A 43716-nucleotide genomic window follows, 5' to 3' on the forward strand; every position below is an offset into this window, starting at 1 on the left:
CCACCGCACCGAGCACCGCCTGCTGCGACACAGCGAACGCGTCCGTCACCCGCGCCTGCCGCGCCGCCACCGCCCCCTTCACCCGCTCCAACACCGCCAGCTCATCAACCCGCGCCGCATCCCCCGCCCCGTCGACCGGCGCCGACAGCAACGCCGCGAGGAACGCGGCCGCAGCATCGGCAATCGTCGACATATGTTCGATTCTATCGCGCACACCAGGGCGGGGCAACCGGATCGCGGCAGCCAGGACGCAACCATTCGAATGAAAAACGGCACCGTGCACGTCTGCCGCCCCAGCCCGGCCGGCATCGCCCGTCGACTGCGTACCGCAGCCAGGTCCCTCCCGTCGTGATGCACTGATCGGCATGACCGACGCCGGCCGCCGCCCCCGGACCCGCAGGTGGTGGTACCTCCTGCTGGGTGCCGTGCTGACGGTGGCCGGTTGCACCGGGGGTTCGGCCGGCCCGGAGCCGACGATTCCGGACGGCATTGCCGCCGGACAGCCGGTCGAACTCTTCCTGGGGCTCGCCCGGGACCAGGACGGGCTGGCACGGTTCGCCGCGTCGGTGGGCGGGTCGGGCGTGTCGACCGCACTCCCGCTCGCCACGGTGGCCGAGCGATTCGGCGCGGAGGAATCCACCCGATCGGCCGTCCGGAAGGCCTTCCCGTCCGGCACGCTCGCCTTCTCCCCCACGGGCGGATTCGCGCGGCTGCAGCTCTCCATCGAGGAATCCGAGAGCCGGTTCGGCGTTTCCTGGGCGGTCCGGACGATCGGTGACGACCGGGTCCTGACCGCGACGACGGCGCCGCGAATCCCGGACGACCTCGTGGGCGCCGTCACCCAGATTCTCCCCCGTAACCGGGTTCTCAACCTCGACGGAACCTCCTCCCCCGCGTCGGCGGCCTCGCCCGCCCCGACCGCCACCGCGTCGGCGACGCCGACCGTCACCGCGGCGAGCGCCACCGCGACGGTCACCGACCGGACGGCCTGTGATCAGGCCGTCGCGGCCGGCTCCCGCATCGTGGCGGACAGCGGGCTGGCCGATGTGCAGGCGGCCGGGTTCCGGGGCGCCGGCGCCCGCGTCGCCCTGGTCTCGTTGACCTCCTTCGATCAGCGGGCGTTCGATCAATGGCTGACCTGCATCCAGCACCCGCCGATCGCCGTCCACCAGCTGCGGACGATGGGAACCGACGAGTCGGCCCCGGCGGGCAGCGAGGAGTCGCTCGACCTGGCGGCGCTGACCCTGGCGCTACCGGACCTGCAGTCCGTGACGGTGGTCGAGGCCGGTCCGGCCGACTGGGTCGGCGACACCCTGGCCACCGCCCTGACCGACCCGGCCGGGCCGCCGGACGTGATCAGCACCAGCATCGTGTACTGCGAGGGTCAACTGGGCCGGGACGCGATCGAGATGACCGAGTTCGTACTGGCCGCGGCCGTGGCGGCCGGAACCCGCGTCGTCTCGGCGACCGGCGACCACGGATCGTCCGCCTGTGCTCCGGGCAGCACCGCGGCGGCGGTCGGCTACCCGTCGTCCTCGCCCCAGGTCCTGGCGGTGGGCGGAGTCGACGGGTCAGGCTCCGTGTGGGTGGAACCGGGCGGCGGGGCCGCGAGCGGCGGCGGACCGAGTGCGGTCTTCCCCGGGCGCGTCGTTCCGGATCTCGCGTCGTTCGCCTCGTCGGCGGCCCTGCCGCCCATTCCCGTGTGCGACTCCACCTGCCGGTGGAGACAGTTCGCCGGCACCAGCTTTGCCGCACCGTTCGTCGCCGGGGCCCTGGTCGCGGTCGATGCGCACCGGCAGGCGCAGGGAGCGCCCGCCCTGACCTTCGCCCTGGGCAGCGCGCAGCACACGGTCGACGCACGTGCCGTCCGGGACGTGGTGGAGGGGAACAACGACCTGTACGCGGTCGGCTGCTGCACGGCGGCCGCCGGCTTCGACCCGGCGTCCGGCTGGGGCGAACCCCGATTCGACGTCCTGGCCGGAGCGACGTCCTAGAGCGCCCGGTCCCGACCGGCGATGTCGTCCCGCCTACGACCCCGAACTCGGGGTCGCCGATGAGGTTGGTGTCGCCGGGGTCGTCGAGCTCGACGGGGGTGGCGGCGACGCCGGCCAGAGCGGATCGATCCATGCCGTGCCGCAGGCCGTGGTCATACCGGGATAGGAGCCGGCCCCGGTCAGGCACGGCGTGGCGCCCACGAGCAGGAAGCTGGGGAACACGCTCGGCGCGCACCCGGAGGTGCCGCCCAGGCAGGTCGTGGTCGCCGCGCTGATGTCGTACCAGCCGGGGCCCGCGCTCTTCCAGAATCCATAGGCGAGCTGCGGAACGAAGTCCGCGCCGCCCGCGGGTGGGAGGGCGAAGCCGTTGCCCGTGAGATAGGTCTGGGGATCGGCCGACCCTCGATCGGCGACCAGCGCCTCGAAGTCGGCGGCCGTCGGGTCGCGCCAGACCGACGTCGGGTCGGAGCCGGTGTTCATCGCGTTGGAGGCAATCGGGCTGGCGGCGATGGCCTGCGCCAGCCACGACGACGGCGCCGGCTCGCCGTCCGGGCTGTCCCAGCTCAGCGAGCACACTCCCTGGCCGGCCGCGAACTCGTAGTCGGGCGGCGGCACCGGGCCGCCGCCACCGTTGGTGCCGATCGTCCAGGCTTGCAGCACCGCATCGTTGATCGCTTGCTGCACGGGCGAGGAGCCGGCGTCCGCTCCCCCGATGATGCTGTCCGAGCTCAGCTGCGAGGTCGGGCACAGCGGCTGCCGGGTCCACACCGTCCGCGACGGGTTGTGCACCACCACGTTGGCGTCGGTGACGGGTGCACCGGCGGCCTGGTACATCTGCCGGACCTCCGACCACAGGTCCTTCAGGGTCGCCTTCGCGCCGACCGTGTCGCCGGTCGAGTGCTGCGACTCGATCATCAGGGCGATGCCCATGACGATCAGGTTCACGAAGTAGTCGCGGTAGCCGTCGAGCTTCTGGGCGTAGACCACGCGATCGTCGAAGTCGGGCACACCCTGATCGACCACGAAGGTGGCGAACATGCCCGCCAGCGGAACCTCACCGATCATCGCGTTGCCCTCGAAGGCGTCGACGATGGCCATGATGTGCGCCCGCATCCCGATCGCCGGGTCCAGAACGGTCGCGGTCAAGTTGTTCAGGTTCGACTGCACGGTGTCCTTATCGGCGATGATCTGGCAGTAGGACTGCCACATCGACAGGATGGGCGCGATGTGGTCCTGGGTCAGCTGCGAGATCTGGTTCTGGTACGTGCTGTCCTTGATCAGGTTGATCGTCGACGCCAGGTCGGCCTCGATCGTGTTGAGCGTGTTCGTGATCGCCTGCAACTGGGACGACAGGTCGGCGAGCTCGGTCGACAGTTGCGTCGATATGCCGCCGCCGGTCGAGCCCGCCCCCAACAGCTCGTCCAGGGCCCAGCCGACGAGAGAACTGTTTCCGCTCGTGTAGGCGTCGACTCCCGCGGCGATGGTCAGACCGATGCTCAGGGGCGAGGAATCGGTGTCCCCCACCGCCGAAGATCCGACCGCCGACCCCGGCACCATGGCCGAGGAGTTCGGCGAGGCCGAGGAGCAGGACGCCGGGACATCGGCCGGGCTGCCCAGGGCCACCGCGGTGGTCGGGGCCGGGTCTGGGCTGGTCGAACAGGCCGTCAGGACGACACCGGCCAGACCGGCGGCGAGAAGGCTTCTCATTCGCATGTGCGTCACCTCTGTCTAGCCGGCATCGGAGCGGCTGGTGTTCCCCGCCGTCGTGATCGAGGAGGCGACACCACCGGACGGGATCACCGACGGTCCGGGGCTCGGGGCCGGCGCGGTCGAGCCGGTCGGGGCTGCGGTCGAGGTGGCCGACGTCGTCGAGGTCGTCGGTCCGGCCGCGGGTGGAGGGGGTGTCGGTTTCCAGATCGGCGTGAGCCAGTCCGTCCCGCACGCGGTGGGCAGGCCCTGGTAGTCACCGGTGCCCAGAAAGCACTGCGGGGTCGCGATCACCAGGAAGGAGAACGACCAGTCGCCGCTGGCCGGGCAGTTGGCAAAGAACAGGCAGGTGTCGGTGCCGTTGGTCACGTCGATGTAGCCGCTTTGGGACCCGTACCAGAAGTCGTGCGCCAGGTAGGTCGAGCCATAGAGGCCACTGGGCGACGGAATCGCGAATCCGATCGAGTTCAGGTACGCCTGCGGACTTGCCGATCCCCGGTCGGCGTACAGCTTGGAGATGTCGGACGCGACGGGGTCTCGCCAGAGCGTGACGGGATCGGTCGTCCCGGCGGCGATCTCGGTGGGCAGGCCGGAGGCCTTGATCGCTTCCGGAAGCCACGCGCTCGGATTCTCGTTGTACTCGTCCCAGGTGATGGAGCAGACGGCGTCCCCGGCCTTGAAGGTCCACCCCGGCATCGCGCCGGTCGTCCAGGCCAGGGCCGATTGGGCGGGATCCGAGCCTGCCGCCACCGTCTGCCAGTCCGCGCTGTCGAACGCGGACACGATGCACATCGGCGACGTGCTCCAGATGTTGCCCGTGGGGATGTTCAACTGGGCGGCGTCGTTGGAGACCGGGGACCCGGTCGCCTGGAGCACCTGGTAGACGTCGGACCAGACCGTGTCGATCGCCTGCTGCGCGGCGGCCGCGTCGCCTTGCTGGTGATAGGCCTCGACCTGCAGGGCCAATCCCATGACCATCAGCGCGGCGAAGTACTGGCCGTACGGGACGATGTAGTTCTGATAAAGCGGCCGGTCGTCCATCGCCGGCACGCCCTGATCGACGACGAACGTCGAGAACAGGCCGGGCAACGGCGCCTCTCCCGTGGTCGCCGACCCGATAAAGGTCTCCTTGATCGCTTCGATATGAGCAGAGACCCCGGTGGCCGGATTCGTGATGGAACCGGTCAGCGCGGTGATGTCGCCTTTGTTGGTGTTCTGGCTGCTGACGATCTCGTTGTAGTCCTGCCACATCGACTGCAGCGGGGCAATATGATTGGTCGCCAGGTCCTGGATCTCGATCTGATACGTGCCGTCCTTGATCTGATTGGTCACCTTCGACAACTGCGCCTCGATCTGCGTCAGCTGCGTGTCGATGACGCCGATCTGGTCGGACAGCCCGTCGAGCGCGGTCTTCAACTGCTGGTCGGGTTGTCCCGCGCCGTTGGGGCCGGCTGCCGTAAGGATCTCGCTCAACGCCCAGCCCACCAGACTCGTGCCGCCGCTGTCCCATGCCGCCACCCCGGTCGCCAGCACAGTTGCCACCTGAGCGAACTCGGGATCGACCGGGATGGGGGCGGCAGTCGAGGTCGGCGAGGCGGTGGCCGACCCGGGAACCAGCGCGTTGGCGTTGAGGGAACGGGTGACGGCGACATCGGCGTTCTGCCCGAGCGCCGCATCGGCCGGCGCGCTCGATGAGACAGCCGACACGCCGGCCGGCGAGGTGGAGCACGCCGCCAGAACGGCGACCCCGAGAAGCGCAGTGGCGACGGCGCGGAGCGTATGTCGGTAGGTCGGCACCCGGTGATCATAGGCAGCGGCGACGCCGGCCAACGGCCGAATGTATTGCTGGCACTAGGTCACCCCCGGGGCCCTGCGGCGGCGCCTTCCCGGTGGTCCCGATGATGGAGGAATCGAAGAACGGCGTGCACGCGTCGATTGGTGTCAATGGTCCGGGCGAGCCCGAGCTGGGCATAGATCTGGGCAATATGCCCGGCCACCGCGGCCTCGCTCACCGACAATTCCCGGGCGATCCGGGAGTTGCTGTGTCCCTGCGCCATGAGGGCGAGCACCTCGGATCGGCGGCGGGGCAGGAGCGCGACCGGGTCGATGACGCCGGTTTCCGGGCCGGCGGGCCCGGCGTCCGCCTCCCGGGAGAGCCGTTCGGTGACCCCGGAGTCGACCAGGGTCGCCCCGGCCGCCACCCGGTGCACCGCGTCCACCAGCGTCTGGGCGCCGGCGATCCGGCGTGTGAGCAGATAGGCCGTATGGGATGCGCCGCTGGCCAGCAGCGCCCGGGCCGCCTCGACGTCGGGTTCGCAGGAGAGGACGACGACGTTGAGGTCCGGGTCGCGGCGGCGTAGCTCGATCGCGGCACGCACCCCTGATGCGCGGGCACCGGCCGCGTGGGCGCCCTGCGGCAGGTTTGCGTCGGTGAGCACCAGCTCGGCCCGGGTGCGCTTGCCTGTGGCGATCAGCTCGTAGCAGTTGGCGGTCACGGCGACCTGATGCCCGCGGTTCGACAGGACCGTGGCCAGTCCTTCTCGAAACAGCGGCACGCCGTCGGCGAGCACGATACGCATGCGTTCAGTCCGTTCGATTTGATCCTGCGATCCCGGAGATCCGGTTGCCATCAGCATGGGTCGGCCGGGACGGCCGGTGGGTCCACCGATCGGCCGACCCGACGGCGGAATCGGGACCGGTCGATCGGGGGACGCCGCCGGGCCGTGGGAGTCGCGAACGTGCCGACCCCTTGACGGCGGCACTTGTTTTTTGCAAGTATGGAGGCGTTCACCCGCGAGGCGCGAGGAGCCCACAATGACCGCGATGTTCGTCAACCTGCCCGTCACCGATCTGGAGCGGGCGAAGGCCTTCTACACGGCGCTCGGCTTCCGGATCAACCCCGCCTTCACCGATCACAACGCCGCGTGCGTCGTCGTCGAGGAGGACCACAGCTACTTCATGATCCTCGTCCGCGACTTCTTCCAGACCTTCACCGACCTGCCGTTGGGCGACCCGGCGGTCAGCCCGTCGACGGCGACCGCGCTGTTCCTGGACAGTCGCGCGGAGGTGGACGCCACCGTCGCCAACGGCCTGGCCGCCGGTGGGTCCGAGGCGCGGCCCGCCTCGGACTACGGCTTCATGTACCAGCGGCAGCTCACCGATCCCGATGGCAATATCCTCGAGTTCGGCTGGATGGACCCGGTGGCTGCCGCGCAGGGACCCGGTGCCGTGGCCAATCAGCAGGCCTGAGCGCACTTCTCGTCCATGGCCGCGCGCGAGTACGGGCAGTACTGCGGGGTCACCCGAGGGCTGGAGCTGGTCGGCGAGCGCTGGGCGCTGCTGATCGTGCGCGACCTGCTCGTCGGGCCGCGCCGCTACGGTGAACTCGCCGCGGGCCTGCCCCGCATCCCGAGCAACATACTGGCGGCGCGGCTCAAGGAGCTGCAAGCGGCCGGAATCATCCGCCGAGCGCCGCGTTCCCGGGTCATCATCTACGAGTTGACCCCGTACGGGCGGGAACTCGAGCCGATCGTGCTCGCGCTCGGCGCATGGGGGTTCAAGGCGATGGGCGATCCCCGCGAGGATCAGATCATCACCCCGGATTCCATGACGATGGCGCTGCGGACGGCGTTCCGGCCGCAGGTGGCCGCGACGTTGCCGCCGACCGCCTACGGGGCCCACGTCGGGCCGGCGGAGCTGCTGATCCGGGTGGCCGGCGCGGACCTCGACGTGACCCGGGGCGATGGCCCCGTGGATCTGGCCTTCAGCGCCGGCCCGGACATCCGGCGGCTCATCTCGGGCGAGCTCGCGCCGGACCGCGCGATCGCGACCGGGGTGATCGAGGTCCGGCGCGGTCCCCGCGCGCTGCTCGACCGGTTCGCCAGCACCTTCCACCTGGCCGCCTGAGCGTCCACGGTCCCGAGGGCCGGCGCCGGACGCCGTCACCGCGAGTCACCGCGACGGCATCGCGCGCCGCCAGAATCGCTCGGTCTTCTGGTCGAAGGCGACCAGCGTGCACGTACCGACCGATGTGGTCGCGGACGTCAGGGCCGCCACCGAGATCCGGCAGGCCTCCAGCAAGGGGAAGTGGAACGCACCGGTCGACAGGGACGGGAAGGCGACGGTGCGCGCCCCCACCTCGTCGCAGCGGCGGAGGGCGGCCCGGTAGGCAGCGCCGAGCAACTCCCCCGCCGGCTCGTCCACGCCGTACCGAGGCCCGACGGCGTGCACGACGAACCGGACGGGATCCGGCAGGTCGAAGGCCGGCGTGATCACCGCGTCGCCCGGCGCGCAGGGCGCGAGCGGACGCAAGGCGGCCAGCAGTTTCGGTCCGGCCGCCCGGTGGATCGCGCCGTCCACCCCGCCGCCGCCGACCAGGGACCGGTTCGCGGCGGTGACCAGGACCTCGGCCGGCACCGTCGTGATGGTGCCGCGGACGATCTCGATCTCCATCCGCCCAGTTTCCCAGCCCGCGGAGCCTGCCGACCTGCTTCCGGTGGTGGGGACCGACCGGTCCGGTGGGCGCCGGTCCAGGGTCTGAGGCCGGCCGACGATGTCGCGGTCAGGCGTCGCGCACCGGCTGGCGCAGGATCGTCCGGCGCCGCGCCGGCGCGACCCGCCGGACGTCGCTGAGGTAGATCTCGTGGTGCCGACCGGTCAGGCGCAGGCCGTGCTGCGGGATGAACTCGTGGTGCATGCGGTCCAGGACGGCCGCCTCGTCGTCGAACGGGCCGACATGCAGGGTCTGCACGCACCGACCCTCGATCAGAACGTCCGAGCGCAGGTCGGCGAGCCGGGCGGGCCGACGGCGCGCGCCCACCCGATCGACGGCGGCGTCCACGTGGCCGGCGGTCAGCCAGTCCGGCACCAGGTTGAGCAGGGTCCACCTCCAGCGCGACTTGTCGCGGGCGACGGTGAACGTGTCCATGTCGTCGGCCCACCACAGACCCTCCAGCGGTGGGACCACGTAGTCGCGGCCGGCGCCGGCCCTGCTGGCGAACTTGAGGGAATACGCCACGGGATAGAGCGTTTCGATCGCCTCGGCGAAGGCGGGGGCGTTCGGGTCGCCCCGGCCGTCGATCATCAGGTAGCGGTGCGCGGGGACCTCCAGCAGCCGGAATTCCCCCGCCCGTGCGCGGTAGCCGTCCAGCGACCGCCGAAGATCGACCTTGCCGTCCATCACGATCCAGTGTCGCGCATCGTCAGGTAGGCATCGAGCGCGGCGGCGCCGGCGAGGAGGGCGCGACTCCGCCCGGCCAACCGCTGCTGCCAGCCGTCCAGGAAATTTGCCAGCGCGTCGGCGCCACCGGCCGCGCGCAGTGAGTCCAGGATGCGGGCGACCTGCGCCAACGGGTAGCCGCCCCGGCGCAGTTGCCGCGCGATCTCGGCGTCCCGCACGTCCGGCGGGCCGTACTGCCGCGCTCCGGTCGACCGGCTCCGGGTGGGTCGCAGGATGCCCTCGACCTCCCAGCCGCGCAGCGTCGCCGCGTGGACGCCGATCCGGCGGGCCAGTTCCCCGACGGTCAACGGCGGGCCGGCGGTCGTCGTCGCGGGTGCGACGGCGGTCAGGGCGGCCAGAGCGGATGCGACCTCGGCCCGGGCGTCCCGCTCCGCCCGCAGTTCCAGATGGGCGGTGTCGATCAACCGGAACGCAGCGTCGTCGTCGCCGCGATGCACGGCCCGCATGATCTCGATCGCGCTCTGGTGCCCGTGGCCCCGGCGCAGGCCCAGGAAGGCCCGGACGGCTTGGGCGTGGAGGGTGGTGTACCGCCGGTACCCGGACGGGCTGCGGTCGGCGGCGGGCAGCGCGCCGGCGTCCTCGTAGTTGCGGATCGCCTGCGCGGACAGCCCGTGCTCGCGGGCGAGGTCGACCGGCCGCACGTCCACCTCCGATTGATGGTTCAAGGGCTGCCGACTCGACACCGCCGAGGCGAAGTCTCACTCGATTCTTCAACGATACGGTCAAGTCAGACCGAGGTGGAGGACGAATGGACGAGATGCTGGCCGGACGGCCGTTGGACGGTCCGGCCCAGATGGACGACGCGATGGACGATCTGCTGGCCGCCCGGGAGCGGCCGGCGCTGCTGGCCCTGGGCGAACCGACCCATGGCATCGCGGCGTTTCCGGCCGTGCGCAACGAGATGCTGGCGACCCTGGTCGAGCGGGGCTTCCGGTCGATCGCCCTGGAGACGGACCTGTTCGCCGCGACCGTCGTCGACGACTACGTGGCCGGTGGCAGCGGTGATCTGGACGAGGTGCTGGCGACCGGGTTCAGTCACGGCTTCGGCAACCTGCCCGGGAACCGGGAGCTGGTGCAGTGGCTGCGCCGGTTCAACGCCGGGCGTGAGCCGGCCGATCGGATCCGCTTCCACGGGTTCGACGCGCCGCTGGAGACCGCGGCGGCACCGAGTCCGCGGCGGTTCCTGCTGGCCGTCCGCGACGCGCTGCCGCCCGGTCAGCGGCCCGGGTCGGCCGCCGGATTGGACACCCTGCTCGGCGATGACGCGGAGTGGGCGAACCCGGCGGCGATGGGCGAGCCGGCCGCCTCGATCGGCGGGTCCGTACGGGTGCGGGACCTGCGGATCGTCGCCGACGACCTGGCCAGCGCGCTGCACCGGGCCGGGCCCGGGCTCGCCTCCGATCCGGACCGGGACGACGACGCCGCGGCCCACGCGCGGACCGCGCTGGGGCTGTTGCGTTATCACGCGGCGATGGCCCGGCCCGGCCCGGATCGCATCGGCACGCTGCTGAGCCTGCGGTCGGAGATGATGGCGGACAACCTGCTGGCCGTCGTGGACCGCGAACGGGACCGCGGTCCGACCCTGGTCTTCGCGCACAACGTGCACCTTCAGCGGGCACCGTCCGAGATGTCCTTTGGCGCCGAGGATACGACGTGGTGGAGCGCCGGGGCGATGGTCGCCCGGACGCTGGGGCCGCGGTACGCGGTGGTCCTCACCGATGCCGCTCCGGCCGCCGATCCGGCCACGTTCCCGGGGGTCCTGGCCGCCGCGACCACCCGGCGCACGCTGTTCCCCACCGCCGCGCTTCGGGCCGCGCTGCCTCTGGCGATCGAGCCGGGTGAGCCGATCTTGCCGGGTCACATCCCGGTGCGCCCGGCGGATCTGGCCGGGGCCGACGCGCTGATCTTCGTCGCCGACACGGACGGCCGGCGCCAGCAGTACTGGTGAACGGGCCGGTCAGCCGGCCGGGTCCGGCCGAACGGCCAGGGTGACCGACGCCGCCGGCGGGGTGCGGAGCGTCTGCCACACGACGCAGTAGCGCTCGGTCAGTTTCAACAGGCTGGCCAGTTGATCCTGGTCGGCGTCGGTGTCGACCTCGAAGCCGAGCCGGATCGTCCGGAAGCCCACCGGGGCGTCCTTCGCGACGGCCAGGGTGCCTCGGAAGTCCAGGTCGCCCTCCGCGCGCACGGTGCCGCCGCGCAGCTCGATGCCCAGCGAGATGGCGACCGCCTTCATCGTCACGCCCGCACAGGCGACCAACGCCGACAGCAGCATGTCGCCCGAGCACAGCTGCGTGCCGTCACCGCCGGCGGCCGGGTGCAGTCCGGCCTCGGCCAGCGCACGGCCGGTCGAGACCGAGCACGACACGCCCTCCCCCAGTTCGGCATCGGCCCGAAGCGTGACCGCGGCACTGTCCGGATCGTCCCGGTACCGCTGCTTGACCGGCGCCTGCACGGCGACCAGCGCATCCCTGTCCATCGGTCGGTCGTCCATCCCGACGACCCTACGCACGGGCGTCCAGGTACACCCAGTCACCGTTCTCGCGGACGAAGCGGCTGTGCTCGTGCAGCTCGCCGGGCGCGCCGTCGAGGACGTAGTGCGCCCGGAACTCCACGCCGCCGTCCTGGTGGAAGGCGCTGCCCCCGGTGACGGCCAGCACGTCCAGCCCGGTCCACCGCATCCGCGGGTCGAGCTGCACCCGCGCCGGGCGGTGCTCGGCGGCCCACGTCCGCCGCAGGTAGTCCGCGTCCCCGACGGCGAACGCGCTGTACCGGGAACGCATTAGCAGCTCGGCGGTCGGTGCGGTGGCGGCGCCGCGATGGAACCGCCCGCAGCACTCGTCGTAGCTCGCCGGCTGCCCGCAGGGGCACGGCCGCGGCGTTCCCGGCGCGGGCCGCCCCCGGTCGCGTCGTCGTGATCCACCGGCCATCGGACCATCCTCCCTGGACGCTGCTTCAGCTGGCGGGTCGGCATCAGTTCCTGTTCATTCCCCAGCGGCGCGTGAGCAGTGCTTCCTTGTAGTGCGACTCCGCCTCGTCAATCTCGCGGGTGGTCGCGGCGGGACCGAAGACTTGGAGAATGCTGAATTTGAAGTGGCGAGCGTGCCTGGGATCGAGGTTCGCGAGCTGACGCAGGGCGACATTGCTGCCGTGACCGTCGCGTGCGTACGACGTCCACCTGCCCATGATGCGCTCGCCACCGTCTGCCTTTCCGACGTACAACTGTCCGGTTGTGGTGTCCGCGATGAGATAGACGCCCTGAACGGCGCTCAGTGCACTCCGCCATTGCGCGTACCTGCGGTCTTGGACGATGGCGACCAGTTCCTCGTAGCTGATGAGGAGCTTGTCGAAACCGGGGAACGGAACCTCGACCGGGTCGGCGATCTCGACCACGGGGAAGGCGGATGCGGCGTTGCCGGCCTTTGCCCAGTTCACCGCGTCGCGCGACCACTCGACCACGAGGCGGTCCTGAAGTGACGTGAGTACGTGGGAGGGGCGGAGGTCGAAGAAGCGGTGATCGGTCGTGCGTTCGGATGGCAGTTCACCGTGGTTTTCATAAGCCGTGAGAAACCGCGAGCGCCGACCGCCATCAGTCATGAAGTTGAGCCAGTGGAATGGTGGAGTCTTTCCGAGCTTGTTGCTGACACCCTGCACTCGCACATAGGCCAGGAGGTTGGCGGGCGTGACGTCGGCAGGCGTCGCGAGGCCGTCGGCGGTGTAGGTGTGCCGCAGAACAACCACCTGGCTCGGGTCGAGGCCAGCGGCGCCGAAGACGTGCCCGAGGGTCAGGTGGCCGGTGATCGATGCCGTGACGGTCATACCCTTCACGGTAGGGGCGCGGACCGAAAAGGACCCGAACCCACCGCTACCTGGGCATCGACGTGGCGGTCCGTTCGTCGAACCGCCGACGCCACTTCTGATGGCCATGGCCATGGCCAAAGTCAAGGCCGGAAGCCGAGTGGACCGCTGAGCGGGTCAGCGCCAGCCCAGCCCGGGCGCGACGTGCGTGAGGATGGACTCCAGAACGTGCGCGTTGTAGTCGACGCCGAGCTGGTTGGGGATCGTCAGCAGCAGGGTGTCGGCCGCGGCGATCGCCTCGTCGCGGGCCAGTTCGGCAATGAGCACGTCCGGTTCGGCCGCATACGACCGGCCGAACACCGCCCGGTACCCGTCGATGTCGCCCAGCGAGTCGCTGCTGCTCCGGTCGGCGCCGAAGTACGCCCGGTCCTGGGCGGTGACCAGCGGGAAGATGGAGCGGCTGACCGAGACCCGTGGCTCGCGCCCGTGTCCGGCTTCGGCCCACACCTTGCGGAACGCCTCGATCTGCTCGGCCTGCTGGACGTGGAACGGCTTTCCGCTCTCATCCTCCTTGAGCGTCGAGCTCATCAGGTTCATGCCCAGCCGCGCCGCCCACTCGCCGGTCGCGTTCGAGCCCGACCCCCACCAGATGCGGTCACGCAGGCCCGGCGACTGCGGTTCGATCGGCAGCGGTCCGGGATGCGGGTTGGCGAACATCGGTCTCGGGTTGGGCTCGGCGAACCGCGCCCCGTCGATCACCTGCAGGTAGACCTCGGTGTTCTGCCGGGCCACGTCGGCCATGGTCTGCCCGTCGGGCGCCCCGTAGCCGAAGTAGCGGTACCCGTCGATGACCTGCTCGGGTGAGCCGCGGCTGATGCCCAGCTGCAACCGGCCGCCGGCGATCAGGTCGGCCGCCCCCGAGTCCTCCGCCATGTACAGCGGGTTCTCGTACCTCATGTCGATCACGCCGGTGCCGATCTCGATCCGGCTGGTCCGCGCGCCGACCGCCGCGAGCAGCGGGAACGGCGATCCGAGCTGGCGGGCGAAGTGGTGCACGCGGAAGTAGGCACCGTCAGCGCCGAGCTCCTCGGCCGCGACGGCCAGGTCGATGGACTGCAGCAGGACATCGCTGGCCGTCCGCGTCTGCGAGTGCGGCGAGTTCGACCAGTGCCCGAAGGACAGGAATCCGATCTTCTTCATGACTGGTTGAACGATCAACCATCTGGAGATGTTCCCCGCCCATCCGCGCCGCCGGGCCGGCGCGGTACGTTCGCGGGCGTGCAATCCGGGTCAGGGTCATCACGACGGGCGGTCTTCCTCGACTTCGACGGCACCTACGCCGATCACGGGGTGGTGCCGGCGGCGCACGTCGGCGCCGTCCGGGCCGCCCGCGCGGCCGGGCACCTGGTGTTCCTGTGCACCGGCCGGCCACGCTCGATGCTGCTGGCGTCGGTCCTGGAGGAGTTCGACGGGTTCGTCGCGGCGGCCGGCGGCTACGTGGAGGTGGCCGGCCGGGTGCTCGCCGATCAGCGGTTCCCGGCCGAGCTCGGTCGCCGGCTGGTCACCCTGCTCGACGAGCACGACGTGGCCTACCTGCTCGAGGCGCCCGAGGCCGTCTACGGTCCGGTCGGCGTCGACGAGCGGCTGGTCACGTTGCTGGCCGGGCATCTGCGATCGTCCGACAGCCCCGAACGCGAGGGCCCGCGCGACATCCTCGACGCGCTGCGGATGGCCGAGGACCTGACCACCACGTCCTTCGGCAAGGTCACCTACGTCGAGTCCCCGGTCGCCGGCGCCGAGTTGATCGGTGAGCTGGGCGGGGCCGTCGGCGTGCTGCCCAGCTCGATCCCGGACATGGGCGACTCGGCCGGCGAGCTGTACCTGCCGTCCGTGCACAAGGCGGTCGGCATCGGTGTCGTCATCGACCACCTGGGCATCGGCCGGGACCAGGTGGTGGCGGCCGGGGACGGGCTCAACGACCTGGAGATGCTGCACTTCGCGGCCGTCGCCGTCGGGATCGAGGGCAGCGATCCGCGGGTGCTCGCCGTCGCCGACCACGTGGCCGCGCCCCCGCATCGGCAGGGCCTGGCCGCGGCGTTCGCCGCGCTGGGGCTGACCGGCGCGCCCTGAGCGCACGCGAGCCCGACCGCGAGGAGATCCGATGACCGGAGGCGATGCCACCGCCGACGCGAGGATCGACTGGCTGCTGGCGGTCGACCCGGCGATCGCCTGGCAGGTCCGGCGCGACCTGCTCGGCGAGCCGCCGGCGGCCTGGCGGCCGGACCGGGCCCGGGTGGAGACGCAGGGGTGGGGTGCCCGCCTGCTCGCCCACCAGGACCCGGACGGGCAATGGGCCGGCGGGGCTTTCGTGCCGGCCGGGTTCACGCCCGAACAATGGGCGCAGGAGGGACAGCCCTGGACGGCCACCACCTACGCACTCACCCAGCTGCGCGAACTCGGGCTCGATCCCGGCAGTGAGCGGGCCCGGCGGACCGTCGAGCTGGTCGGCCGGCACGCCCGGTGGGACCACGACGGGCAGCCGTTCTGGGCCGGCGAGGTCGAGGAGTGCATCAACGGCCGGACCGTCGCCGACGGCGCCTACTTCGGCGTCGACGTCGGACCCATCGTGACGCGGCTGCTGGCGGACCAGCAGCCCGACGGCGGGTGGAACTGCGAGCGAGCCGCCGGATCGGTGCGATCGTCGTTCGACACCACGATCAACGTGCTCGAGGGCCTCTGGCAGCACGAGCTGGCCACCGGGGGCACGGCGGCGACCCGCGCCGCGCGCGCCGCCGGCGAGGAGTACCTGCTGGCGCGTGGGCTGTTCCGCCGGTTGAGCACCGGGGAGCCGGCCGACCCGGCCATGTTCGATCTGCTGTACCCGGCGCGCTGGCACTTCACCGTGCTCCGCGGACTGGACCACTTCCGCGCGACCGGATCCTCGCCCGACCCGCGGCTGGGAGATGCGATCGAACGGCTGCTGGCCCGCCGCCGGCCGGACGGGCGCTGGCCCCTCGACCGGCACCTGGCCGGCCGCGTCTGGTTCGGGCTGGACGACGGACCTGGCCGGCCAAGCCCCTGGATCACCCTGCTGGCCCTGCGGGTGCTGCGCTGGTGGGCGAACTGACCTCGCCGACCGGCGGACGGGCGGGTCAGCCGGCGTCCAGCACCTCCCGCAGCCGCGCGGCGAACGCCTCCGGCTGCCCGGCGTAGCCCGAGTCGCCGCCGAGGAAACCGCCGTGGTGGCTGGGGAACTCGGTCAGCTCCACGCCCAGGCCGTCCGCCACCGCCTGGCTCGACCGCCAGGTCATCAGGCCGCGCGACTCGACCCCGGCGGCGATCACCACGCGGGTCGGCGCCGCGCGCAGGGCGTCGAAGTCCGGACGGTAGGCGGTGATCGGGGCGGCGACCCCGGACAGCAGGGGGTCGGTGCGGGAGCCGTCGTCGGCGGCCGGCAGGCCGAACTGGGCCGGGTCCGGGGCCGGCGCGGCCAGGAACTCAGGGGTGAACTCACCCGGCCACGAGGTGTAGGCGATGAAGGCGGCCATCCCGGCCCCCCAGCCGCGGTCCCGGTAGGCCTGCCGGAAGGCCCGCTCGCCGGCGAAAGCCGCTTCGGCATCGGGCAGGACGCCCAGCAACGGCGGCTCGTGGGCCACGGCGACCCGGACGTCGTCGGGGTAGGCCGCGACCATCGCCAGCGCGGTGACCGCTCCCCCGCTGCTGGCGAAGACGTCGACCGGGCCGCCGATCTCGCCGACGCGGGCATGCAGATCGGCCGCCTGGTCCTGCGGCGTCACCTCGGTCCGGCCGTCCTTGCGGGTCGACCGGCCCACCCCGCCGCGGGGGTCGTAGGTGACGACGGTGCGGTCGGCGAAGTGCCCGGCGAGCGCGCCGAACCCGGCGGCGTCCATCGGCTGGCCGACCATCAGCAGCGGGGGGCGCCCGTCCGCCGTGGGCAGCGGACCGCGCACGTCGAAGACCAGATCGATCTCGGGCAGGTGCAGCGTGCGGGTGATCGGAGCGGCGGTGCCGGTCGTCATGGGGTTCCTCCTGGCCGGTGCGAATCGTTCACCCGGGCAGACCGCCCGGCGCGGGCGGACTCATCGGTCCGCCGGGCAGGACCGCCCAGTGCAGCAGCATGATCGTCTTGGCGTCGGCGATCCGCCCGTCGCGCACCATGGCCAGGGCCTGCTCGATCGGCAGTTCCAGCACCTCGATGTCCTCCCCGTCGTGCTCCAGACCGCCGCCTGCGCCGACCCGGTCGCCGGGGCCGTACGGGGCCGCGTAGAAGTGCACCCGTTCGGTCACCGACCCCGGGCTCATGTAGACGTCGAACACATGGGTCAGCTCGCGGACGGTGACGCCCAGCTCCTCGGCCGCCTCCCGGCGGATCGCGGTCTCCGGATCGTCGTCGTCCAGCAGGCCGGCCGCAGCCTCCACCAGCAGTCCGTCGGGGTGGCCGTTGACGTAGACCGGGTAGCGGAACTGCCGGGTCAGCAGGACCGTGCGCCGTTGCGCGTCGTACAGCAGGATCGTGCTGCCGTTGCCCCGGTCGTAGGTCTCGCGCTGCTCGGTGGTCCATCGCCCGTCCCGCCGCCGGAAGTCGAACGTGGTGCGGCGCAGCACGTGCCAGCCCTGGGAGGTCAGCTCGACCGACCGGATCACCACGTCGGGGTTGCGGGTCAGGTCCCGGCCGGCGCGGTCCAGGCCGGTCCGACCGCGATGGTCGGGCACATCGATGCCGGGCTGCCCGGCGGTCGTCGTCATGCCGGGTACAGTAGTGCACGATCACGCATGAACGTGCAGAAGCGTGCATCAACGTGCGACGCCCATCGATCCGGAGGATGCCCGTGCTGGCCGCCGAACGACGTGACCTGCTGATCCAGCGTCTGCGCACCGACGGCAAACTCGTCGCGCGGGACCTGGCCGCCGAACTCGGCCTGTCCGACGACAGCATCCGGCGCGACCTGCGCGAGCTGGCGGCGGCCGGGCTGTGCCACCGCGTCTACGGCGGGGCGGTCCCGGCGTCGCCGGCGCTGGCCGACTACGCCGCCCGCCACGACGTCGAGCCGGCCAGCAAGCAGCAGATCGCGGCCCACGCCGCCGGACTGATCCGGCCCGGGAGCACCGTCATCCTGGACGGCGGTACGACGACCCTGGCGGTGGCCCGGGCCCTGCCCCCGGACCTCGACGGCACCGTGATCACGCACAGCCCGACCATCGCGAGCGCGTTGGTGGAGCATCCGCGGGTCGAGGTCTACCTGCTGGGCGGCCGGCTGTTCAAGCACTCGGCGGTCACCTGCGGCGCGGCGGCGGTCGAGGCCGCCGGCACCGTCTCGGCCGACCTGTTCCTGCTCGGCGTGACCGGTGTGCACCCGACCGCCGGCCTGACCACCGGCGATCCGGACGAGGCCGCCATGAAGCGGGCGCTGTCCCGCCGGGCCGCCGAGACCTACGTGCTGGCCAGTGTGGAGAAGATCGGCGCCGTCTCCCGCTACCAGGTGCTCCCCCTGGACGAGGTGGCCGCGGTGGTCACCGACTGCCCGCCGAACGACACCCTCGCGGCCCTGGCCGACGACGGGGTGACCGTCCTGCGGGCGCCCTGACCGGGCGGCAGGCCACGGCGCACTGAGCAGCACCCGAAGGACCGGCCGGCGGGCGCGGTTTGGACCGGGCGGAGTGGGGGCACTGTGCGCCATGATGTCCAGTCGTCGGCCACGGGTCGGGCCGGGCCGGCCGGGGACGGAGCGAAAGGACGGCGCGCGATGCACGTTCGATCCCGGCGGCGCTGGCTGGCGGTCGGTGCGGTCGTCGTCGCGGTCGCGGTCGCGGCCGGTCTGACCCTCGGCCTGTTGCAGGAGGTGCTGATCCTGCTGGCCACCGTCGTCGCCTGTGCCCTGTGCCTGCTGCCGATGCTCGTGGATCCGCCCGGTCGCCCGCATCGGCGCCCGGCGGTCGGGCGCTCCGGGTGGAGCGGGCGTCAGGAGGTCTGAACCGGCCCGCCGACGCCGATCTCGTTGCCGTCCGGGTCCCGGAAGGTCACCTTGCGGACGGCGCCGTCATAGGTCTCCGTCCGTGCCGGAGCGATCCCCCGGCTCGCGGCGCCGGCCAGGAATCCGGGCGGGTCGGCCGGAAAGAAGGTGATGCGGGCGTGACCGGCGTGATCGGGATCGAGGGCGACGTAGATCGACCGGTGATCGGCCAGCGTCCACACGCATTCGGTGGCGTGGGCGCGAAACGTCGGCGCCCGGCCGAACAGCCGCTCGTACCAGTCGACCGCCCTGGGATAGTCCCGCACGGCCACCCCGGCGAACAGTTCCAGCTCCATGTGCGCGCCTCCTCCGTTCGGGTGGACCGCGCCGCCGGGCCCGACTCATCGGATGTCGGGTCCGTATCGTCGGGTCGATGGGGAGCTTTCGGGAGGATTTCGGCGGGGGACGGCTCGATCCGGAACGGTGGGTCGACCACTACCTGCCTCACTGGACCACTCCCGACCGGTCACGGGCACGCTGGTCCATCGGTGCGGACGGCCTGGAGCTGCGCGTCGAGTTCGATCAGCCCCCCTGGCGGGACGCGGACGGCCCGATGCGCGTGAGCAACCTGCAGACCGGCACCTTCGCCGGTCCGGTCGGCAGCGCGACGGGAACCCACCGGCATCGCCTGGACGGCCTGCGGGTGGTCACCGACCAGCCGGTGCGCCGCCTGTGGACGCCGACCGGTGGGCGGCTGGAGGTCGCGGCCCGGGCCAGCGCCGATCCGCTGTGCATGCTGGGCATCTGGTTGGTCGGGTTCGAGGCGTTCGGCCCGCAGGACTCCGGTGAGATCTGCCTGGCCGAGGTGTTCGGCGACCGGACGGGCCGCGACCGGTCCACCGTGCGCACCGGCATCAAGGCGCACCACGACCCGCGGCTGACCACCGACCTGCAGGACGTCGTGCTGCCGATCGACGCGACCGAACCGCACGTCTACGCCGCGGAGTGGGACGGCTCCGGGGTGCGGCTGTCGGTGGACGGGGTCGAGATCAAGTCCAGCCGGCAGGCTCTCACGTACGAGCTGCAGTTGATGATCGGGCTGTTCGAGTTTCCCGATGCGGGCCCGCGCGAGCCCGCGGACTACCCCAAGACCGCCGTCGTCAGATCGGTGGTGGCCATCGGCTGACCGCCGGTCCGCGCCCGCGGCGGCGGACGCCGGCGGGTCACAGGGCCAGATCGCGGATCGCCGCACCGACCTCGCCGCCGGCCGCGGTGGCGACGAACGCGGCCACGCACCGGTCGACGGTCAGCACGTTGCCGTAGACCAGCCCCCGGCACAGTTCGCCGGTCAGCGGTGCGCCGTGGGACAGGAAGACCATGCTCCGGAACGCGAGATCCCCGGTGTCCGGGTCGAACTGGAAGGCGCCGGTGAGCAGCCGCCAGTTGGTGCGCACCACCAGGTCGGCCACGGCCGCCCGGTGCGACGCGGGCACGGGTACCGGCAGCACGGATTCGAAGGCCACCTGCCCGAACGGATCGTACGGACGGGCCCGGCAGTCCCAGGCCAGATCGGTCCCCACGAAACGGGTCTCGATGCACGGCAGGCCGTCGTAGGTGCCGGGCCGGACCGGCCAGCCATCGGCCGACAGGAACGCGAGCATCTCGGCGAACATCAGTCCTCCGCCAGCTCGGCGGCGAGCATCGCGCGTAGCGCGCGGGCCTGGGAGAAGCCGGGTTCCACGGCCAGAGCGCGCCGGGCCCACTCGTCGGCGGCGCGCAGGTCGTGCAGGCCGCGCCGGGCGACCGCCATCGCGAACGCCGCCGGCGCGCTGTCCGGATGCTCCTTGGTGGACAGTTCCAGATACTCGACGGCCTGCGGGAACCGGTCCATCGCCGAGAACGCCAGCCCCAGGCACAACGCCAGGTCGACCGGCTCGCCGATCGGGAACCAGCACCGCCAGACCCGGTTCAGCACCTGGGCGACCTCGGCCCGGACCGGCTCGGCCGCGCCCGGCAGCTCCGCCAGCAGGCGGGGCAGCAGCTCGATGAACAGGCCGGGCTCGAACCGGGACAGCCGCAGGCCGGCCAGCATCGCCTCGAGCGTGGTGGCCGCGCCCAGCAGGGGCCGCAGGGTGAAGTAGTTGTCCGGACCCGTGTCCAGCAGCTGATCCTGTACGGCGGCGGCGAACCCGTCGGGGTTGCCCAGGCCGGCCGGCCCGGGGTGGGCGAAGACGCCGACCACCAGACTCCGGGCCGGCTGGGCCGGCAGCACCGCCCACCCGCCCCGGGCGCGGACGTACCGGGCGAGCAGGTCGAAGTTGACCATGAGGGAGAACCCGCTGCCGTGCGGCACCAGCGCCGGCTCCGGTTGCGAGCACAACTCGACCGGGGTGCGGTGCCCCTTGTCGGCGACCAGCATGCAGGTCGGGCCCGTCGTCAGACCGGTCACCAGCTCCAGGCACCGCAGGCCACCGGTCGGCACCAGGACCGTGGTGTCGTCCAGGGTGTCCCGGTAGTGGTGCAGGATGCCGGCGAGGTCCGCCGGCACGTCGGCACACGGCGCCGTCACCCAGGCCAGCTCGCCGATCCCGCCGGCGTCCGGCCGGAGCGGGTCGCCGGGATCGGTCACCCGGCCCTCCAGGAGCTGGCCGCCGCGGACCGCGTAACTGTCCTGGCGCAGGGTGTCGAAGACGTAGTTGGCGATCCCGACGACGGGCCCGGTCAGCTCCCCGGGGCCCAGGGTCCGGCCGGAGACGGCCAGCTCCAGCGGACCCGGCCGGTCCGCGTCCACCACCGCGAAGTCGAGCCGGCCCTCGTCGACGAACGGCCGGAACGCCGGATGGGCGGCCCAGCCGGCCACCCGCTGGGCCGAGAAGTCGGTCAGCACGTAGGTCGCGCGCAGGTCGGGGGCCAGGTCGCGCAGCGCCTGCAGCAGCAGGTAGGCGAACCGGCCGGAGCCGCCGCCGAACTCGATCAGCACCGGGTCCGGCGTGCCGCCGTCCGCCCCCGGAACCCGCCGCAGGAACTCCAGCGTCACCCGGGCGTAGGTGGCGGCGATGCGCGGGTTGCCGGTGATGCCGTGCGGCACCGTCGCGGTGCCCCACAGGGCGGCCGCGTCCCGTTCGTAGAACTGCCGTTGCCGGTCCCACAGGTCCGATTCGGACAGCCGGCGCGGCGGCCCGGCCGGCGCGGCCGTCCGGCCGCCGAACATCGACCGGATCGACTTTCCCTCCGGTGCGGCGTCCATCACGGTCATTCGCTCACCCATCCCCACTCGACCTCGCGCACGATCCCGTCCCCGCGGACGTCGGCCTGCGCCCCGGTGACCGTCACGGCGGCGAACCCGCCCGCCGGAACGGCCGCGCCGTCGCCGTTCTCGACCAGGTCCAGGGTCCAACCCGGACCTGCGCGGTCGTCGTCCGCGGCCCGCTCGACGATGTGCTCGGTGCTGTCGAGGATCTCGCTGTCCGGGCCGAACACGGTCGTCGAGACCGTCAGCGCGGCCGCGCGCACGGTCAGGTCGGTGTCGCCGGCATGCCGCAGCCGAACCGTCCACGGCGGTCCGTCGACGTCGAGAACGATCGCGGCGACCGGGCTTCCGGTCAGCCGCTCGGCCAGCTCCCGGACCCGCTCGACGAGCTCGACGGCGGCCGGGTCGACCTCGTCCGTGACGGTCAGGTCGACACCGTCGGCGATGATGCGCTCGGTGCCGGCGCCCGGCCGGCGCGGGCCGCCGGCGGGCGGGGCCGGCTCGGCCCGGGCGGCGGTCAGCGCTCGGACCAGCCCGTCGCGTTCGGCCCCGTCCAGGGGTCGCCCGAACCGGCCGACCGTCCCGCCGTCGGTCTGCCAGCCGGCCGCGACGAAGTCGTTGTCGATCTCGACCCCCGAGGACTGCCCGTGCGGTCCGGGGGTCGTGCACACGTAGCGGACGGTCATCGGCGCTCCGGAATCCACTTGTCGGCCTTGCCCGTCTGCAGCGCCCATTCCCGGGCCAGCAGGTCGACGTAGGGCTGCACGTGCCGCGGCTCGATCGGGTGTTGATGGGCCGGGGCGGCCTTGCCGCCACCACCCTTCGCCGGCGTCGTCTCCATGGTGCCCATCAGGCTCCGGTTGGAGTACAGGAACGGTGTCACGCAGAGCCGGAAGTTCTCGTGGAACCCGGTGACACCCTTGTCGTTGAAGGCCTTCTGGATGTCGGCGTAGACCGACGCGCCGGCGTTGGCGGTGGCGTACTCCTGGGCCACGAGGCGGGAGAAGCCGCCCTGCTTGGTGCCGAGCTTGGGGTTGATGACGCCGGCCAGGTTGGCCCCCCAGGCCGGGTCGTCGGTCGCGGCCGGTGCGGCGATCTTGTCGTCCAGAGGCAGCTTGCCCTTGATGTCGCCGGCCAGCTTGGTGGCGTCGGCGGCCGCTCCGGCGACGTCGCCGACGGCCGGTTCCTCGCCGGTGACCTTGAGATAGTGCTCCTCGGTGCGGTTGTACTCGTCGGCCAGGCCGATGAGGTGGCCGAACTCGTGCGGCGCCAGCGAGCGGTCCTTGTCGATCGTGTACCAGGTGCCCGAATCCGACCGGCTCAGCGCGCGTTTGGCCTTGGGCAGCTTCGGGTCGAACCGGAACACGTCGACGTCGTGACCCTTGCCCCGCTTGGCCTCGAAGTTCAGATCCATCGACTTGCGCTTGGGGTCACCGGTGTTGACCGCCTTGAACGTGCTCCAGATCTGCTTGATGTCGGAGAGCCACTGGTCGATCCGCCCGTCGACCCCGGACTGCTTCTTGTGGAAGGCGATGTTCGCGGTGATCGACAGGGCGGTCTTGGACAGCTTCCAGTCGTACGCCGCGGTCAGGCCGACCCCCTTGACCCCCTCGACCTCCTCGAGCCAGTCGAACTCCACGTGGCCTTGCGTCGCGGCGCCCGCCGTCTCCAGCTTCGCCCAGGTGGCCGGGTCGGCGATCCCGGTGGCCGGCACCGGCACCGACGTTTGGAACGCCTTGAGCCCGCCGTCGGTCTTGGGGCCGAAGATGCCGTCGACCTTGAGCTTGGCCCCGGCGGCCCCGCTGTTGTTGAGTCGCTCCTGCAGTTCCTTGACGGCGACGCCCTTCGCCCCGACCTGCAACTGGGCGTGCGTGCCGGCGGCCGGATTGGACGGCACCTGGGTGTTGCCGGGGCCGTTCACCACGGTGTCGTTGCCGCTGATCGACACCGATGGCGCCCGGGCCTTGAGCTGGGTGTGGGTGATGCCGTCGACGACGCCGTCCTCGCTCACCCCGGCGATGCCCTCGGCGATCAGCTTCTTCTGGAACGCCTTGGTCGCGGTCGTGGTGGCCGCGTCGAACCGGCCGGTGATGGCCAGCCGGGGCGCCGCGCCGACGTGGTTGAGCTGCTGCTGGATGATGCCGATGTCCGTGGTCGGCCCGTCGCCCTCCTTGACCCGCTGCACGGCCAGGGCCTGCACGTACTCGGCCACGACCCGGTTGCCGACCTGCCGCTGCAGCGCGGCGATCGGATGCTCGGGGGTGCGCGGGCCCGGCCCGGCGGTCGGACCGGGCAGGCGGGGGTGCGGGGCACGGTGCGCCCGGTCGGCCATCGGTCCACGGTAGGTCGGCGCGGTCCGGGTGGCGGCGGGTGGCGCCGAACCCTGCCCGAAAGGGAACCCAGGTCTGCACCGCGGTGTCGGCGGCCGGGCGTACCGTCGGCCGATGCTGATCCGGCCGTTCGAGCGGGGTGACACCGAGGCGGTGGTCGCGCTCTGGGAGCGCTGCGAGTTGACCCGGCCGTGGAACGACCCGCGCCGGGACATCGAGCGCAAGCTCACGGTGCAACCCGGCTTGTTCCTGGTCGGCCTCCGCGGTGCCGCCGTCGTCGCCAGCGTGATGGCCGGGTACGACGGCCATCGCGGGTGGGTGAACTACCTCGCCGTCGACCCGGGGTGCCGGCAGACGGGACTGGCCCGCCGCCTGATGGATGTGATCGAGCGGGAACTGACGGCGCTGGGCTGTCCCAAGATCTCGCTCCAGGTGCGCGCCGGGAACGACCTCGCCGTGGGCTTCTACGCCGTACTGGGGTACGAACCCGATCACACGGTCGTCCTGGGCAAGCGGTTGATCGCCGACGAACCGGCGACCGAGCGGCCGCCGATGACGGGGAGGAGGACCGTACAGCCGTGACCGACTGGGACGGGGCCGGATACGAGCGGATCAGCGGGCTGCAACGCCATCTCGCCCGGGAGGCGTTGGGCGCGATGGCGTTCCGGGGCACCGAACGGGTCCTGGACGTCGGCTGCGGCGACGGGTACGTCACGCGGTTGATCGCCGACCGGCTGCCCGCCGGCGCGGTCGTCGGGGTGGACGCCTCCCCGCGGATGATCGAGGTGGCCCGATCGCGACCCGACCCGCCCGGCCGGCCCGTCGAGTTCCTGGTGGCCGACGCGCGTGACCTGCCCTTCGGGCCCGAGTTCGACGTCGTCGTCTCGTTCAACGCCCTGCACTGGGTGAGTGACCAGGTGGCCGCGCTGCGGGCGATCGCCGGCACCCTGCGGCCGGGCGGTCGGGTGGCCGTCCAGCAGGTGTGTGCCGGGCCGCGGCCGAGCCTGGAGCGGATCGCGATGCAGGTGTGCGAGCGCCCGCGGTGGGCCGGGGCGTTCGCCGGGTTGGTCGTGCCGTTCCGCCACGTCGAGCCGGTCGAGTACCCGGCGCTGGCCGCGGCGGCCGGCCTGCAGGTCGTCGCGCAGCAGGTCGTCGACCTGCGGTGGGACTTCGGTTCGCGGGCGGCGTTCACCGACTGGTGCACCGTCGGGTTCGCCGACTGGACGGCCCGGCTGGCCGCCGACAAGGTACCGGCCTGGGTCGGCGAGGTGGTCGCGGGCTACGAGGCCGTGGCCGGCGACCCCGGGGTGTTCCGGTTCCTCCAGCTGCGTGCGGAGCTGGTACCGGACCGGTGACCATCCGGCGTCCGACACTCCGGCCGGGATATTGCCGGGCCGCCCGTCCGGCCGGACACTGCGAACGACGAACGCGCGAAGGGATGCACCATGATCGAACTGCCGCCCCGGGTCGACGTCCGCGAGGTGGGACCGCGGGACGGCCTGCAGATCGAGCGGCCGATCGACACGGCGGACAAGATCCGGCTGATCGACGCCCTCGTCGCCACCGGCGTGCGGCGGATCGAGGCCACCGCATTCGTCTCCCCGCGTGCCGTGCCGGCCATGGCCGACGCGGAGGCGGTCGCCGAGTACGTGCGGGCCGTCCCCGGGGTGGACTGGTCGGGTCTGGTCGCCTCGCCGAACGGCGCCCGCCGGGCGGTGGCCACCGGGTTGCGGACCGTCGAGTACGTGGTGTCGGCGTCGGACGGGCACAGCCGGGCCAACGCGCGCCGATCCACCCGGCAGGCGGTGGACGAGGTCGCCGAGGTCGCCCGGATCGTCCACGACGCGGGCGGGCGTCTCGAGGTGATCATCGCGGTCAGTTGGGACTGCCCGTTCGACGGCCCCACCGATCCGGCGCGCACGGCCGGCATCGCCGCCCGCGCGGTGGAGCTCGGCGCGGACCAGCTCTGCTTCGGCGACACCATCGGCACCACCACACCGGTGCGGGTCTGGCGGCTGTTCGACGCGGTGCGGGCCGCGCTCGGCGGGGCGCCGGGGGCCGACGCCGTCCCGCTGGGCGCGCACTTCCACAACACCCGCGGCACCGGAATCGCCAGCGCGTTCGCCGCCGTGCTGACCGGCATCACCCGGCTCGACGCGTCGGTCGGCGGGCTGGGCGGGTGCCCGTTCGCCCCCGGGGCCAGCGGGAACATCGCCACCGAGGAGTTGGTCTACGTCCTGGACGACGCCGGCATCGGCACCGGCGTCGATCTTGCCGCGGTGCTGGCGGCGTCCGCGTTGGCCACCGAGCTGGTCGGGCATCCGCTGGAGAGCAACCTGTTCCGGGCCGGCGGGCGCAACCGGCCGCGCGGCGCGCCGGCGGCCGCCGGCGACCCGCCTCGGCCGGCCGGATAGATGGCCGCCCTGCTGGCCCTCACGGCCACCGTGCTGCTGTTCGGCGCCGTGCTGGGTGGCCTCGGGTGGGTCGCCCGGCGCCAGCGCGGCCGCCGGATCTCGGGTGCGGTCGCCGGCCCGTTCGAGGAGCTGTGGCATCCGGCCGCCCACCGTGCGCGCATCGAGATCCGGGTCCAGGACGAGCGGGTCCAGCCGCCGGGCGAGCCGGGCGACCCGCCCGCCCGTCAGCCGGACGAGCCGCCCGGCTGACCGGACCCCGGTGATCCGGCCGGTGTGCTCGGGCCGGCCGGCCGACCCCGTACCCTCGGCGGGTCGGGAGGGTTGATGCTGCGCATTCCGGGGATGCCCGCGCTGGTCGCGATGTCCTTGCTGGGCTTCACGTCCTTCTTCCTGACGCTGTCCGCCCTGCCCCTCTACGCGGTGGGCCAGGGGGTCCCGGAGGCGCTGGCCGGCCTGGTCACGACGGTCATGCTGGTCGCCACGGTGGCCTGCCAGCTGCTCGTGCCGGCCGCGGTGCGACGTATCGGGCAGCCGGCGACGCTGGCCGTCGGGCTGCTCGCCCTCGGGGCGCCCACTCCCCTGCTGCTCCTGCGGGACGAGCTGTGGTGGCTGCTGCTGGTCTCGGCGGTCCGCGGTCTCGGCTTCGCCATCCTGACCGTGCTGACCCCGCTGGTGGCCACCCAGATCGCGCCCCCGGGCAGCCACGGGCGGGCGATCGGGCTGTACGGGCTGGCGGTCGCGGTGCCCAACGTCGCCGCCGTGCCGGCCGCGGTGGCGCTGACCGAGGCGGGCCACTTCGCCGTGGTCGCGGTGCTCGGCGCGGTCCCGGTGCTGGCGATCCCGCTCGTCCGGCGGTTCCCGCCGCCGCCCCCGCCGGCGGACCGTCGGGCCGCGCGACCCCGGCTGCCGGTGCTGTCCCTGGCCGGTGTGCTGGCCCTGCTGCTGGCGATGACCCTGGCCGGCGGCGGCATCTTCGCCATCGTGCCGGTCCAGCTCGCCGGTTCGGGCGCGGCGGTGACCTGGGCCCTGCTGCTGCTCGGCATCACCTCCGCGCTGGCCCGCTGGCGTGCCGGCAGCCTGGCCGACCGCACCGGCTCGGCCCGGCTCCTGCCGACCGTGGCGGCGATCGGCGTGGTCGGGCTGGCCCTGCTCGCCTGGGGCGCCGCCGGGGCCGGCGGCTGGTCGGGGGTGCTCGTGGCGGTCGGGGCCGCCGTGTTCGGCATCGCCTACGGCGGCGTGCAGAACCTGACCCTGCTGCTGAGTTTCGAGCTGTCCGGGCCCGACCGGCGAGCTCCGGCCAGCGCCGCCTGGAACGCCACCTACGACGCCGGAACGGCGGTCGGCGCCCTGCTGATCGGGGCGGTCGCCGCCGGTTCCAGCCTGACCCTGGCGATGGCCGGCTGCGCGGTGCTCGTCGTCGGCACCGCGGTCGCGGCCGTCGTCGCCGCCCGGGGCCACGGGAGCGTGCCATGAGCGCGCCCACGCCCGCCGGCACCCTGCGGGTCAGCCATCACGACGGGCTGGCGGGGTTCCGCGCCGCCCTGTCCAGGCTGCTGGCGGTCGCCGAGACGCTGGACGACACCGACCTGCTGGCGGCCGGACGGTGCCGGGGCTGGACGGTCGGCGACACGCTCGTGCACGTCCATCTGGGGCTGCAGGACATGCTGCTCGGCCTGGTGCACCCGACCGACCGCGCGCCGGACACCGACGCGGCCGGCTACTGGTCGGTCCCGGTGCCACGCAGCGATCCCGACGCCGATCCCGTCGCCGGCATCCGGTTCGTCCGCGCTCTCGGCGCCGCCTACCGCCGGCCGACCGGCGCGGTCGGCCATCTGCGGCCGACCGCCGATGGGGTGCTCCGGGCGGCCGGTGCGCTCGCGCCCGGGGCCGTGGCGTTCCAGGGGCGGGTGCTGGCGACGGGCGACTTCCTGGCCACCTGGGCGGTCGAGATTACGGTCCATCACCTGGATCTGGGTCGGGAGCTGGCCGTCGACCCGCCCGCCGCCGCCGGCCTGCGGCTGGCCCGCGCGACGATCCGGGCACGAGCGGCGCGGGACCTGCCGGCCGGTTGGTCCGATGTGGAGGTCGTCCTGGCCGGGACCGGACGCCGGCCCCTCACGGCGGCGCAGGCGGCCGAACTCGGCGACGGCGCCGCCGCGTTCCCGGTGCTGGGCTGAGCCGGCCGGGTAGGGCGGACGCGCCCGATCAGCGCCGCTCGAGCCGGTGCAGGTCGACCGCCGAGAGCGCACCGTCGGCGACGCGGGCGGTCAGGTAGGTGCAGAACGGCTGCCGCCGCCGGTCGGTCGGGGATCCCGGATTGAGCAGCCGCAACCCCCGCGGCGACACCGTGTCCCACGGGATGTGGCTGTGGCCGAAGACCAGGACGTCGGTGTCGGGGTAGGCGGCGTCGGCGCGGCGCTCCCGCCCGTCCCGCCCACCGGTCTCGTGGACGACCGCGAACCGCAGCCCGCCCAGGGTCGTCCGGGCGACCTCGGGCAGCCGGCGCCGCAGCTCCGGGCCGTCGTTGTTGCCCCGGACCGCCAGCAGCCGGCGCGAGCGCTCCTCGAACCGGTCGAGCAGCTCGGGGCTCACCCAGTCACCGGCGTGGACGACGACGTCGGCCGCGTCGATCGCCGACCACAGCGGGGCCGGCAGATCGCGGGCCCGGGCGGGCACGTGGGTGTCGGCGATCAGCACCAGGTCCAGCGCGCGGTCCGGCGGCCGGCCGCCTCCCTGCGCATCACCCATCGCGCCACTGTAGGGCGGGGTCCGGCGCACGGCCCGCAAGGCCCCGCAACGACGAAAGGATGGTGTCCGCGGGGGCGGAAACCATCCTTCGGGCGGGTCGGCCTCGGATCAGCGCAGCGAACCCAGTTGGCGCTGCGCAACGACCAGCAGCTCGTTCCGCATCGTCTGCGACGGGGCCTCGGCGATCGCCTTGTTGATCAGGCGACGGGACCGGCGATCGGCCAGCCGCTGCGACACCGACCGGTGACTCTTCATCATTGTTCAGCGCTCCTTCTTACGCGTCGTTGTCGTCCACTACGACCGGGAATGACACCATTAATGACGCCGTGACCCTCCGGAAAGATGCCCGAAACAGATGTGAACCCACTCACCCTCTTGACAGAGCCCGGTCATACCCGCTACCAGCCCTCACCCCGAGCGGGCGAGGACATGGAACCCGATCCACCACCCGGCGAGGAAGACGATCACCCGGCCGGCGCGGCGGCGGGTGGCGGCCCGGGCCAGCTCGGTCGGACCGGCCACCGCCGACGGGGCCCGTCGGGACAGCAGCACCAGGCCGGCCAGGGCCAGCCCGATGACCAGGTACCCGGCCAGGAAGACGGTGCGGGTCGTCATGCCGCTTCCCGGCCGACCTGCCGGACCAGCCAGACACCGGCGGCGAACCAGAGCAGGTACCCGGCGAACCGGAACCACCACTGGGTGCCGGCGAGCGGGCTGATGATCGAGCTGATGGTGGGGTAGTCCGCGCGCGGCGACCGGACCAGGGCGACCACCTCCCAAGCGGTGCCGGCGACGACCACCAGCAGCCAGGGAAGCACCCGGCGCCGGCCGATCGGGCGCCGCGCCGCGGGCACCGGGGACCGGAGGGCGGCCCACCCGCCCACCGCCAGTGGTGGCAGGGTCGCCAGCATGGCCGGCCAGGTCAACGGCGCCAGGAACGCGGCGAGTGCGGCGTACCCGACCGCGGCCGCCGTCGGGAGGACGGGCGGGAGCGCGGTGGGCCACGGCACCCGGCGAGCGTACGGGCGGCCGACCCGCCCGACCCGCCCGACGCGGCCGATCGGCCCGGGACCGCACGATTGCCGGCCGGTTCGCCCTACGAATCGTCGGTGCGCAATGCAACACTAGGACCGCATCGGACCGGGACGTCCCGTCGTCGGGATGACCCGGCCCTGTCGTGACGACCGGGCGAGGGGTGAGATGACGCGACCGAGTTGGGCGCCACCGGAGATCGATCTGGACCGGCCCAGCGCCGCCCGGGTCTACGACTACTACCTCGGCGGCTTCCACAACTTCCCGGCCGACCGGGCGATGGCCAAGGAGGCCATCGGCATGTGGCCCGAGCTGCCCGTCATGATGCAGGCCAACCGGGCGTTCCTGCGCCGCGCGATCCGGTACGCGGTCGATCGTGGCATCACCCAGTTCCTGGACATCGGTTCCGGGATCCCGACGGCGGGCAACACCCACGAGGTGGCCCAGCAGGCCGACTCCCGGTGCCGGGTGGTGTACGTCGACATCGACCCGATCGCCATCGCCCACAGCCGGGCCATCCTGGGCGACGACCCGGCCACCGTCGTGCTCCAGGGGGACCTGCGCCGGCCCGAGGCGATCCTGGCCGACGATGCCGTTCGCGGGCTGCTCGACCTGACCCGTCCGGTCGCGGTGTTGCTGGTCGCCCTGTTGCACTTCGTCCCGGACGGCGACGACCCGGCCGGGGTGATCGGGCGGCTGGCCGCGGCCCTGGCCCCCGGCAGCCTGCTGATCGTCTCCCACGCGAGCTCGGACGGGCAGCCCGAGCTGGCCGCGCGTCATCAGCAGCTCTACGCGCGCACCCCGACCCCGATGACGATGCGCACCCGGGACCGGATCGAAGCGCTGTTCCAGGGTTTCGTCCTCGAGGAGCCCGGTGTCGTGCCGATCCAGCAGTGGCGCCCCGAGCCGGCCTCGGCCGACACCCCCGAGATCGAGCGGATGGTCGGTTTCGCCGGGGTGGGTGTGAAGGTGACCGCATAGCCGGCCCCTCGCCCACGGGTGGCGACGAGGCGGTCGGCGCCTTCGCCGCCGACTGGGCGCGGACGATCGCGGGCACCAGCTACGTGCCGCTGGGTCTGCCCGAGATCACCGGCATGCTGACCGATCTCACCCGACAGCTGGTGGACTGCCTGACCGGGGAACCGTTCGATCCCGCGCCCGCCGGCCATGTCGGGGCGACGCTGGTCGATCGCCACTTCACCCATCCGACGAGCATTGCTCGAACGGTTGCGCTGCTGTCGCGGACCTGGGGTCGCACCGCCGACGCCGCTGTCCGCGACCGGGTCGGCGAGCTCCAGGGTGCGCTGGCCGCGGGCTTCGCGGAGCGGTTGCAGGAGCGCACGTTCCAGGAGCAGGACGCGATCCGGTCGGCGGCGACGATCGCCCAGGGCGAGGCCGAGCGGGCCGCCCGCGAGATCGAGGCCCGGTTCCGGGCCGTCTTCGCCGGGGCGGCGGTCGGCATCGGGGTCGGCGACGTGGACGGGGCCATCCTCGACGTCAATCCCGCGTTGCAGACGATGCTCGGCTACACCGTCGACGAGATGCGCCGGCGCAACGTCGGCGAGTTCATCCACCCGGCGGACACGGCCGAGGTCTGGCAGCTCTACCAGCAGCTGATCAGCGGCGAGATCAACAGCTTTCGCATCGCCAAGCGCTTCGTGCGCAGCGACGGGGACACCCTGTGGACCCAGCTGACGGTCTCGCTGATCCGGGACGCGCAGGGCCGGCCCGAGTACCAGATCGCCGTGATGGAGGACGTCAGCGACGTCCACCGGCTGCAGAGCACGCTGGAGTACCAGGCCCGGCACGACGCCCTCACCGGGCTGGCCAACCGCGCCCTGTTCCAGATGCGCCTGGAGAACGCCGTCTCCGCCGGGACCGTGCGCCGGCTGGGCCTGTGCCTGCTGGACCTGGACGGGTTCAAGGCGATCAACGACAGCGTCGGGCACGCGGTCGGCGACCGGGTGCTGATCGAGGTGGCGGCCCGGCTCGGCCGGGCGCTGGACGGCGAGCACGTCCTGGTGGCCCGGCTCGGCGGCGACGAGTTCGTGGTGCTGGTCGAGGACACCGAGAACGCGCAGGACATCGTCGCCGTCGCCGAGACCGCCCTGGCCGTGGTGTCGCGCCCGGTCATCGTGGCCGGCGGGGCGTACACCGTGACCGCGAGCGCCGGCCTGGTCGAGCGGGCGGCGGCCGGTTCCGACCCCGCCGAGCTGGTCCGGGCCGCGGACATCACGCTGTACTGGGCCAAGGCCGAGGGGCGGGACCGCTGGGCCCTGTTCGACCCCGAACGCAGCCTGCGCGACGTCGACCAGTACACCCTGGCCCAACTGCTGCCGGCCGCGCTGGAGGGGCACGAGTTCCGCCTGCACTACCAGCCGCTGATCTGCCTCACCGACGGGGCGCCCATCGGCTTCGAGGCCCTGCTGCGCTGGGAGCACCCCCGCCTCGGGCAGGTCCGTCCCGACCGGTTCATCGCCGCGGCCGAGGAGTCGGGCATCATCGTGCCGATCGGTCAATGGGTGCTGGAGGAGTCGTGCCGGCAGGCCCGGTGGCTCTGGCGGACGACCGGCGCCCGGCCGCGGGTCTCGGTCAACGTCGCCATGCGGCAACTGGCCGACGGCCGGCTGCTCGACCAAGTGCTGCGGGTGCTCGCGGAGGAGGAGCTGACCCCGGATCAGCTGCAGCTGGAGTTGACCGAACGGGCGGTCATCGGGTCGGACAACCAGCCGCTGGTCGAGCTGCAGGCGCTGGCCGCGTGCGGGGTCGGCATCGCCATCGACGACTTCGGCACCGGGTACTCGAACATGACCTACCTGCGCCGCCTGCCCATCACCAATCTCAAACTCGACCGGTCGTTCGTGACGGGCCTGCGGCCCGGCGATCCCGGCCACACCGACGCCAAGATCGTGCGGTCGATCCTGACCCTGGCCCACGACCTCGGGCTGTCGGTGACGGCCGAGGGGGTCGAGACCCGGGAGCAGGCCGAAGCGTTGCGGGAACTGGGCTGCGACCAGGCCCAGGGGATGTACTTCGGACCGCCCGGGCCCGTGGACGGGCTGATCGAGGTCTTCGGGGGCCGGGTCCGGGAACGGTGAGGCTTCCGGCCGGCGCGGAAACGGGCAAAAGTCGCACTGTCGGTGGCGATGAGTACCGTCCAGCTCGACGGTCAGTCCCTCGACCACCGCCCCAGACCGGAAGGATCCGCACATGGCGACCACCCTCAACCCGTACCTGAACTGGCGTTCCTCGGCCCGGGAGGCGATGGAGTTCTACCACTCGGTGTTCGGCGGCGAGCTGACCGCCAGCACGTTCAAGGAATTCGGGATGCCGGTCGGGCCGGGCGAGGAGGAGCTGGTCATGCACAGCCAGCTCGTCACCCCCGACCTGACCTTGATGGGCGCCGACACGCCGAGCCAGATGCCGCTGGCGGAGAACCCCAACGGCAGCGTCTCGCTCTCCGGTGGCCCCGAGGACGAGGCCCAGCTCCGCGCCTTCTGGGACGGGCTGTCCGCCGGCGGGACGGTCACCGTGCCGCTGGAGAAGGCGCCGTGGGGCGACTATTTCGGCATGCTGGTGGACAGGTTCGGGGTCAACTGGCTGGTCAACATCGCGGGCGGCGGGTCCTGACCGGACGCGGCCCGCTGCGCTCCCCCGGCGGCGGCCCGCTCGTCGGCCGAGCGTGCGAGGCCACCGTCGAGGGCAGGAAGGGCGTCCTGACGGCAATTCGGCGACGGCGGAGCCGGATCGTCCAGGAAGCCCTTAGGGTGCGCTGATGGCCCTGGACGATTTCCCCCGGTACCCGCTGCTGTTCGGCCCCAGCCCGGTGCACCGGCTCGACCGGCTGACCGATCACCTGGGCGGCCCGGCCATCTGGGCCAAGCGGGAGGACGTGAACTCCGGTCTGGCCTTCGGCGGCAACAAGACGCGCAAGCTGGAGTACCTGGTGCCCGACGCGCTGGCTCGGGGGGCCGACACCCTGGTGTCCATCGGCGGCGTCCAGTCCAACCACACGCGGCAGGTGGCCGCGGTGGCCGCCAAGCTCGGGATGAAAGCCGTTCTGGTCCAGGAGAAGTGGGTGGACTGGAACGACCCGGTCAACGATCGGGTCGGCAACATCCTGCTGTCCCGGATCATGGGTGCGGACGTGCGGCTGGATCCGAGCGGCTTCGGGATCGGGTTCAAGGACAGCTGGGAGCGCGCCCTGGACGACGTCCGCCGGGCCGGCGGGGTGCCCTACGCGATCCCGGCGGGTGCGTCCGACCACCGGCTGGGCGGGCTGGGCTTCGCCGGCTGGGCCCAGGAGGTGCAGCGGCAGGAGGCCGAGCTGGGCGTCTTCTTCGACACGATCGTCGTCTGCAGCGTGACCGGCTCGACCCAGGCCGGGATGATCGCCGGGTTCGCCGGTCAGGACCGGCCGCGCCGGGTCCTGGGCATCGACGGGTCCGCGAAGATCGACGCGACCCGGGAGCAGGTCGCCCGGATCGCCCGGGCGACCGCGGACCTGATCGGGCTGGGCCGCGACCTGCGGGACGACGAGATCGTCGTCCTGGACGGCTGGGCCGGTGATCTGTACGGGATCCCGGTGGCGTCGACCGTCGATGCGATCACCCTGACCGGACGGCTCGAGGGCATGATCATCGACCCGGTCTACGAGGGCAAGTCGATGGCCGGCCTCATCGATCTCGTCCGGCAGGGCGAGATCGGGCCCGAATCGACGGTGCTGTATGCCCATCTCGGGGGTCAGCCGGCGCTGAACGCCTACTCGGGCATCTTCGCGTGACCCCACCGGCCGGCCCCGAATCGACCGCCGGTCCGGCCGGTGATGCGCCCGTTCTCTGGCAGACCGTGCTCGACTGCGCCGACCCGCGCGGCCTGGCCGAGTTCTACCGGGTGCTGCTCGGGCTGCGGTACCGCGCCGGTGACGAATCGTCGGCCGGTCCGGACCCGGACTGGTTGGTGCTGTGCCGGGCCGACGGCGCCCGGGCGCTGGCCTTCCAGCAGGTCCCCGACTACGTCGCGCCGACCTGGCCGGGCGGTGACCGGCCCGCGATGCTGCATCTGGACACCGTCGTGCCGACCCGGGCCGAGCTGTTCCGGCACCGGGATCGGGCTCTGGCCCTGGGCGCCCGGGTGGTGCGCGACCGGTCGGACGACGCGCAGGAGCCGCTGTTCGTGCTGGCCGACCCGGCCGGTCACCCGTTCTGTGTGTTCGTCGCGGGCGGGCGCTGACCGGCACCCACCGGGTCGACCGGGGCGGCCATCCGGCGGCGGTGGGCCCGGGGGCTGTGCCCGTACTCGCGGGAGAAGGCCGTGCTGAGGGCGAATCCGGACGAGTAGCCGACCCGCGCGGCGATCGCGTCCAGGGTCAGGGTGGGATCGCCCAGCAGGTCGCGGGCCAGGGCCAGACGCCACCGTGCCAGGTAGCGCAGCGGCGGCTGCCCCACCGACCGGCGGAACCGGGCGGCCAGCCCGGCCCGGGAGACGGCCGCCAGCCGGGCGAGACCGGCCACCGTCCACGCGGTCTCCGGGCGGGTGTGCATCGCGTCGAGGGCGACCGTGACGGCCGGGTCGGTGACGCCGGCCAGCCAGGGCTCCCCGGCCGGCGGGTGGTCGGCGGCCCAGGCCCGGATCGCCTCGATCGTCACGACGTCGATCAGCCGGTCCAGCACGACGCTCTGCCCGAGCCCGTCGCGTTGCAGCTCCCGGTGCAGCAGATCCACCGGACCGGCGTCGATCCGGCCGGCCGGCACCACCGCCACGTCCGGCAGGACGTCGGTGACGAACCGGCCGACACTGCCCGCCTCGGCGTAGCTGGCCACCACGACCGCGTCGGGACCGTCGGGATCGTTGCCCCACCGCCGGAGCCCGCGGGCGAACGCGACGTGCAGCGGCCGGCCGTCCGGGGTGATGCACCGCTGGCCGGGTTCGATCCGGGCCAGCGGCGGGTGTCCGGTCGGATCGCCGACCCGGTACGGCCGCGGTCCCCGGATCAGGGCCACATCGCCCGGCCGCAGGTCGTGGTCGACCGGACCCGCCGCGACCCGGCAGCGTCCCCGGATGACGGCCATCAGCGTCAGCGCGGACCCGTCGGCGATGTCGACCGTCCACGGCGACCGCATGGTCATCAGCAGGCTGAACGCGCGCTCGGCCCGCGGGTGGGCGAACAGCTGCGACAGCGGGTCCATGTCCCGACTGTAGACGCTGGCGCATGGATGCTGGCGTCTACATCATTCATGATCGCGCAGGCTCGGTGTGCACTGGCACGATGACGGATTCCACGATGCTCCCGTCCGGCGCCGTCGGGGCGGCAGGGGATGCGGCGACCGTGGTCGCCGCCGTCTCGACCGGCCTGACCGCCGGGGTCTACCTGGCGTTCTCCGTCCTGGTGATGCCGGCCCTCCCGGCGGCCGGAGCTGCGGCGGTGGCGGTCATGCAGCGGGTCAACCGGCTCGCCGAACGGCCGGTGTTCGGGCTCGTCTTCGCGGCCGCCGCGATCGGGTCGGTCTGGATCCTGGTGGCCCCGTGGTTCACCGGCGGCGGGCGACCGGTATCGGTGACCGCGGGAGCGGCGCTGTCGTTCGCCGCCTTCGTGGTCACCGTGACGGTCAATGTGCCCCGCAACCGCCGGCTGGCCGCCCTGGACGCGTCCGTTCCGGCTGACCTGGCCGCCTGGCCCCGCCTCGCGCGGACCTGGTGCCGGGCGAACCACCTGCGGACCGGCTGCGCCACCGCGGGGCTGCTCGCCTTCCTGCTGTAATCCGGCCACGGGGGGCCGGACGACGCAGGGGCGTCCGCCGGCTCAGCGGTCGCCCGCGCTCGCCAGGACGCCGTTGGTCGAGGCGGGTGCCGTCTCCGAGGGGAGGGCGGGCTCGCCGGATCCCCCGGCTGCGGCCGCGTCGCTGCGATCCGCCGCCCGATCCGGCGCCGCCGCGGGCTCCTCCTCCGCGCGGTACTCGTCCTGCTCCTGCTGCCGCTCCTCGATCCGCTTCTTCACCCGGCCCAGGCCCGGGACGGAGCCGATGAGCTCGTTGAGTTCCTTGGAGACGTCCAGCAGGTCGCGCAGGTCCGGGGCGACGGTGGCCAGGGTGTCCAGCACCGGCAGGATGTCGCGGTCGAGCTTGCCGACGATCGACGGCAGCATGTCGATCAGCTGCACGATCGCGTCGACCTCCTGCTGACTGGTCGTCGTGGCCAGCCGGGACACCGTCGGCTCGAGCAGGTGCAGGATCGGTTCGTAGGCCAGCACGATCGGCTCCAGCCGGGCGCTCAGGGCGGCCGCGTCGTCGACCACCACCCCGGTCCGGTCGACCAGGGCGGCCGCGTTGCGACGGACGTCGTCGACCCCGGCCTGGATCTCGCCCACCCGGTCCAGCGTCACGGAGACCCGGACCTGGATCGCCTCGACCTCAGCGAGGATCCGCTGCACCCGGCCGATGATCGTCTCGACCTCGCCGACGATCGTGACCAGCCGTGGCACCAGGCCGACGGCCGTCTGCACCGCGTCGAATGTCTGCCCGGCCAGCCGGATGACGTCGCCAGGTCCGGGGATGCGCATGTCGACTCCGTCCGCCGTGCGCCGGCGCCTCGACGCGCCGGTGGTCGTCCCCGACTGTACGGACTGCGGTCGGGGCCGGGGGCGGGCACGGCCGGGGCCGGTCAGGTCCACCCGCGGCGATCACAGCGTGACCGTCCGGCCCACGACGGCCATCTCGGAGGTGTGCGAGCCGGCGATGCCGACCCCGGCCGGTCGCGGGGTGAAACCGGGCAGGCCGTCGAGCCCGTCCGAGCCGTCCTGCACGTGCAGTTCGGCCGGACCGGTGCCGCCCAGGCGCAGGGTGACGTCGATGCCGTCGGCCGGTGGGGCGTGGAACACGACCGACAGTCCGCCGGCCAGTTCGGTGGGCGGCACCTCCCGCCCCTCGACCGTGGCGCCGAGCACGGGAACGTCGGTCAGCCCGAGATGGACCAGCCGCACGGGCCGCTGCGGGGTGACCCGCACGGTGACCGTCCGGCCGACCGCGTCCGCGGACTCGTCGAGGACCGTGACCTCCGGCGCCGGCAGGCCGGCCGGCGGGGCCGGACCGGTCGTCACCGGACCGGGGATGAGGCCGAACGTGTCGGCCGAGGTGCCCGGAGCGGTCACGTACCGGCTCACCCACTGCCCCGGCCGGGCGTCCGTGCTCACCCAGCGGGCCTGCCCGGTGTCGGTGTCGAGCACGTAGGCCAGTTCGGCCGGATCGGGGTGGTCGTCGTCGACCCGATCGACCAGCAGCCCCAGCCCGGTGCCGGCCAGGACGGCCGCCGCGGCCAGGAGCGCCGGCGCCGCCGTCCACCACCGGTGCCGACCGGACCGCGGACCGGGGGGCCGCCGGCCGGCCGGTGTGGACGGGCGCGCGGATGAAATCGTCTCTTCCTGTCCCACGGGTCCCATTGCCGGTGAGTTGATCCGCGCCGGCGCTGTTGATCCGCGCCGGGACGGGTCGGGCAGCGGTGGGTACACCAGGTCCAGGACGGGCAGCAGGGCCAGGGCGAGCAGGGTCGCGAACAGCGCGGCCGCCGCCCCGGTCGCCAGGCCGAGGGCCGGGAAGAACAGGTAGACCGTCGGCGCCAGGATGACAACGGCCACGCCCCCGGACACCAGTCCGGTCGCCACCCGCGGGCCGAGACCGGGCCGGGCGAGCACGACCAGCACGCCCAGCGAACCGGCCAGCGCAGGCAGGGCGGCCAGGTACGACCCGCCGGGTACGAGCGCCGCCATCACCACGCCCAGCCCGGCCAGCACGCCCAGCGCGCCGACGATCAGCGGCCACGGGCCGATGCGCCGGCGCAGCAGCCCGAACCAGGCGAGCACGACCAGGGCCACCAGCGCGACCACCGCGGCCCGGAACCAGCCGGGCCACCAGGGGTCGAGCAGGTTCGCGTAGCGCGGCCGCAGCGCCACCAGCAGGGCCCAGAACCCTTGCGCGGCCACGGGCGCCACGATCACGGGCACGACGGCCAGCCCGAACCCGCCGAGCATGCGCGCCGGCCCGGCGATCCCGCGGCGCACGGCCACGGCCGCCGCCGCCAGGGACGCCAGGGCGGCGGCGACGGCCAGCGGCCAGACCAGCCACCCCGGGTAGCGCACCAACCGGCCCAGGGCCGGGAAGTAGGTGGCGTCGCCCGCGGCCGGCTCGGCCAGATCGGCGAGGTCGGCGGCGGCCAGGGCCCGGGTCAGGGCCAGCGCGTTCTCCCCCTCGTGCTGCAGGCTGGCCCGGTCCATCGACGCCGGCGTGTCCTGCGGCGAGTGATAGACGCCGCTCCCGTCGATGTACGCGGAGTTCAGGCCGGTGAACCGGCCCGCGTCCAGGAACGGGGTGAAGTCGGTGTTGTTGGGCAGGATGCGGTAGACCTCGACGGCCAGGCTGGTGGCCACCGGTCGCTCGACCGCCGACCCGTACACCGACACGAGATCGGCGTTGCCCGGGCTGGTCTCGAACATCACCGACGGCCCGGTCGAGCCCCGGGACTCGACGTTGAGCACCACGGCCCGGCCCGCGGCCAGCGGGTCGTTCGTCACGAACGACTCCGCCCCGCACAGGCACGCCTCCTCGGCGTCGGTGAACAGCAGGATCACGTCATTGGCCGGGGCCGGTCCGGCGGTCAGAGCGCGGGCGATCTCGAGCAGCGTCGACACGCCGGCCCCGTCGTCGTTGCCGCCGAACGAGACCTGGACCGAGTCGTAGTGCGCCATCAGGATCAGCGGGACGGTCGGCGCCGTGCCGGGGATCCGGACGACGACGTTGCGGGTGTCGGCCATCCCGAACACGCCGCCCAGCTCGCCGGTCGCCCCGATGCCCGTCCGGACCTGCGGGTCCAGGCCCAGCCCGGTCAGCGTGCCGACCAGGTAGTCCCGGACCTGGCCGGCCGCCGGTGATCCGGCCGGGTGCTCGCGCTGCCCGATGCGCTCGACGTGGACGAATGCCCGGTCGGCGCTGAAGTCGCCGGCCGGCGCGTCGGCCGGTCGCGGAGCCGCCGGCATGACCGCCAGCACCGACAGCACCCCGAGGACGGCCAGCGTCGCGAGCATCAGCAACCCGGCGACCAGGCGGGTGCGGGACGCGATCGGCATGCCGTCATCGTCACCCAGGTCGGCCGGCCCGGCCGGGCGGAGGTCGTCGGTCCGTCGCGGGACCGCCGCCGAAGCGGCCGTCACATGGTGATGAGCACCTTGCCCGCGGCCGCCCCGGTCCAGGTGGCGGCCAGCGCATCGGCGACCTCACCGAGCCCGAAGGTGCGATCGATCACCGGCCGGAGCCGGCCCTGCGCGACGAGCGCGAGCAGGTGCTCGACGTCGGCGGCCCAGGTGACGACGGTCAACGGCTTGAGCCGGGCGCTGACGAACGGCGAGACGAACAGCGCGCGCAACTGGCGGTCGAACCCGCCGAACAGGCCGCCCTTGCCCTCCCCGCCGACCAGCACGGCAACCCCCTTGGGCGTCACCAGGCGGCGCAGCCCGCGCAGATCGGTGTTGCCCGCGATGTCGACGACGGCGTCGTACCGGTTCCGGGTCCCCGCCAGGTACTCGTAGCCGACCACCTGATCCGCGCCCAGACTCCTGACCAGATCCACCTTCTGGGGCCGGCAGACGCCGGTGACCACGGCCCCGGCGGCGGTCGCGAGCTGGACGGCGTAGCTGCCGACCCCGCTGCCGGCGCCGGTGATCAGCACCCGTTGGCCGGTCGTGACTCGGGCCGCGTCGCGGACCGCGAGGAGCGCGGTGGCCCCCGAGGTGGGCACCGCGGCGGCCTGCTCGAACGAGACGCCGTCCGGGATCCGCACCCAATGCTTGCGCCGGGCCACGCACAGCTCGGCGTACGCGCCCCGGACGCCGCCGGCCACCGCGTCACCCGGCCGCAGATCGGTCACCTCCGCACCGACGGCCTCGACGACGCCCGCGGCGTCGATCCCCGGCACCGCCTGCCGGGGTCGCCGCCAGCCCATGACCGGCCGGATCAGCCAGGGGGTGCCGGTCATCAGGTGCCGCACGCCGGCGTCGACCGCCGCCGCCCGGACCCGAACCAGCACATCGCCGGGACCCACTGCGGGCGGGTCGATCTCGGCGACCTCGAGGCTCTCCGGGCCCCCGTACCGGTGCTGCACGATCGCTTTCATGGCTTCTCCTGAGGTGTGTCGTCCGGCCCGTTCTCGTCCGGCCGGTACTGGAAGACGGCGTCGAGCCCGACGCCGAACACGTGCGCGATGCGGAACGCCATCTCCAGCGAGGGCGAGTACCGCCCCTGCTCGATGGCGATCACGGTCTGCCGGGTGACGCCGATGCGGTCGGCGAGCTCGGCCTGGGTCATCTCGTGCTGCGCGAACCGAAGGGCGCGAATGGAATTCGTCACCCGCGTCGGCTTCACCACGGCTGGAAGCTCTCGCGGTAGGCGGCCAGCCGGGCGGCCGAGCCCAGCACGGCGGACAGCACGAACGCCAGGTAGACGGCGTTGGCGATCCAGAAGTACGGCCACTGCAGCATGGCCATGATCAGCGCCGCGATCGCCCCGATCACCACGAACGCCTGGCCGACATGGTCGCCGAAGCGGTCGATCTCGCGGTCCCGCTCGTCGGTGCGCAGGGCCGCCCGGCCCTCCCGCCGGGTGCTGATCGCGAACCCGACCTCGGCCAGCACCGTCGCCAGGACGCTGCCGCCGATGGTCCAGAGCATCGCCGCGATGTACGGCGTGTCCGCCACCGGGTCCTGCAGGCGGGTGACGACGAGCACGACGTAGACCACGTACGCCAGGGCGCTGGCGATCATCATGGCCCACGCCCGCTTCTGGGCGATGGGCATCCGGACTCCCGATGTACAGAATGTTTGACACCACGAATGTAAAGCGAAGCCGACGTCGTGTCAAGAATCTTTGACCTCGTCGCCCGGACCGGGCGGCGCGCTGATCCAAGACCCGGAATCACGTCCGGATTGTCGCTTTCAGTGGGCCTTGGATCAGCGCAGGGTCCGGCCGCAGGGTCCCCACCGCGGCCCCGGTCGCAGGGGGTCCGGCCCCAGCCTCGGGTGCGCTCGGCCGGGCTCAGTCGGTGTCGTCGAACCAGATCATCGGGGGGCGGTCGGGCCGCTCGGCCGGGACGGTGGCCCGCCGGTCCGGACGGTCGGCGCCGGTGGTCCCCGGCGGCAGGCGGTGCCGCTGGAAGAACGAGGCCATCACCTCGGCCGCGGGCGGCCCCGCCGGATCGGCGAACGCCGCCTTGCGCGTCCCGCCCGACCAGGCGTGCCGCAGCCCGTCGATGCGCCAGTACTCGAGCACCCGGCGGCCGCGGGCGGTGTACCAGCGGGTCCGGATGCACCGCCGCCCGTCGACCACCAGCGCCCGGGTGGTCGCCAGCGGGCGGACCCGGTCCAGCCCGGTCAGCGGGGCGGCCTCCCGGGAGGCCAGCCACTGGTCGACGATGCGATCGCCGTTCGGGGCCCGGACCACCGAATCGTTGGTTCCCTGGATCACCACGACCGGTGCCATCTCGCCGCCGATCAGCTCGTGGTCGGGCATCGAGCCGTGGGCGGCCATCGCCCCGAGGGCGCTGAAACCCTGCGTGGCGCTGCGGTAGGCGGTGGCCGAGTGCACCCCGGCGGCGGCGATCACGTCCGGGTAGGTGGTCGCCAGGATCAGCGACATGGCGCCGCCCGCCGACAGGCCGGCCGCCCAGACCCGCCGGGGGTCCGCGTGCCACAGCGTGGTCTCCGCGAGCACCTCGCCGACCAGATCGGCCAGCAGGGCCGGTTCACCCCTGCCCCGTCCCTGGTGTTCGGACTCGTACCAGCGCCAGCACCGCTGGAACTGGTGGTGCTGCTCCTGCCGCGGGGCCACGATCAGGAATCGCTCGACGTCGGCGACGTCGACAAATCCGGACTCCACGGCGAAGTCGATCGGGCGTTGCCGACACCCGTGCAGCAGCAACAGCACCGGAACGCGCCGCCCGGGCCGCACGCCCGAGGGCAGGTAGACGTCGTACTCCCGGCTGCCGTGCCGGCCGTGGAAGTGCCGGTGGATCCACCGACCCGGGGTGACCGGAACGCTCGCACCGGGCGGCCCCGCCCCCGGCCGGGCGGACGCCCGCGGACGGAACGGCGAGCGGAGAGGCGGACGGAGCGGCGACCGGGCGGTCGTCGACGGCGGGACCGGCCGGGCCGCCGCCCGTCCGGCCGTCCCGGAGCCGGACGCCGACCCGGGGCC

The 43716-nt window shown here is 73.0% G+C and carries 49 protein-coding genes and 1 pseudogene; 21 read left to right on the forward strand and 29 right to left on the reverse strand.

All coding sequences use genetic code 11. The features are described from left to right. Window positions 1-193, reverse strand: a pseudogene (locus tag ACOJUF_RS21865) (hypothetical protein); the annotation flags it as partial. Between the two features lie 172 nt (window positions 194-365). Here ACOJUF_RS21865 and ACOJUF_RS21870 point away from each other — a divergent pair. Continuing rightward, window positions 366-1994, forward strand: a complete 1629-nt coding sequence (locus tag ACOJUF_RS21870) for a S8 family serine peptidase (protein ID WP_420123923.1) — start codon at window positions 366-368, stop codon at window positions 1992-1994. 33 nt (window positions 1995-2027) lie between these two features. Here the strand turns inward: ACOJUF_RS21870 and ACOJUF_RS21875 are convergent, their stop codons facing one another. The 3 genes from ACOJUF_RS21875 to ACOJUF_RS21885 are packed head-to-tail and all read right to left on the reverse strand — an operon-like array spanning window position 2028 to window position 6280. Beyond that, on the reverse strand, window positions 2028-3707 hold the full coding sequence (locus ACOJUF_RS21875; protein ID WP_420123924.1) for a hypothetical protein: 1680 nt from the start codon (window positions 3705-3707) through the stop codon (window positions 2028-2030). Window positions 3708-3722: 15 nt separating this feature from the next. Continuing rightward, window positions 3723-5531, reverse strand: coding sequence for a hypothetical protein (locus ACOJUF_RS21880; RefSeq protein ID WP_420123925.1), 1809 nt, complete (start codon window positions 5529-5531; stop codon window positions 3723-3725). Window positions 5532-5557: 26 nt separating this feature from the next. Then, window positions 5558-6280 (reverse strand): response regulator, encoded by a 723-nt coding sequence (locus ACOJUF_RS21885; RefSeq protein ID WP_420123926.1) that lies wholly within the window; start codon window positions 6278-6280, stop codon window positions 5558-5560. A 235-nt stretch (window positions 6281-6515) separates the two neighbouring features. Here ACOJUF_RS21885 and ACOJUF_RS21890 point away from each other — a divergent pair, with 235 nt between their 5' ends. Both ACOJUF_RS21890 and ACOJUF_RS21895 read left to right on the forward strand, forming a co-directional pair. After that, window positions 6516-6950, forward strand: coding sequence for a VOC family protein (locus ACOJUF_RS21890; RefSeq protein ID WP_420123927.1), 435 nt, complete (start codon window positions 6516-6518; stop codon window positions 6948-6950). A gap of 15 nt (window positions 6951-6965) precedes the next feature. Continuing rightward, the gene (locus ACOJUF_RS21895) at window positions 6966-7607 is read left to right on the forward strand and encodes a winged helix-turn-helix transcriptional regulator (protein ID WP_420123928.1); all 642 of its coding nucleotides are present in this window, start codon (window positions 6966-6968) and stop codon (window positions 7605-7607) included. A 45-nt stretch (window positions 7608-7652) separates the two neighbouring features. Here the strand turns inward: ACOJUF_RS21895 and ACOJUF_RS21900 are convergent, their stop codons facing one another. From ACOJUF_RS21900 to ACOJUF_RS21910, 3 genes are all read right to left on the reverse strand, one after another. Then, window positions 7653-8153: a macro domain-containing protein gene (locus ACOJUF_RS21900; RefSeq protein ID WP_420123929.1), complete on the reverse strand. Its 501-nt coding sequence runs from the start codon at window positions 8151-8153 to the stop codon at window positions 7653-7655. Window positions 8154-8262: 109 nt separating this feature from the next. Further along, window positions 8263-8880, reverse strand: a complete 618-nt coding sequence (locus tag ACOJUF_RS21905) for a GyrI-like domain-containing protein (protein WP_420123930.1) — start codon at window positions 8878-8880, stop codon at window positions 8263-8265. Continuing rightward, window positions 8880-9581, reverse strand: a complete 702-nt coding sequence (locus ACOJUF_RS21910) for a MerR family transcriptional regulator (protein ID WP_420123968.1) — start codon at window positions 9579-9581, stop codon at window positions 8880-8882. Before ACOJUF_RS21910 ends, ACOJUF_RS21905 begins: the two co-directional genes overlap by 1 nt. Window positions 9582-9688: 107 nt before the next feature. On the opposite strand from ACOJUF_RS21910, the gene ACOJUF_RS21915 reads away from it, so the two are divergent. Then, window positions 9689-10888, forward strand: coding sequence for an erythromycin esterase family protein (locus tag ACOJUF_RS21915; protein ID WP_420123931.1), 1200 nt, complete (start codon window positions 9689-9691; stop codon window positions 10886-10888). A gap of 9 nt (window positions 10889-10897) precedes the next feature. Here ACOJUF_RS21915 and ACOJUF_RS21920 read toward each other — a convergent pair whose 3' ends face one another. The 4 genes from ACOJUF_RS21920 to ACOJUF_RS21935 all read right to left on the reverse strand — a co-directional run bounded on the left by ACOJUF_RS21920 (window position 10898) and on the right by ACOJUF_RS21935 (window position 13938). Next, window positions 10898-11419, reverse strand: coding sequence for an OsmC family protein (locus ACOJUF_RS21920; protein ID WP_420123969.1), 522 nt, complete (start codon window positions 11417-11419; stop codon window positions 10898-10900). Window positions 11420-11444: 25 nt separating this feature from the next. Continuing rightward, the gene (locus ACOJUF_RS21925; protein ID WP_420123932.1) at window positions 11445-11870 is read right to left on the reverse strand and encodes a YchJ family protein; all 426 of its coding nucleotides are present in this window, start codon (window positions 11868-11870) and stop codon (window positions 11445-11447) included. Window positions 11871-11913: 43 nt separating this feature from the next. Then, entirely contained in the window at window positions 11914-12759 is an 846-nt protein-coding gene (locus ACOJUF_RS21930; RefSeq protein ID WP_420123933.1) for a GIY-YIG nuclease family protein, read from the reverse strand. A 156-nt stretch (window positions 12760-12915) separates the two neighbouring features. Beyond that, on the reverse strand, window positions 12916-13938 hold the full coding sequence (locus ACOJUF_RS21935) for an LLM class flavin-dependent oxidoreductase (protein WP_420123934.1): 1023 nt from the start codon (window positions 13936-13938) through the stop codon (window positions 12916-12918). A gap of 78 nt (window positions 13939-14016) precedes the next feature. Here ACOJUF_RS21935 and ACOJUF_RS21940 point away from each other — a divergent pair, with 78 nt between their 5' ends. Together ACOJUF_RS21940 and ACOJUF_RS21945 are read left to right on the forward strand one after the other, a co-directional pair. Beyond that, on the forward strand, window positions 14017-14868 hold the full coding sequence (locus ACOJUF_RS21940) for an HAD hydrolase family protein (RefSeq protein WP_420123935.1): 852 nt from the start codon (window positions 14017-14019) through the stop codon (window positions 14866-14868). A 31-nt stretch (window positions 14869-14899) separates the two neighbouring features. Further along, window positions 14900-15865 carry a squalene cyclase gene (locus ACOJUF_RS21945; protein ID WP_420123936.1) on the forward strand — a complete coding sequence of 322 codons (966 nt, stop codon included), beginning with the start codon at window positions 14900-14902 and terminating at the stop codon, window positions 15863-15865. Between the two features lie 25 nt (window positions 15866-15890). Here the strand turns inward: ACOJUF_RS21945 and ACOJUF_RS21950 are convergent, their stop codons facing one another. Continuing rightward, entirely contained in the window at window positions 15891-16778 is an 888-nt protein-coding gene (locus ACOJUF_RS21950) for an alpha/beta fold hydrolase (RefSeq protein WP_420123937.1), read from the reverse strand. Window positions 16779-16806: 28 nt separating this feature from the next. Continuing rightward, window positions 16807-17505, reverse strand: a complete 699-nt coding sequence (locus ACOJUF_RS21955; RefSeq protein WP_420123938.1) for an NUDIX domain-containing protein — start codon at window positions 17503-17505, stop codon at window positions 16807-16809. 83 nt (window positions 17506-17588) lie between these two features. On the opposite strand from ACOJUF_RS21955, the gene ACOJUF_RS21960 reads away from it, so the two are divergent. Together ACOJUF_RS21960 and ACOJUF_RS21965 are read left to right on the forward strand one after the other, a co-directional pair. Further along, a complete protein-coding gene (locus tag ACOJUF_RS21960) occupies window positions 17589-18344 on the forward strand; it encodes a DeoR/GlpR family DNA-binding transcription regulator (RefSeq protein WP_420123970.1) in 756 nt (251 codons plus the stop codon). 159 nt (window positions 18345-18503) lie between these two features. Then, window positions 18504-18731, forward strand: a complete 228-nt coding sequence (locus ACOJUF_RS21965) for a hypothetical protein (RefSeq protein ID WP_420123939.1) — start codon at window positions 18504-18506, stop codon at window positions 18729-18731. Here ACOJUF_RS21965 and ACOJUF_RS21970 read toward each other — a convergent pair. Then, a complete protein-coding gene (locus tag ACOJUF_RS21970; protein ID WP_420123940.1) occupies window positions 18719-19066 on the reverse strand; it encodes a VOC family protein in 348 nt (115 codons plus the stop codon). The genes ACOJUF_RS21965 and ACOJUF_RS21970 overlap by 13 nt on opposite strands. 77 nt (window positions 19067-19143) lie before the next feature. Here ACOJUF_RS21970 and ACOJUF_RS21975 point away from each other — a divergent pair, with 77 nt between their 5' ends. Then, window positions 19144-19896 carry a glycoside hydrolase family 16 protein gene (locus tag ACOJUF_RS21975; protein WP_420123941.1) on the forward strand — a complete coding sequence of 251 codons (753 nt, stop codon included), beginning with the start codon at window positions 19144-19146 and terminating at the stop codon, window positions 19894-19896. Between the two features lie 37 nt (window positions 19897-19933). Here ACOJUF_RS21975 and ACOJUF_RS21980 read toward each other — a convergent pair whose 3' ends face one another. The 4 genes from ACOJUF_RS21980 to ACOJUF_RS21995 are packed head-to-tail and all read right to left on the reverse strand — an operon-like array spanning window position 19934 to window position 24292. Next, window positions 19934-20383: a YbjN domain-containing protein gene (locus ACOJUF_RS21980; RefSeq protein ID WP_420123942.1), complete on the reverse strand. Its 450-nt coding sequence runs from the start codon at window positions 20381-20383 to the stop codon at window positions 19934-19936. Next, window positions 20383-21966 carry a hypothetical protein gene (locus tag ACOJUF_RS21985; protein ID WP_420123943.1) on the reverse strand — a complete coding sequence of 528 codons (1584 nt, stop codon included), beginning with the start codon at window positions 21964-21966 and terminating at the stop codon, window positions 20383-20385. Before ACOJUF_RS21985 ends, ACOJUF_RS21980 begins: the two co-directional genes overlap by 1 nt. Next, the gene (locus ACOJUF_RS21990; protein ID WP_420123944.1) at window positions 21963-22646 is read right to left on the reverse strand and encodes a hypothetical protein; all 684 of its coding nucleotides are present in this window, start codon (window positions 22644-22646) and stop codon (window positions 21963-21965) included. The genes ACOJUF_RS21985 and ACOJUF_RS21990 overlap by 4 nt, the downstream gene beginning before the upstream one ends. Continuing rightward, window positions 22643-24292 (reverse strand): peptidoglycan-binding domain-containing protein, encoded by a 1650-nt coding sequence (locus ACOJUF_RS21995; protein WP_420123945.1) that lies wholly within the window; start codon window positions 24290-24292, stop codon window positions 22643-22645. The genes ACOJUF_RS21990 and ACOJUF_RS21995 overlap by 4 nt, the downstream gene beginning before the upstream one ends. A gap of 112 nt (window positions 24293-24404) precedes the next feature. Between ACOJUF_RS21995 and ACOJUF_RS22000 the strand changes: the two genes are divergently transcribed. The 6 genes from ACOJUF_RS22000 (at window position 24405) to ACOJUF_RS22025 (ending at window position 28881) form a co-directional block, all read left to right on the forward strand. Then, on the forward strand, window positions 24405-24872 hold the full coding sequence (locus tag ACOJUF_RS22000; RefSeq protein WP_420123946.1) for a GNAT family acetyltransferase: 468 nt from the start codon (window positions 24405-24407) through the stop codon (window positions 24870-24872). Further along, window positions 24869-25645, forward strand: coding sequence for a class I SAM-dependent methyltransferase (locus ACOJUF_RS22005; protein WP_420123947.1), 777 nt, complete (start codon window positions 24869-24871; stop codon window positions 25643-25645). Before ACOJUF_RS22000 ends, ACOJUF_RS22005 begins: the two co-directional genes overlap by 4 nt. A gap of 90 nt (window positions 25646-25735) precedes the next feature. Continuing rightward, window positions 25736-26704, forward strand: coding sequence for a hydroxymethylglutaryl-CoA lyase (locus ACOJUF_RS22010; protein ID WP_420123948.1), 969 nt, complete (start codon window positions 25736-25738; stop codon window positions 26702-26704). Further along, window positions 26705-26953: a hypothetical protein gene (locus ACOJUF_RS22015; RefSeq protein WP_420123949.1), complete on the forward strand. Its 249-nt coding sequence runs from the start codon at window positions 26705-26707 to the stop codon at window positions 26951-26953. Between the two features lie 75 nt (window positions 26954-27028). Next, window positions 27029-28177, forward strand: a complete 1149-nt coding sequence (locus tag ACOJUF_RS22020; RefSeq protein WP_420123950.1) for an MFS transporter — start codon at window positions 27029-27031, stop codon at window positions 28175-28177. Then, complete coding sequence (locus ACOJUF_RS22025) at window positions 28174-28881, forward strand: maleylpyruvate isomerase N-terminal domain-containing protein (RefSeq protein WP_420123951.1); 708 nt, start codon at window positions 28174-28176, stop codon at window positions 28879-28881. Before ACOJUF_RS22020 ends, ACOJUF_RS22025 begins: the two co-directional genes overlap by 4 nt. A gap of 28 nt (window positions 28882-28909) precedes the next feature. On the opposite strand, the gene ACOJUF_RS22030 is transcribed toward ACOJUF_RS22025, so the two are convergent. The 4 genes from ACOJUF_RS22030 to ACOJUF_RS22045 all read right to left on the reverse strand — a co-directional run bounded on the left by ACOJUF_RS22030 (window position 28910) and on the right by ACOJUF_RS22045 (window position 30462). Further along, window positions 28910-29410 carry a metallophosphoesterase family protein gene (locus tag ACOJUF_RS22030; RefSeq protein ID WP_420123971.1) on the reverse strand — a complete coding sequence of 167 codons (501 nt, stop codon included), beginning with the start codon at window positions 29408-29410 and terminating at the stop codon, window positions 28910-28912. Window positions 29411-29560: 150 nt separating this feature from the next. Beyond that, on the reverse strand, window positions 29561-29710 hold the full coding sequence (locus tag ACOJUF_RS22035) for a hypothetical protein (RefSeq protein ID WP_420123952.1): 150 nt from the start codon (window positions 29708-29710) through the stop codon (window positions 29561-29563). A 150-nt stretch (window positions 29711-29860) separates the two neighbouring features. Further along, window positions 29861-30067: a DUF6186 family protein gene (locus tag ACOJUF_RS22040; RefSeq protein ID WP_420123953.1), complete on the reverse strand. Its 207-nt coding sequence runs from the start codon at window positions 30065-30067 to the stop codon at window positions 29861-29863. Beyond that, a complete protein-coding gene (locus tag ACOJUF_RS22045; RefSeq protein ID WP_420123954.1) occupies window positions 30064-30462 on the reverse strand; it encodes a hypothetical protein in 399 nt (132 codons plus the stop codon). Before ACOJUF_RS22045 ends, ACOJUF_RS22040 begins: the two co-directional genes overlap by 4 nt. Window positions 30463-30652: 190 nt before the next feature. Between ACOJUF_RS22045 and ACOJUF_RS22050 the strand changes: the two genes are divergently transcribed. The 5 genes from ACOJUF_RS22050 to ACOJUF_RS22070 all read left to right on the forward strand — a co-directional run bounded on the left by ACOJUF_RS22050 (window position 30653) and on the right by ACOJUF_RS22070 (window position 35716). Next, a complete protein-coding gene (locus tag ACOJUF_RS22050; RefSeq protein ID WP_420123955.1) occupies window positions 30653-31465 on the forward strand; it encodes an SAM-dependent methyltransferase in 813 nt (270 codons plus the stop codon). Between the two features lie 83 nt (window positions 31466-31548). Next, window positions 31549-33582: a putative bifunctional diguanylate cyclase/phosphodiesterase gene (locus tag ACOJUF_RS22055; protein ID WP_420123956.1), complete on the forward strand. Its 2034-nt coding sequence runs from the start codon at window positions 31549-31551 to the stop codon at window positions 33580-33582. 112 nt (window positions 33583-33694) lie between these two features. Next, entirely contained in the window at window positions 33695-34114 is a 420-nt protein-coding gene (locus tag ACOJUF_RS22060; RefSeq protein WP_420123957.1) for a VOC family protein, read from the forward strand. A gap of 145 nt (window positions 34115-34259) precedes the next feature. After that, entirely contained in the window at window positions 34260-35267 is a 1008-nt protein-coding gene (locus ACOJUF_RS22065) for a 1-aminocyclopropane-1-carboxylate deaminase (RefSeq protein ID WP_420123958.1), read from the forward strand. Then, window positions 35264-35716 carry a VOC family protein gene (locus ACOJUF_RS22070; protein WP_420123959.1) on the forward strand — a complete coding sequence of 151 codons (453 nt, stop codon included), beginning with the start codon at window positions 35264-35266 and terminating at the stop codon, window positions 35714-35716. Before ACOJUF_RS22065 ends, ACOJUF_RS22070 begins: the two co-directional genes overlap by 4 nt. On the opposite strand, the gene ACOJUF_RS22075 is transcribed toward ACOJUF_RS22070, so the two are convergent. Further along, entirely contained in the window at window positions 35680-36672 is a 993-nt protein-coding gene (locus tag ACOJUF_RS22075; protein WP_420123960.1) for a cupin domain-containing protein, read from the reverse strand. The two genes, ACOJUF_RS22070 and ACOJUF_RS22075, sit on opposite strands and share 37 nt — an antisense overlap. Window positions 36673-36752: 80 nt before the next feature. Here ACOJUF_RS22075 and ACOJUF_RS22080 point away from each other — a divergent pair, with 80 nt between their 5' ends. Then, window positions 36753-37244 (forward strand): anthrone oxygenase family protein, encoded by a 492-nt coding sequence (locus ACOJUF_RS22080; protein WP_420123961.1) that lies wholly within the window; start codon window positions 36753-36755, stop codon window positions 37242-37244. A gap of 42 nt (window positions 37245-37286) precedes the next feature. On the opposite strand, the gene ACOJUF_RS22085 is transcribed toward ACOJUF_RS22080, so the two are convergent. The 6 genes from ACOJUF_RS22085 to ACOJUF_RS22110 all read right to left on the reverse strand — a co-directional run. Further along, on the reverse strand, window positions 37287-38042 hold the full coding sequence (locus ACOJUF_RS22085) for a hypothetical protein (protein ID WP_420123962.1): 756 nt from the start codon (window positions 38040-38042) through the stop codon (window positions 37287-37289). A gap of 120 nt (window positions 38043-38162) precedes the next feature. Further along, on the reverse strand, window positions 38163-40598 hold the full coding sequence (locus ACOJUF_RS22090) for a M28 family peptidase (protein ID WP_420123963.1): 2436 nt from the start codon (window positions 40596-40598) through the stop codon (window positions 38163-38165). Window positions 40599-40678: 80 nt separating this feature from the next. Continuing rightward, window positions 40679-41641 (reverse strand): NAD(P)-dependent alcohol dehydrogenase, encoded by a 963-nt coding sequence (locus ACOJUF_RS22095; protein WP_420123964.1) that lies wholly within the window; start codon window positions 41639-41641, stop codon window positions 40679-40681. Beyond that, complete coding sequence (locus tag ACOJUF_RS22100) at window positions 41638-41892, reverse strand: helix-turn-helix transcriptional regulator (protein WP_420123965.1); 255 nt, start codon at window positions 41890-41892, stop codon at window positions 41638-41640. Before ACOJUF_RS22100 ends, ACOJUF_RS22095 begins: the two co-directional genes overlap by 4 nt. Further along, entirely contained in the window at window positions 41886-42320 is a 435-nt protein-coding gene (locus tag ACOJUF_RS22105; RefSeq protein ID WP_420123966.1) for a hypothetical protein, read from the reverse strand. Before ACOJUF_RS22105 ends, ACOJUF_RS22100 begins: the two co-directional genes overlap by 7 nt. Window positions 42321-42558: 238 nt before the next feature. After that, on the reverse strand, window positions 42559-43716 hold a 1158-nt coding region (locus tag ACOJUF_RS22110), incomplete at its 5' end, for an alpha/beta hydrolase family esterase (protein WP_420123967.1).

The sequence above is a fragment of the Nakamurella sp. genome (assembly GCF_048594475.1).
Taxonomy (GTDB): Bacteria; Actinomycetota; Actinomycetes; order Mycobacteriales; family Nakamurellaceae; genus Nakamurella.

Excerpts from the sequence above, each read along its gene's own strand:
- ACOJUF_RS22060 (WP_420123957.1), top strand. The coding sequence starts at position 33,695 with ATGGCGACCACCCTCAACCCGTACCTGAACTGGCGTTCCTCGGCCCGG.
- ACOJUF_RS21905 (WP_420123930.1), bottom strand. The coding sequence starts at position 8,880 with ATGGACGGCAAGGTCGATCTTCGGCGGTCGCTGGACGGCTACCGCGCA.
- ACOJUF_RS21930 (WP_420123933.1), bottom strand. The coding sequence starts at position 12,759 with ATGACCGTCACGGCATCGATCACCGGCCACCTGACCCTCGGGCACGTC.
- ACOJUF_RS22000 (WP_420123946.1), top strand. The coding sequence starts at position 24,405 with ATGCTGATCCGGCCGTTCGAGCGGGGTGACACCGAGGCGGTGGTCGCG.
- ACOJUF_RS21995 (WP_420123945.1), bottom strand. The coding sequence starts at position 24,292 with ATGGCCGACCGGGCGCACCGTGCCCCGCACCCCCGCCTGCCCGGTCCG.
- ACOJUF_RS21935 (WP_420123934.1), bottom strand. The coding sequence starts at position 13,938 with ATGAAGAAGATCGGATTCCTGTCCTTCGGGCACTGGTCGAACTCGCCG.
- ACOJUF_RS22020 (WP_420123950.1), top strand. The coding sequence starts at position 27,029 with ATGCTGCGCATTCCGGGGATGCCCGCGCTGGTCGCGATGTCCTTGCTG.
- ACOJUF_RS22095 (WP_420123964.1), bottom strand. The coding sequence starts at position 41,641 with ATGAAAGCGATCGTGCAGCACCGGTACGGGGGCCCGGAGAGCCTCGAG.
- ACOJUF_RS22040 (WP_420123953.1), bottom strand. The coding sequence starts at position 30,067 with ATGACGACCCGCACCGTCTTCCTGGCCGGGTACCTGGTCATCGGGCTG.
- ACOJUF_RS22010 (WP_420123948.1), top strand. The coding sequence starts at position 25,736 with ATGATCGAACTGCCGCCCCGGGTCGACGTCCGCGAGGTGGGACCGCGG.
- ACOJUF_RS21895 (WP_420123928.1), top strand. The coding sequence starts at position 6,966 with ATGGCCGCGCGCGAGTACGGGCAGTACTGCGGGGTCACCCGAGGGCTG.
- ACOJUF_RS21990 (WP_420123944.1), bottom strand. The coding sequence starts at position 22,646 with ATGACCGTCCGCTACGTGTGCACGACCCCCGGACCGCACGGGCAGTCC.
- ACOJUF_RS21920 (WP_420123969.1), bottom strand. The coding sequence starts at position 11,419 with ATGGACAGGGATGCGCTGGTCGCCGTGCAGGCGCCGGTCAAGCAGCGG.
- ACOJUF_RS22075 (WP_420123960.1), bottom strand. The coding sequence starts at position 36,672 with ATGGACCCGCTGTCGCAGCTGTTCGCCCACCCGCGGGCCGAGCGCGCG.
- ACOJUF_RS22050 (WP_420123955.1), top strand. The coding sequence starts at position 30,653 with ATGACGCGACCGAGTTGGGCGCCACCGGAGATCGATCTGGACCGGCCC.
- ACOJUF_RS22015 (WP_420123949.1), top strand. The coding sequence starts at position 26,705 with ATGGCCGCCCTGCTGGCCCTCACGGCCACCGTGCTGCTGTTCGGCGCC.
- ACOJUF_RS21885 (WP_420123926.1), bottom strand. The coding sequence starts at position 6,280 with ATGCGTATCGTGCTCGCCGACGGCGTGCCGCTGTTTCGAGAAGGACTG.
- ACOJUF_RS21965 (WP_420123939.1), top strand. The coding sequence starts at position 18,504 with ATGCACGTTCGATCCCGGCGGCGCTGGCTGGCGGTCGGTGCGGTCGTC.
- ACOJUF_RS21980 (WP_420123942.1), bottom strand. The coding sequence starts at position 20,383 with ATGTTCGCCGAGATGCTCGCGTTCCTGTCGGCCGATGGCTGGCCGGTC.
- ACOJUF_RS21950 (WP_420123937.1), bottom strand. The coding sequence starts at position 16,778 with ATGACGACCGGCACCGCCGCTCCGATCACCCGCACGCTGCACCTGCCC.
- ACOJUF_RS21900 (WP_420123929.1), bottom strand. The coding sequence starts at position 8,153 with ATGGAGATCGAGATCGTCCGCGGCACCATCACGACGGTGCCGGCCGAG.
- ACOJUF_RS22105 (WP_420123966.1), bottom strand. The coding sequence starts at position 42,320 with ATGCCCATCGCCCAGAAGCGGGCGTGGGCCATGATGATCGCCAGCGCC.
- ACOJUF_RS22080 (WP_420123961.1), top strand. The coding sequence starts at position 36,753 with ATGACGGATTCCACGATGCTCCCGTCCGGCGCCGTCGGGGCGGCAGGG.
- ACOJUF_RS21890 (WP_420123927.1), top strand. The coding sequence starts at position 6,516 with ATGACCGCGATGTTCGTCAACCTGCCCGTCACCGATCTGGAGCGGGCG.
- ACOJUF_RS21955 (WP_420123938.1), bottom strand. The coding sequence starts at position 17,505 with ATGACGACGACCGCCGGGCAGCCCGGCATCGATGTGCCCGACCATCGC.
- ACOJUF_RS21985 (WP_420123943.1), bottom strand. The coding sequence starts at position 21,966 with ATGACCGTGATGGACGCCGCACCGGAGGGAAAGTCGATCCGGTCGATG.
- ACOJUF_RS22035 (WP_420123952.1), bottom strand. The coding sequence starts at position 29,710 with ATGATGAAGAGTCACCGGTCGGTGTCGCAGCGGCTGGCCGATCGCCGG.
- ACOJUF_RS22065 (WP_420123958.1), top strand. The coding sequence starts at position 34,260 with ATGGCCCTGGACGATTTCCCCCGGTACCCGCTGCTGTTCGGCCCCAGC.
- ACOJUF_RS21870 (WP_420123923.1), top strand. The coding sequence starts at position 366 with ATGACCGACGCCGGCCGCCGCCCCCGGACCCGCAGGTGGTGGTACCTC.
- ACOJUF_RS21970 (WP_420123940.1), bottom strand. The coding sequence starts at position 19,066 with ATGGAGCTGGAACTGTTCGCCGGGGTGGCCGTGCGGGACTATCCCAGG.
- ACOJUF_RS21875 (WP_420123924.1), bottom strand. The coding sequence starts at position 3,707 with ATGCGAATGAGAAGCCTTCTCGCCGCCGGTCTGGCCGGTGTCGTCCTG.
- ACOJUF_RS21915 (WP_420123931.1), top strand. The coding sequence starts at position 9,689 with ATGGACGAGATGCTGGCCGGACGGCCGTTGGACGGTCCGGCCCAGATG.
- ACOJUF_RS22085 (WP_420123962.1), bottom strand. The coding sequence starts at position 38,042 with ATGCGCATCCCCGGACCTGGCGACGTCATCCGGCTGGCCGGGCAGACA.
- ACOJUF_RS21945 (WP_420123936.1), top strand. The coding sequence starts at position 14,900 with ATGACCGGAGGCGATGCCACCGCCGACGCGAGGATCGACTGGCTGCTG.
- ACOJUF_RS22025 (WP_420123951.1), top strand. The coding sequence starts at position 28,174 with ATGAGCGCGCCCACGCCCGCCGGCACCCTGCGGGTCAGCCATCACGAC.
- ACOJUF_RS22090 (WP_420123963.1), bottom strand. The coding sequence starts at position 40,598 with ATGCCGATCGCGTCCCGCACCCGCCTGGTCGCCGGGTTGCTGATGCTC.
- ACOJUF_RS21925 (WP_420123932.1), bottom strand. The coding sequence starts at position 11,870 with ATGGCCGGTGGATCACGACGACGCGACCGGGGGCGGCCCGCGCCGGGA.
- ACOJUF_RS21975 (WP_420123941.1), top strand. The coding sequence starts at position 19,144 with ATGGGGAGCTTTCGGGAGGATTTCGGCGGGGGACGGCTCGATCCGGAA.